Here is a 57671-nt window from a genome sequence, read left to right on the forward strand (position 1 = left end):
AAACAGTCACTTCCTATAATTATCTGCACGATTTCAACATCGCTTATCCTATCATGGATTCTTCATAAGGTTATGAATATCAAAGGAAACACAGCTACTCTTATCGGAGTTGGCTCATCAATATGCGGCGGCTCAGCAATAGCAGCTACGGCTCCTGTCATTGATGCGGATGATGATGAAGTGGCACAGGCAATTTCTGTGATATTTTTCTTTAACGTGCTGGCAGCACTTCTTTTTCCTTCGCTGGGAAAGCTTATAGGTTTTGATATCACAACAGGAGAGGCTTTCGGTATTTTTGCGGGAACTGCAGTTAATGATACTTCTTCCGTCACCGCAGCTGCATCAACCTGGGATAGTATGTGGAACCTGGGGAGTCAGACTCTTGATAAGGCAGTTACGGTCAAGCTTACAAGAACACTGGCTATCATACCTATTACACTGGTACTTGCGTATCTGAGGGCAAGGGAAGCAAAAAAGGATGGAAGTTCGACAAATGGCTTTAGCTTTAGAAGAGCATTTCCGATGTTCATAGTCTTCTTTGTGATTGCTTCAATTATCACAACTATTTGCTTGAGAGCAGGTGTCCCTTCTTATGTTTTTAAGCCACTTAAGGAACTTAGCAAGTTCTTTATAATAATGGCCATGGCTGCTATTGGCTTGAACAGTAACATAATCAAACTAATTAAATCAGGTGGGAAGCCGATTTTGCTTGGCGGCTGTTGCTGGATCGGAATAACAGTTGTCAGCCTTTTGATGCAGCATGTAATGGGAATATGGTAAAAGAAAAATAGGCGTTGACAAATACTCCCCCCTAGTATATATTGCAAATGGTAGGGGGGACTATTTTGTCGTCCCGTATTTATTGTCAAATTATGAACCAAAAAGACTATGAAATTTTTGGATGGACCTAAGGAATCCACCGCAAGCGGTACCACCCTTAGGTCGAAGAATGGAGGATACTCGAATGAAACTTGAAGAAATATTAAAGATGGTTGATCACACACTGCTTGCTCAGGGAAGCACATGGGATGAGATAAAAGAGATATGCGACGATGGTATGAAGTACCATACGGCTTCCGTATGCATTCCTCCATATTATGTGAAGAAAGCCCGTGAGTATATGGGCCCTGATATGCCTATAACAACAGTAATCGGATTCCCGAATGGAAATACAACAACTGCATCCAAGGTTTTTGAGACAAAGGATGCGCTTGCAAACGGAGCAACAGAGATCGACATTGTTATAAACATAGGGGAGCTGAAAGCTAAGAATTATAAGTTTGTTCTTGATGAGATCAATGAACTCAAAGAAGCCTGTGGCGACCATACCATGAAGGTTATCATTGAGTGCTGCCTTCTTACAGAAGAGGAGAAGATCAAGATGTGTGAGATTGTTACGCAGTCAAAGGCAGACTATATCAAGACTTCAACAGGTTTCTCAACAGGCGGTGCAACCTTTGAAGATATAGAACTCTTTGCAAAACACTGTGGTCCAAATATCAAGATCAAGGCATCAGGCGGTATTGCATCAATTGAAGATGCTGAGAAATTTATTGAACTTGGAGCACACAGACTTGGCACAAGCAGGCTGGTAAAGATTGCTAAAAGTATGTGATTTAGAAAAACTATAAAACACTGGAAATGGAATAATCAGTACATATGGACAGAAATAATATTTTGACTGAGTTTAAAAAATATACGGATCAATATAATCCGGAAGATGTGAAAGTAAAGCTGAAGATAGATCATACGTATCGCGTAGCTGATTTATGCGAAATAATCGCCAGAAGCCTTCTGCTTCCGGAGGAGGACTGCGAATTCGCGTGGCTGTCAGGAATACTTCATGATATAGGCCGTTTTGAGCAGCTTAGAAGGTATCATACATTTCAGGATCGAATATCAGTTAATCACGCGGAACTGTCTGCAGACCTGCTATTTAAGGACGAACAGCTGATAGACAGGTTTGATCCGGATAGAAAGATGGACAGAGAAATGATGGAAAAAGTCATCCGTTACCACAATGTATATATTCTTCCTGATGGTCAGACGGACAGGGAGCGGATGTTCTGTGAAATTTTGCGTGATGCAGATAAGATTGACATTATACGTGTTAATTGCGAGACACCGCGAACAGAGATTTACGATCTGCCGGAAAAAGCCTTTACGGATTCGTACATAACTGATGAAGTTTATGAAGACATTATGGGATCCGGAAATATAGACAGAACATACTCGAAAACCGGAATCGATTATATCCTTGGGCATATTTCTTTTGTATATGGACTTGTATTCCCTGAGAGTATCAGGCAGGTCAAAAGTCAGGGATATATATACAGACTGCTCGGATTTAAGAGCAATAATCCGGATACAGTTAAAAAGATGCAGTTTATAAGGGAAAAGATAATTAACTACTTGGAATGCGCTTAAACAATAGTTGTAAAGAGAAATAGAGAGGTGAAGAAATGGCTTCTAATATCATTATCATTGCTATACTTGTTGTTATCCTGCTTGTTGCGCTAAGAGGTTCTATAAAACACTTTAAAGGCGAAGGTGGATGCTGTGGCGGAGGCAGTTCCAGTGTAAAAGAACCGGATAAAAAGCTTTCAGGAACTGTAATCAAAACTAAGGTGTTCATGATTGACGGGATGCACTGTGAAAACTGCACCAATCGTGTTAAGCGTGCTATCAACAGAATTGATGGCGTATCTGCAAAACTGAACCTCAAAAAGAAGCAAGCTGTTGTGAAGTACGAAAAAGAGGTAGAGGATGACACCTTGATAAAGGAGATAGAAGATCTTGGCTATAAGGTTGTTTCTGTACAATAAATAGCCGGGATATGATACTATTAGTCAACATATGAATAATAGGGAGATTACTTATGGCACATAAAAAGACAGTCAGAACAGCAGCACAGAAAAAGGCTCTGACCAACCGGTTGAAACGTCTGGAAGGGCAGATACGTGGCCTGGAAAAAATGATCGAGGATGACGTATATTGCAACGACATCCTTCAACAGTCCATGTCTGCAGCCTCAGCAATAGACGGCTTTAATCAGGAACTTCTTGGATATCACCTGAAAGGATGCGTTACGGACGGCATAAAAAATGACGATGAAGAAATCGTGGACGAATTATTGAAGACGATCCGTAAACTCATGAAATAAAAGAATTACATTCATGAGTAACTATTCCGCGATAATAAAATATGTAGGAGAAATATGCAGACATCTGAGAGTTTTCGATTAAGTGCATTATTATCCTTTTCAGGAGGATTACAGGATGCGTATACATATAATATGAGGGATAAAGTCTTTGCCAATGCACAGACCGGCAATGTTGTTTTAATGAGTCAGAACCTGATGCAGGGTAATTTTATGCAGGGGTTACACTATATGTGTCCGCTTTTTTCGTTTGCTGCTGGGATTTTTATAGCAGAGAGAATTGAAAACGAGTATAAATGTGCTGAAAAAATCCACTGGAGACAGATTATCATAATAATTGAAATGATTGCGCTTAGCATTGTCGGACTTCTCCCCATGGATATGAATATGATAGCAAATATGATTGTGTCATTTTCATGTGCCATGCAGGTGCAAACATTTAGAAAAGTACATGGATATGGATATGCAAGTACCATGTGCATTGGAAATCTGAGAAGTGGAACAGAGAGCCTTTCTAAATACCTTAGAGACAAAAACAAACAATCTTTGTACAAATCATTTCACTTCTTTGGAATCATTCTGATATTTGCTATAGGAGCAGGATTTGGCGGAGTAATATCCGGAATCATTGGGATAAAAACCATATGGATTTCGGTAGTCATACTGCTTATAGTTATCAATATGATGGTAAAAGAATGAGGAGCCGACGGGACAGGCGAAGATCACACCGGGATTCAATCTTTAGAGCAGGCGGAGGTAATGAGTCTTGCATCTCCAATGTTCTTCAACAACATTAGTGGCCCATTACAATCAGCAATAAGTAGAATTTACGCAATGGGTAAGCCGGAAAAACTTAAAAAGTGCGCCATGCTTCTAAGTAGCAGAATCGATGGGATTTATGAAGGTATTATGGAAATCCATAAAATCACAACAAAAATCATGGGGGTAGAAGATATCGGGGTGATTACTTCTGTTGGAGAGCAAAATTCTATTCTCGAAAGAAGAAAAGAAATGATTGAACATGGTTTTGTGTCTGAAAAGTTAAATGTAGGTGTAATAAAGGAAAAACTTGATGAAATTAGGGAGTTTGGTAGAAGACTATAGCAGATGGAACACGTTATCAGATTCAGGTTTTTCGAGATGAATGATAGAACATAAAATCCGAAGTTATGATATGTGTGCTTGACAAAAATACTCCTATATCGTAGTATAAAACTACGATATAGGAGTATTTAATTATGAAGACAAATGGTGGATTTCTTGTTACAAAAATAAAACAGCTGGGTGATCGTATATTTGAAAGGATACTGGCAGAAAAAAACATTGATGCATTTAACGGAGCTCAGGGAAGGATTCTTTATGTCTTATGGCAGGAAGATGGTGTTCCTATTAAAATTATTTCCGAGAAAAGCGGACTTGCAATTACTTCACTTACGACCATGCTTGAGCGGATGGAAAAAAACGGACTGATAAGCCGCAAAACTGATGAAGCTGATAAGAGAAAAACTCTTCTGTTCCTCACAGATAAAGCCAAAGAACTTAAAGAAGCTTATGACTCCGTATCCAATGAGATGGGGAGTATTTATTATCGTGATTTTACGGATAAAGAGATTCTTCAGTTTGAAGAGTATCTTAACCGCATCAGGGTAAACCTTGAGGAATGGAGTGACAAATGAGTATCTGTATTAAAGATCAGATTCAGAACATGAATCTTGTTATAGGGTGCACTGTTGGATGTCCGTACTGCTATGCCAGAAACAATACGAGGCGTTATCACATCATAGATGATTTTGAAAAGCCACAGTTTTTTCAAGGAAAGCTTCGTATGATGGAAAAGAAAAAGCCGCAGAATTTTCTGCTGACCGGCATGAGCGATCTCTCGGGCTGGCATGAGGAATGGAGAGAGGAAGTCTTTAAAAAGATAGCAGAGAATCCTCAGCACCAGTTTCTTTTTCTTACCAAACGACCGGATCTTCTGTCTTTTGAAACAGATCTTGATAATGCATGGTTTGGCGTTACAGTTACGAGAAAGTCTGAGTTATGGCGTATTGATGCACTGCGGAGCAATGTGAAGGCAAAAAAATATCATGTTACCTTTGAGCCTTTGTTCGATGATCCGGGTAAGGTTGATCTTACAGGTATTGACTGGATTGTGGTGGGAACCATGACAGGTGCAAAGAGCAGGACTGTTAAAACAGATCCCGGGTGGGCTTATTCATTGACAGAACAGGCTCATGAACTGAACATTCCTGTATTCTGGAAAGAAGATCTTGTTCCGATTATGGGAGAAGAAATGATACAGGAAATGCCGGATGCTTTTAACAAAGTGCTGGAGGAACAGAGAATATGGAACAACCAGAAATCAAAGTAAATCATATAGAAACAAAAAGTGTAATGACAAAATCGAATACTCCTATTGGAGGATATTCGGTGAATCCCTATGTGGGGTGTCCCCATGCCTGTAAATACTGCTACGCATCTTTTATGAAACGCTTTACAGGGCATACGGAGGAATGGGGAACCTTCATGGATGTGAAAGACTGGCCTGAAATAAAGAATCCAAAGAAGTATGCCGGCCAGAAGGTGATCATTGGAACAGTTACGGATGGTTATAATCCGCTAGAGGAAACATATAAAAATACAAGAAGACTTCTGGAAGAACTAAAGGACAGTGGTGCGGACATACTTATCTGCACAAAGTCAGACCTTGTACTAAGAGATCTGGATCTGCTAAAAGATATCAATGAACATAGCAGACTTACAGTATCATGGTCAATCAATACTCTCGATGAAGAGTTTAAAGATGATATGGATGCGGCAGTAAGCATAGAAAGAAGGCTTGCCGCAATGAAAGAGGTATATGCGGCAGGCATTCGTACAATTTGCTTCATTTCACCCGTTTTCCCGGGGATTACGGATATAGAAGCAATCATAGACAGGACAAAAGATCAGTGTGACCTTGTATGGCTTGAGAATCTGAATCTTCGCGGAGGTTTTAAGGCAGATATCATGAAATACATTTCCGATAAACATCCGGATCTTGTGCCGCTGTATGACGAAATTTATAACAAAAAGAACCGCAGCTATTTTGAAGCGCTGGAAAAGAAAGCAGAAGAGCTGGCTAAAAAGTATGATTGCAGGTTTGTTGATAATGAAACTCCGTATGAGAGAGTAGAGAAAGGACATCCAACAATCGTAGATTACTTTTACCACGAAGAAGTAAGAGGAACTGCCAATAGTGGAAAGAGAAATGTAATACATAATCCTTGATGGAAGAATAAACCGGAATTTAAAGATTCGATAGCATTACAATAAATACCATTTTGCATTTGGTAAATTATTGGATTGAAGGTAAGGACAAGTAATATGGCTTTTCGTAGGACCCTTAGTGATCTTATTCGGCTGTATGCTGATGAGATTGCTGATATGGATGTAGATATTTGCCAGTATGATAAAAGATATGATGTGTGGGGATGCTTTTAGCATTGCTTGTTAAAACTGAAATTAAACGGCCCGTTTTCTTAATAGAAAGCGGACCTTTTTATTTTAGTACAATATCAGTTCTACAGTCGATTAACTCAGGCAGGAGAATTAGCTTTGTCATCTGAGGCATATATAGCCTTCAATATTATAGGTGTCAGAATTGAACTTAATATTATCAACAGGATTACTGCGGTAAAGTATCTGCTGTCAACGATATCAGCTTTTAAACCTCTTTGAGCTACGATAAGTGCAACTTCGCCTCTGGTCATCATACCAACACCAATCTTTAACGAGTCAGAGGTGTTGTACTTAAGGAGCTTTGCTACGATGCCACAGCCTATAACCTTTCCGAGGAGTCCAACGACAACAAATGCTGCCGAGAAGGCAAGGATTGTCATGTCAACAGACCTTAGATTTGTCTGAAGTCCTACACTTGCAAAGAATACGGGACCGAATAACATATATGAATTTATGTCCATTTTTCTGTCTATATACTCGGAGTTGTCCAGGGAGCTGAGAATAATACCTGCGACATAGGCTCCGGTGATATCGGCTACTCCAAAGTACTTATCTGCAACATAAGACATCGCAAAGGCAAGTGCCAGTCCCATGATCGGGATTCTTCTGGTATGAGGCCATTTTGCTTCTGCTTTTGACATTATCTTAAATATGATCATTCCCACAACAACCGAAAGGGCAAAGAAGGCTACGGTCTTTAAGCAAACAGCTGCAAGATTGGCATTTGGATCTTTCAGACCAAGAACAGCTGTAAGAACCACGATTCCTATTACATCATCGATGATCGCGGCGCTCATGATCGTTGTTCCAACTTCTGTGGAAATCTTCCCAAGTTCTTTTAGAACCTGAACTGTTATGCTAACGGAAGTGGCTGTAAGAATAGTTCCTATAAAGAGTGCTTTTATGAACTCGGTTGATCCGGGAGTTGCAACGCCATAGAAGGCCATGTACAGGAGCGTTCCAAGAACAAGCGGAACTCCAACACCTGTGCATGCAAGGATTGTTGCCTTCAGGCCGGATTTTTTGAGCTTGTCGATATCTGTTTCCAGTCCGGCGCTGAACATCAGAAGAATCACACCGATTTCGGCCATGCCCGACAGGAAATCACTGGGATTAACAAGATTAAGCAGTGTTGGACCTATGAGAAGACCTGCGATGATCTCACCGGCAACCTGTGGCGCATGGAGTCTTCTGGCGATCAGTCCGAATAACTTTGCCATGACGATTATGATAAAAAGATCTCTGAGTATCTGAATTGTATCCATTTATATACCTCCTTATTAATAACGCTAGTAAATGAGTATGATACTTTTTCGTCTCAAAATCAAGTTAAAAAACTATAACCAACGTAGTAATAACCCCCCGGGGGGCTTGTGGAGCAGATTTCACAATGCTATCCTTTCCATTGTGTGAGTTAATTCAGGCACAATGGAGGATACTATATTATGAAGAAAAAGTTTTTAGCAGCGCTTCTTGCTGCAACCATGACATTATCAATGGTAGCTTGTGGTTCAGGTGCAAACACACAGACAACAGAAACTCAGGCAACAGAAACTGAGACAACTACTGAAACACAGGCGACAACATCTGATGATCAGACAGCTGACGCAAGTCAGTCTACAGCTACAGGTGAAAAGATTCTTCACACTGCAGCATCTTTTGCTTATCCAAGTCTTGATGTACACAAAGAATACTATGGATGGTACACATCAATTTATGGAGTTTCAGAGGCACTGTTTAAGCTCGACGAGACCATGAGCGCTGTTCCATGTCTTGCTAAGGACGCAGTTGCTGATGGCAGCACATGGACTATTACACTTAATGACGGAGTTCAGTTCTCAAACGGAAACCCTCTGACAGCTGATATGGTCATCAGAAACCTTCAGCGTCTTGCTGCAGAGAACAGCAGATTTGCTTATCTCGGCGATTTTGAAATGACTGCTACAGATGACAAGACAATCGTTATCGATACTAAGGAAGTTTACCCTACTCTTAAGAACGACCTTGCAAGCCCCGAGTGCGGAATGGTCGATCTTGATGCAACAACAGATTTTGACAACGCACCTGTATGCACAGGACCATTTGTTGTTACAGAGTTTATCCCTGAGGGAGACGTAACAGTAGCAAAGAACGAAAACTACTGGGGCGGCGATGTTAAGCTCGACGGCGCTGTATTCTACTACATGCAGGAGGATGATCCCAAGCTCCTTGCTATGCAGAGCGGCGAGATCGACTGCTACAACAGCGTTTCATCAGCAGCTCTTGAGGTTTATAACCAGAGCCCTGATCTGTACGATGTAGTTTCAATTCCCGGTGCACGTCTTCAGTTCTACATTCTCAATGAGAATACACTTGATGATTCTGTGAGGGAAGCAATCAACCTCACTGTTGATAAGGACAAGATCGCAGAGTACCTTTCAGGTACAGTATCTGCAGCAGTTGGACCATTCTCAACATCAGCTGCTTATGGTAAGGTAAATGTTCCTGCAGTAGATACTGCCAAGGCAAAAGAGCTTTTGGAGGCCGATGGTTATACACTTGGAGCTGACGGCATCTACGAGAAGGATGGTAATAAGCTCAGCATCAGCATTGCATACTATGCAGCAAGATCTCTTGATACTCTTGCAATCCTGATCCAGGAGCAGCTTAAGGCTGTTGGTATTGATTCAACACTTAGAGTTGAGGAAGATCCGGATGCTACTTACATTGCAAACGCTGACTTTGATCTTGCTCTTTACTGCATGATCGCTGATAAGTCAGGTGATCCTCTTTACTTCATCGACTCAACTCTTGCAGACGGAGCTTACTACAATGTAGGTGGATTTGAGAGTGCTGAATGCCAGAGCATGATTGAGCAGCTCAGAATTGAGACAGATACTGCAAAGAGAGCAGAGCTTGCCAACAAGATCGTTCAGATTGCTATAGATGACAATGCATTCGGATATGTTGGACTTTTCAATAACACTACAGTTCTTCGTAAGGGCGTAAGCGGATTTGCTGAGTATGTTCCTTTCGATTTCTATGGAGTAGACGCAGAGACTGACATTAATGGCTAAACAAATACTTAAAAGGATCCTGGGACTTGCCCTGATACTTTTAGTGCTGAGCTTTCTTGTGTTTGGCATAATGTATCTGGCTCCCGGTGACCCTGCGGAAAAGAGACTCACCTCCCAGGGTGTGGTGGTCACAAAAGAAATACTGCAAGCGGAGCGGGAGAGGCTTGGCCTCCTCCGCCCCTTTATCGTTAGGTACGCGGAGTGGCTTTCGAATGTTCTTAGAGGAGATTTTGGCGTTTCCTTTAAGGACGATCTTCCCGTTGCGCCCAAACTGATAAAAGGGCTTAAGAACACATGTGGACTGGCTTTAACCAGTCTGCTTTTGGCGCTTATAATCTCTTTTCCACTGGGAATATGGTCAGCGGTCAAAAAGGGAAAATTGGTAGACCATATCGTCAGGCTCTTTTCATTTATAGGTAATTCTCTTCCGAATTTCCTTATATCAGTACTTTTGATGTATCTGTTTTGCATACATATCAAGGTCTTTCCTGTAATTGCAGATGGAAGCATCAAAGGACTTATGCTGCCTGCACTTTCTCTGGCAATACCCATGGCAGGAAGGTTTACAAGACAGATTAGGAGCGAACTCCTGGATCAGCTTGGAGAAGAGTATGTTGTGGGAATGAAGTCCAGAAAGGTAAAGGGCAGATTTATTCTTATCAACAATGTCCTTAGAAACAGCCTTGGACACATACTTACAATAATCGGCCTTCAGATCGGAACCCTGATGGGAGGCAGCGTTGTTATTGAGAATATTTTCAGATGGCCGGGTATCGGCAAACTTGTGATGGATTCCATAACAGCCAGGGACTACCCTGTGATCATGGGCTTTGTGCTTATTATGGGAACAATCTATGTTGTTATAAATCTGATAGTTGATATTACCTACAGGCTTTTGGATCCGAGGTCTTTTTAATGAACCATAAACGGAAAAAGATTAACAGAATAAAAGTAATAATATCTGCAGGTGTTGCACTGCTTTTGGTGCTTATAGCTCTTTTCGCAAGTGTTATCGCACCTAATGACCCATATGCAACAAGCGCATCAGCCATAAGATCAGCTCCGTCCGGGGAATTTCTGTTTGGAACAGATAACCTGGGAAGATGCGTATTTTCAAGAGTTTTATACGGAGCAAGGACAACTATAGCAGCTACATTTATATTGGTTGCGATTTCTTTCATCCTTGGAAGCTTTATCGGAGTACTTAGCGGATATTATGGCGGAATATTGGATGAAATTATGATGAGGATTGCCGATATCATGCTGGCATTTCCTCAGATGGTAGTAGCCATCGCGGTTGCGGGCATTCTTGGAGGAGGACTTTCAAGTGCCATGATCGCGCTGGGAATAACTATGTGGACCGGTTTTGCCAGACTTGCACGGAGTCATACTTTTGCCATAAAGAATTGCCCCTACGTGCAGGCTGCGAAATTGGCGGGAAAGAGTGGGCCGGCTATAATGATGGCCCACATACTTCCCAATATAATAGCACCACTTCTTACAAATGCCCTTACACAGATAGGAACCACTATGATAGGCATCTCGGGCCTGTCTTTTTTGGGACTTGGAGTTGTGCCACCCACTGCTGAGTGGGGGTCAATGATCAATGAGTCCAGGGCATATATACAGATAGCACCTTGGGCTGTGCTGTATCCGGCAATTGCTACCATAGTCACCATCATAGTATTTAACTATCTTGGGGACTGCGTCATGGAATATAGAGATGAGGATTAAGCATGGATACAATACTTAGGATAAACAATCTCTCTGCCGGCTACGGTGATGAGAGTGTTATAAATGATATCTCTTTTGATGTGGAAGCAGGTAAAAGAGTCTGCATCGTAGGCGAGAGCGGAAGCGGTAAATCTACGCTTCTTAAGGCTATTCATGGCTTTGGAGGCGTGACTAAAACAGGCGGAAGTATAGAGACGCCAAAAGACATTTTACTTGGCATTGTGCCTCAGAATCCCGGCGGGTCTTTTAATCCCATAAGGACTTACAAGGCACAGATAATGGAGGCGCTAAAGAGCAATAACATCGACTTTAAAATAGATGAAGTGGAGAAAACGCTCCGGATCCTTGGACTTAATGATGCTAAAAGAGCACTTGCATCAAGGCCTTATGAGCTGTCAGGAGGCATGAACCAGCGTATGGCCATTGCCACAACAATGCTCTTGGAGCCGGGGATTTTATTATGCGATGAAGTTACAAGCGCCCTGGATGTTAAAACTGCAGGGATGGTTGTGGAGCAGCTTCTTGAGATCAACAAACTAAAGGGTACTACCATTTTGATGGTTACCCACCATTTGGGTATTGCATCTAAAATGGCTGATTACATTGGAATCATGAAAAGTGGCAGGATGCTTGAGTATGGCCCTGCAAAAGAGATCCTGGAGAATCCACAAAACGAGTACACAAAGAATCTCTTGAAAGCCGTACCAAGACTGAAGGTGAGCTGATATGCCGGATTCAGATATAATTTTAGAAGGAAAAAATCTAAATAAAAGCTACGTTGATAAAGGCAAAAAATTACAGGCTTTAAAGGATGTGAGTTTCTCCCTGAAAAATGGAGAGATTCTTGGAATCGTAGGCGAGAGCGGAAGCGGAAAGAGCACCCTTCTTCGTCATGTCAGCTGCCTGGAAAAGCCTGATAGTGGAAATCTTTATTATAAGGGAACAGAGTATACAGGTAAGTCGTCGGCCTTTGCCGGAACTTTTCTGCAGATGATATTTCAGGATGCCCAGATGTCTTTTGACCCAAGAATGAAGATGAAAAAAGCCGTTGTGGAAGCTGCAAAGGGCTGTGGCCATGAAAAACTGTCACGAATCCTTGAGGCCGTTGGGCTTGATGAGAGTCTTTTGGAGAAAAAGGCAGGAAGCATGTCCGGAGGACAGTGCCAGCGAATGTCAATTGCAAGGGCGCTGTGTTCTGATGCCGGGATTCTTTTGTGCGACGAGGCAACAAGTGCGCTGGATGTTACAACTCAGGCCCAGGTAGTAGCTCTTTTGCAGCAGCTGAGGGAAAAAGAAGGGGTGTCGATCATATTTGTCTCCCACGACATTGCCCTGGTGAGCATGCTGTGCGACAGGATAATGGTAATGAAAAACGGAGAGTGTGTGGAAGAGGGAGAGACCGGTAAAGTCCTCGGGAATCCACAACATGAGTACACAAAAGAACTACTCGATAATCTGATCGAATAACTTAGTATTAGAAAGTTAATTGGGGTATACGTAGTAATATGACTAAACTTATGCAGATTCCTTTTGAGGAGGAAGCTGAAGATATCAAAGATAAAGTAGTGACCTACTGGTCCAAAAGAGCTGAGAGCTTTAGCGAGCACAAACACGAGGAGATACACAGCAGGAAAAAACAGCTGTGGCAGGCGGAGTTTTTAAGGCACTTTTCAGCTGATGATAAGCTGTCTGTTCTGGATGTTGGATGCGGAGCAGGCTTTTTCGAAATGGTGTTGTCGGATTTTGATTTTGACGTGACCGGTGTGGATCTTACGCCTGAGATGATAGATAAGGGAAAAGAGCTGCTTTCGCGCCATGGAGCAAAGGCGCGCCTTATGGTTATGGACGCCGAGAAACTGGATTTTGCCGATAGCTCTTTTGATCTGGTGATAAATAGAAATCTTGTATGGACACTTCCGCATCCGGTGGAAGCCTACATGGAGTGGCACAGAGTGTTAAAGCCGGGAGGAATGCTGCTTGTGTATGATGCGGAGTATGCAAAGGGATTTCATCACTATGATCAGATGCAGAACCTTGCCCACAAAAATGTGACCGACGCCATGGTAGAGGAGTGCCACGATATTTACCACATGTTATCTATCAGCACTTTGGACAGACCGGAGTGGGACAAGGCTTGTCTTGAAAAAATCGGTTATGAAAATATAGTTACTGATCTTGGAGCGGGAGATAGACTCTATAGCGAGAAAGACCAGTTTTATATGCCTGACAGGATGTTTCTGGTAAAGGCTCAGAAAGCAATAGTCTAATAATATGAATGGAGTTTGAGATGAGAAGAGGAATTGATACTACAGATATGATGGTATATGGCCACGAAGCCTGGATAATCACTGACAAGAGTGTATATGAGCCGGGGGAAGAAGTCTGCGGAATAATGAGGTGGGGACATCACATGAGGCCGGACGGATTCTTTCGTCTTGATGAGATAAGAGCCTTCGCCACAGATGAAAAAGGAAACAGAATAGCAATAACACCGGTAAAGGGTCCGGGCGATGAGCAGGGAGACTATTATGAGCTTCGCTTTACGCCAGTTTCTGAGGGCATTTACACCCTTATGTGTATCTATGACAACAATTATGTAAGAGATGAAAAAGACGTGTATTACGAGGGTGACAGAAGGACATATCCTGATATTCTTGATGCCAAGAACTATCCTCAGATATATGTGACAAACATAACTGTTGGAGATAAGAAGGGGACTCCCGAATTTATCCATGAGTCCAGAGTAAGCTTCGTTCCCGATCCCTGGGAAGCAGACACCGACGTACTTCATTTAAAGCTTATTCACGACAAATTCCCGCTTAAGGGATCCACGGTAGTTGTTGTGTTCTATGATGGAAAAGAGTATTTTGAGAGAATCCTGAACACAGATGAGGAAGGCAGGATATTCTTCTCAGTGGAGAAAAAGGGTGTGTATATGGCCGTTACAAGAACTCCGCTTGCGGAAGGAATTCCTGGAATCTATGACAGCAAAGAGATAGCTTCAACATTCACATACGTTAAAAGGTAATACAAAAACAGGATGCATTCAACATGCATCCTGTTTTTGTATTACTCCGTAGGTCACCATGGGACCATTCTTGATTATGCTAAGAGATGAGCACTGGTGGATCAGAACTCCGTCAGTATCGGCAATGGCTGTGTGAAGGGGTCTTCCAAAGTAATCCCTTATCTCACCAAATTTATCACCTTTTGAAAATCTCTCTCCTACCTTTTTCTCCGGATACCAGCAGCCGGTGAATGGGGCATCGTCGCTGAATTCTCTGAGTTCTGTCTTGGGATATGTCTTGTACTCTCCTTCAATAAGACCAAGGAATTTCAAAATGTTCAGCACATCCTCTTTGTCTGCCTGTACCTCATCCTTTGGAAGCAGGCTTAACTGACCGCGCTCTATTAGAACACTGGGGATTCCGGCCATGGAGGCTGTGTTGTAGGCGCCTTCGGTGGTGCAGGTACTCTTTACGCAGTAGGAGGCGTTGACGCAGTCCACCATCTTTTTTGCAATATCGCTGGCAGGAGAAGCTCCCACGTAGTATGCGTAGGGGATAAGAGTCTCGTATCCATCTCCGCTATGCAGGTCAATGTAAGCATCTGCATTTTTGATAAAAACATCAAACAGAAGGCTTGCCAGGCGATCCGCGGCTGAACCATCCTTGTCTCCCGGGAAGACTCTGTTGAGATTCTTGCCATCCTCATAAACAAGGGACATGGTTCTGTTTTCAAATCCTGACCTGTTGGCTAATGGGATGATGATAAGATTTCCTGAAAGGTCTTTGGGAGAAATCTCATTAGAGAGCTCAATAGCTGCCTGAATGCCGACATATTCTGCGTTGTGAATGCCGGCTGTGACAAGAACGGTTTTGCCCGGCTTTTCTCCGCAGATGATGATGTGGGGAATGTGTATCTCGGTTCCACCGACATGTATATGATCTTTTATCGTCTTGCCGGAGGTAAGTTCGTGTCCGGCTATATTTATTTTCTCCATAGTTTTTAAACCTCACTTCAGAGGCAAGGTTATCATGATATGAGAGGGGCTTTCAAGCCCCCTGGGGGGTTACTGTTTGCAAGGTGATTTAAGAAAATGAACCTTTCAAAACATATCATGACATGATGTCAGAATAACTATATAATTCAAATTGAGAGCAGAATTATTTGCAGAAAGAAAGGCGCACGACGATGAAATACACAAAACTTGGAAATTCAGACTTAAACGTATCACGTATCTGCATGGGCTGCATGGGATTTGGCGACGCTACAAAGGGACAGCACAGCTGGACACTTGATGAAGAGCATTCCAGAGAGATCATCAAAAGAGGTCTCGATTTGGGAGTTAATTTCTATGATACCGCGATAGCTTATCAGAGCGGAACCAGTGAGCAGTTCGTCGGCCGTGCTCTTAGGGATTTTGCAAAGCGTGAAGATGTAGTTGTTGCTACAAAATTCCTTCCCAGAACACCGGAAGAAATTGAAAAAGGAATATCCGGCCAGCAGCATATCGAGAACATGGTAAACACAAGCCTTCAGAATCTTGGAATGGACTATGTGGATCTTTACATCTATCATATGTGGGATTGGAATACAGACCTCTATGACATTATGGATGGTTTAAACCGCATCGTGAAAGCAGGTAAGGCAAGATACATCGGCATTTCAAACTGCTTTGCATGGCAGATTGCCAAGGCTAATGCGCTGGCAGAAAAAGAGGGCTTTGCAAAATTTGTTTCAATGCAGGGACATTACAATCTTATCTTCCGTGAAGAAGAACGCGAGATGGTTCCATATTGTGAAGAAGAGAATATCGCGCTTACTCCTTACAGTGCACTGGCAAGCGGAAGGCTTTCAAGAAAGCCCGGCGAATGCGATACAAAGCGCGCAGCTGAGGATACCTATGCCAAGTTTAAATATGATACTACAGCAGAGCAGGATGCTGTGATCATCAATCGTGTGGCAGAGTTGGCAGAGAAACATGGTGTTACCATGACTGAGATTTCGTTGGCGTGGCTCCTGACTAAGGTTACAGCTCCTGTGTGCGGAGCAACCAAGCTTCACCACATCGAAGGCGCAGCAAAGGCAGTGGATCTGGAGCTTTCGGACGAGGAACTTAAGTATCTTGAAGAGCCATATGTACCTCATTCACTGGCAGGTGTTATGGCACAGAATAAAAGAACTGATGCGTCGAAAAAACACGTGTGGACTACAGGTGCACAGAAAATCTTAGGAGGCGAGAATTAAGATGGCAGAGAAAATTGTACAGACAGCAGGAAGAGAGCAGCTTGGTGAGTTTGCACCGATGTTTGCACACTTAAATGATGACGTCCTTTTTGGGGAAGTCTGGAATGAAGAAGCGATTGATGTAAAGACAAAATGCATCATCACTGTAGTTTCACTTATGGCTTCAGGTATCACGGATTCATCTCTTTCGTACCATCTTCAGAATGCCAAGGCACATGGTGTTACCAAGGAAGAGATCGCAGCCATCATCACCCATGCCACCATGTACGTTGGCTGGCCGAAGGGCTGGGCTGTGTTCCGTCTGGCAAAAGAGATATGGAACGAATGAAGGTTACTGAAAGAGCTGACGATAGCTCTATGCTACTTGGAATTTGGCGTCCAAGTAGTAAAATATACTTTGGTTAGCATGCGCTAACTAATAAGCCAAAAGGAGTATGAAAAATGCAATTTGAAGAAATGGGGAATATGTCCGGTAAAACGCTCATGTTATTGCCGGGTACATGTTGTGATTATATAATAAAGCTGAGGCATATTAAAGGTTCATGGCATGTCCACGAGGGTAATGCTAATGGAAAGAAAATCTATCCTGATAAAAGACACAACAAAAGAAGAACGTGAACAGATCATAAAAAACTCCCTCGACTGCGGAGGCGGATGCGAGAACTGTTCGTCCTGCTGGCTCGGAGGAGGAAGTCCTTGGGATATTTATCAGGATTACATTGATGGCAAAAAAGAGATCCGCGACATCAACATGGAATACATGGAGAAGTACCGCCAGGACAGACAGATTCACTAAGAGGACCTAAGGCCTATGAGAAGTGCACCCGAGTTAAAAGACTCTACGGCAGAAGAGCGCAGAGCATATATAAAAGAGAGATTTCCCTGCATCGCAGACTGCGATATGTGTGGACTCTGCAAAGTTTTCCGCGGAAAAGACGCAGAGACAGCATACGCAGATTATATCAATGGAGACAGGGACTTTTTAGATGTGTCAGCTGATTATAAGTGATTGATAAAATTGTTCAATGATGTGACAATGGAGGTGTTTCTGTGAGTCAGTGGGGACGTTTCAGTTTGACTCATTTTGGTTCGCAAAATGAGTCAAACTGAAACGTCCCCACTGACTCACATTTTTTTAGATTAATGTCACAACAATTTTTTATCGTTAATAAGATTGTAATCGTAATTTAATTTCATTTTAATTGAATTGCATACATATAAGCGCAATAATGATTTGAAAATGATAAAAAAGCAATTGTCAGGAGGGACATCATGAGAATTTTAGGAAACATTTTGTGGATTATCTTTGGAGGACTTTTCAGTGCAATAGGATGGTGGCTTGCAGGAATTTTATGGTGCATTACCGTAGTCGGAATTCCCGTGGGTATCCAGTGCTTTAAGCTTTCATCAATCTCTTTGAATCCTTTCGGAAAAGAGATCGTGGATGAGGGCGGAGCAGTTTCATGCCTCTTAAATATTCTGTGGATATGCTTTTCCGGCATCGAGCTTGCGATCACAAATGCGGTTCTCGGATGCATTTTATGCATAACAATTGTGGGAATTCCTTTCGGAAAGCAGTTCTTTAAAATTGCGAAACTGGCTCTTTTCCCATTTGGCACCAAGGTTGTAAGAGCAAAGTATCTCTGATTCATAAACGAGGGGGAAAACGATGAAGAGACCAACAAGCACAGAAAGATTGAACGACTTCACAATCTTGAACAAGAACTTACGGTTTATTCTACAATGATAAGCGGAAAAGTAGTAAAATAGTTGCATGAAGAAACTTGATCGTGCAACTAAATATACGATCCTTATATGTATTGGACTGGTAATATTCAATGTTATCTTTGGTTTTGCCCTTAGCAGAGTGGCAATAAATGCCCTCAGAACGCAGATCAACGAGCGTATGCTGGATATATCCAACACGGCAGCAGCTATGTTAAACGGCGATGAGCTTGCGAAGATAACGGCTGATGACTATGGCTCTCCGGAATATAATAGCGTCATGAAGACCCTCACGTATTTCCAGGATAACATTGAGCTCTCTTACATCTACTGCATTATACAGGTCAGTGAAAAAGAGTTTGTCTTTGGCGTTGACCCTACCATTGAGGATCCGGGGGAATTCGGTTCTCCTATCGTCTATACAGATGCTTTGTACAATGCCAGCAAGGGAACAGCAGGTGTAGATGAAATTCCTTATGCGGATGAATGGGGCGAGTTCTACAGCTCCTATTCACCTGTGTTTGACTCAAAGGGCAATGTGGCAGGTATTGTGGCTGCGGATTTTAGTACTGACTGGTATGATCAAAGGATCAGGCAGCTCTTTTACATTATTGTCGCCTTTATTTCCGCGGCGCTTATTGTCGGTATTTTCTTGGCTGTCATGATCACAGGGCAGTACAACAAATTCTTTATTGCTCTTGTAGATAAGATGAACGATCTTTCAAACGGCATTGAGACTCTTGTAAAAGAGGTTGATTACAGCGAAGATGACTTTGGATATTTTGCTCTCTCAGATACAGACTCGGATAAGAGCGTGAATGATTCGGTCAAACTCCTTGAGGAGAAGATCGTTATCATGCAGATGAGACTGACGAACCAGATAGAGGTCATCAGATCTCACGCCTACATCGACGTCCTTACTGGAGTAAATAACAGAAACTCTTATATGGAGTATCTGCAGATTCTTGAAGATAAGATAATCAGTAACCCCGAGCTGGTATTTTCGGTTATCGTGTTTGATATCAATCAGCTCAAGATGATCAACGACGACTTTGGTCATGACCAGGGCGATAAGCTTATCATTGAGGTGTCAAAAGAGATTCTTCAGGTATTTGGAGGTAACAGGATATATAGGGTTGGCGGCGATGAATTCGTGGCTATCTTAGATGACCCGGATCCTTCAGAGAAGATACTTAAGGTAAAAGAGCTTTTGGCCAAAAAGATTTCCATCGGATATGCAACCTATGATCCTAAGATAGACAGGACATATTCTGATGTATTCCACAGGGCGGACAATGCCATGTATGTGGATAAGCGGGAATTCTATAAGACCCATGAGGACCGCAGAATGAAAAGAAACTGAAAAATTTAAATACCCTTACTTCCGGGTAAGGGTATTTTTTTTGTGCGATAAAAAGGTTGAATTTGCAAAGTGATGGTAAGTAAATGAATTGCCGCGTATATGAATAATTTATAAAATCTTTAACAAAATATAATAAAGTTTGTCACTATTTGCGGAAATATCCGGGGCGAAAAAGGTATATTTCGTAAATTTGCAGTAATACTGCGGGGGTGTGACAGACTTAGAGGAGGGAAAACGAAATGGGGAACCAGAAAAAAAACGGTCTCGTCAGGGCAATTGCGTTTGCGACAAGTATTTCACTGACAGTTTCAAGCGTATTTGCATATTCGACTGTTAAGTCCTATGCTGCCGAAGAGACAGCTGCCTTAGAGAGTTCTGTATTGGATTCTTCTGAAGAGAGTTCTGATGCAGCAAGCGATGCCTCATCAGAAGAGAGCTCGGCAGCAGCTGATGGCTCATCCGAGAGCTCTTTTGACGAAGCGTCAGCAGGCTCGGGAAGCACAAACGAAGATGCAGCGGCAGAAGAAGATGGCGAGGAAGAGACAGATGAAGAAACAGACGAAGAAACAGAGGAAGAAGCAGACGCTGCTAACTCCGCTAGTACAGAAGCTACAGATGACGACCTTGCTAAGGAAAAAGCGAAGTCTGCAGTAAGGCTTCTTGGCTTGGCACCTACACCTGCTACAGTTGAGCAGGGCGACGACGGATATGAAAACTTCGTTGAAGATACAGTAGTTGCTGACTTCCTGTTTGGAACAGATAACGGGATCTCATCTGAGAGCGTTTACTCAGAGGAGACGGGATATGGATTTAGCGATGTCGACTTTGATACAGACCCGGTGGGCTGGTCAGGAAATGTTTACTATCCGAGAGTAGCAAATGTTACTGAAGACAGCGCTAGCCATGTAACTGATGAGGACTCATATCTTGGAATCTCAAGCAAGGTTTGGACCGAGACAGAGAGCACAGGCTACGGCGTTTACACATATGAGAACACATCAACCTTTAACGTAGACCTCTACAATGCGGACTACGAGGTTGAGGTTACACTTACAAACCCGACAGATTCAAGCTATTCTGCATACCTCGAGGCAGAGGATATCACGCAGGAAAGCGGAATCACAGTAGGCGGCAGATCATCAGCTACAGTGTCATTCCAGACAAACCTGGTTGACTCACAGCTGAACCTCAAGTTCCTTGCAGCAAGCTCTGCAACATCAATAAGCGATGCAGGAACAAACAATGTATATGTTTCAGAGGCTAAGATAACAAGACTTAAGACACAGGAAGCAGGCTCAAAGCCAACTCTTTACATCGCTTCCGATTCAACAGTTCAGACCTACGATGCTTACTACTATCCTCAGACAGGATGGGGCCAGGTATTCTCTGACTGGTTCGGTGAGTTTGTTGAAGAGAGAGAAGCTGATGATGCTGACTTCTCACAGGCTCAGGTTTATGAGACAGCAAATGTCATCGTTGAGAACAGAGCCATCGGCGGACGTTCTTCAAGCAGCTTTATCCAGGAGGGTAAGCTCGAAGATATCCTTGAAGATATAAAGCAGGGTGACTACCTCTTTATCCAGTGGGGACACAATGATGCCACCTACTCAAGACCTAACCGTTACGTATCAAGCAGCGACTTTGGCGACTACATCATGCAGTACGTTGACGGAGCTTATCAGAGAGGTGCAACACCTGTACTTGTAACACCTGTTGCAAGATACAGCTACACAGATAACGGCGACGGAACAGTTACATGGTCAAGCAATTTCGAGGCATACCGTCAGGTTATGATCTCTTTGGCCAATGAACACGACATTCCTCTTATCGACCTGACAGCACGTTCAGGTGACATCTGCGAGGACTTCGGTGCAGAGGGTGCAAAATCTCTTTTCCTGTGCGGAGTAGAAGCAGGGGATTACACAGAGGGTGCATATACAGGCGGATCTTCCGATGCAACTCACCTTCAGTGGTACGGCGCATTCAAGTTCTCTCAGGCAGTAGCTCAGGGAATCCTTGATTTCGCAAATGAGGAAGATAATGATTACGCACTTGGCTTTAATGATCAGCTCGATTCTCTTGCTGAGCTGGTTTCAATAGATGCTTCAACAGAGGCTCCCGAGAAGGTGCTTGACCTTGAGAGCACATCTGTAGGATCAACAAGCGTTTCACTGTCATGGACACAGGCAACAGGCGCAGAGATGTACTACATTTACCGCGCAGAGCTTGAGGACGGACAGACAGTAGCTGATGTGGATTTCAGTAATGCAACAAAGTATTCGGTTTCAACAAAGACAAAATATACTGATTCAGGCTGCAACTCAGGAATTACCTACGTTTACGCTGTAGCAGCATGGAACAGCTTCGGAACAGGTGAGCTCTCCGATGTGATCGCAGTATCAACCAAGGAAGCAGGCCTTAAGTTCGACTTTAACTACAATAACTCTCCCACAATGGAGGGATGGACAGGCGTTAACCAGAATCAGGCCTACGATGCGACTACAGGTTACGGCTGGATAACAGCTCCCGGAAACGGAAGATACAGAAACGGAAACGGCAACAATGATTCTTCAGACATGGCTGATGACTTCAACCTTGGCGGCGGAGAATTTGCAGTAGATCTTCCAAACGGTTCCTACGAAGTTACAATTTACGCGTGTGACCTTCTTCCCGGAACAAGCACTATTAAAGTAGTTTACAATGCAGAAGGAGTGTCTTTTGGCTCAATAGCAACCAAACAGGCTCTCGCTAGCTGCACAGGCACAGTGGCTGTAACTGATGGCCAGCTCAACATCACCGTTGGCGGAACAAACAACTACATCAACGGTATGACTATCACAAGCCTTCTTACAGCTCCTTCAAACCTTACAATTACTGAGCTGAGCTTTACTGCAACAACTGCAAACTTCCTGTTATCCTTCGGAACAGTTGATGATGCAGTAAGCTACACAGTTTATCAGAAGTCAGAGAGCGACGCAGAGTTTAGCGTAGCTAAGACCTTCACAGCACAGGAGCTCCTTGACAGTGAGCTTGACTGCAGAGCAATGGTGGCAGACCTGGGCGAGACCTACAGCTACTACATGACCTGCACAAACTCAGAGGGTACAGAGTCACCTGCAAGTAACGTGGTTACACAGTCAATGCTTGATGAGAGCGTAGCAGTTCCTTCAGCTCCTATCAATCTTGTATGCACAAGCCCTGAGGCAGGACAGACTGAGCTTCAGCACTATGTTGACCTTAAGTGGGATGCAAATGCCACAGAAGAGGGCGTTATCAAGTACATCGTTTACCGTTCACAGAAGCCTGAGAGCGACAAGGCATTCAAGGGCTATGAGAAGATAGGCGAGACAAAGAGCCCTGTTTATACAGACGATACAGTTTACACAAACATTCATTATTACTACAAGGTTGCAGCTCTTAACGCAGGCGGACTTGGAGAGATGTCAGATGTGTGCATCACACCGGTTGTAGGAAACCTGGTTGCAGGCGGACTTGAGCACTACTCATCAAGAGCACTGGTTGCCATCAATCTCGCAGGCGGCGCAGGAGCAGAGACCAAGGTCAGCGCAACCGATGCTGAGGGCAATGAGATCACAAGCGGTGTATACCTTAGCTGGAGAGCATTTGCAGGTGACCTCGATGGTGACGGCAATGTCACAAGCTCTTTTACCGTATATAGAAATGGCGCAGCCATTGCAGAAGACCTTAAGGTTACCAACTGCGTGGATGAGGGCGGAAGTGCATCCGACACTTACACAGTTGTTGGTTCAAATGATGCTTCACTTGGAATTTCCGCAGTTTCAACAGCTGTATGGAACAACCAGTATCAGGAGTTCCAGCTTAACAGACCTTCAGATCAGACAATGCCTGACGGAACATCAGCATCTTATACAGCTAACGATATGTCAGTGGGCGACCTCAACGGCGATGGCGATCTTGAGCTCATCGTTAAGTGGTACCCGAGCAATGCAAAAGACAATTCGGGATCAGGCTACACAGGAACAACCTTCCTCGATGCTTATGACATCGACTTTGCAACAGGAAGCGCTACTCTGATGTGGAGGATCGATCTTGGTATCAATATCAGATCAGGTGCGCACTATACACAGTTCCAGGTATGGGACTACGATGCAGACGGAGCAGCAGAGATCGCTGTTAAGACTGCTGACGGAACAACAACTTACGATGCTAACCTTAATGAGACAGGATTTGTCGGCGCATGCAGCATGGCAGCGCTTGATACAGCTACAATTTCTACTGAGAACGACTACAGAAATTCTTCAGGATACGTTCTTGATGGACCTGAGTATTTCTCAATGTTCAACGGCGAAGATGGCACGATCATCGACACTGTTGAGTACCTGCCCGGAAGAGGCTCTGTATCTGCATGGGGCGATGGCTACGGAAACAGAGTAGACAGATTCCTCTCAGGAACAGCTTACCTCAACGGAACAACTCCTTTTGCAGTATTCGCAAGAGGTTACTACACAAGAACATGCCTCACAGCATATTACCTTTCAACTGCTGATGACGGCACACAGTCAATCGGTGTTTACTGGCAGTTCGACACATTAAATGCCGGTGCACAGTATGAGGGACAGGGTAACCATGCACTCTCCGTTAACGATGTTGACGGCGATGGATGCGACGAGATCATCTACGGTTCACTTACAGTAGATAATGACGGATCGGTTCTTTACAGCACAGGACTTGGACACGGCGATGCAGAGCACGTTGGTGACTGGATCCCAAGCAGATCCGGACTTGAAGTAATGGATGTGCACGAGCATGACAATGCTGCATACCATGTAGAGATCCACGACGCAGAGACCGGTGAGGTTCTCACAGGTTACTACACAGGAAAAGATACAGGCCGTGGCGTTGCATCAGACATTGACCCGAGATACGAAGGCGCAGAGTACTGGTCAATCGCAAATCCTGCATACACAGGATCTGACGAGCCTTCATGGGATACAAGAACAGCTAACGTATTCTCATCACTTTCAGGAATTTATGACTCATCTGACGCATCAGGAAGTTCAATGATCACCGTCAATGAGGGTGCAACACCTCCAAGTAACTTCTCGATTTACTGGGACGGCGACCTCCTTGCAGAGATGCAGGATCACACCTTTGATTCAGGCGCTTATGCTCCTCTTACAACAACCATTGAGAAGTGGGATTACGAAAATGGACAGAATGTAAACCTCTTTGAGTCAAGCGAGGTTCTTACTAGTAACGGAACTAAGGGAAATCTTGGACTTGTAGCAGATATCCTCGGTGACTGGAGAGAAGAGATCATCGCAAGATGTTCTGCAGACAGCAGCAGGATCAGAGTATACTCGACTACTATTCAGACTGAATATGTGATTCCATGTCTTTTAACAGACCTTGCTTACAGAGAGGGTGTTGCATGGCAGAACGTTGGATATAACCAGCCTGCACACACAAGCTTCCTTGTATCAAACGGACTTATTACAGCAGGTCTTTTAGCAGGAGAAATTAGTTCTTCATCTGTTGAAGTTCAGTTCACACCTGCAAATGACGGTGCGCTATACGGACACGAGATCACAGGTTATGAGATCTACAGAGCTAAGGCAGATGATGACGGAAATGCCGGCGAGTATGAGCTGATCGCGTCTAAGGATGTTGCTGAGCTTGATCAGGTGGCAAAGAGCGAGGATGGCTCAGGTTCGGGTTCGGGCGATGCGGCGGAAGTTACAAAGCCTGTTGATTACAAGTTCGACTTCGGCGCAGGAAACACACAGGACGGATGGACAGCAGTATCAGCAGCTACAGAGTACAGCGAAGAGCTCGGCTATGGATTTAGCGATGTATCTTCGATTTCAAATAAGACCTATGCAGCACTTGAGAACGAAGAGAGCGATCTTTACTACGACTCAGCTCTTGCATGGATCGCAAACGGAAGCTGCGAATTTGTTGTTGATGTTCCAAACGGAAGCTATGAAGTAACACAGTACATCTACAACGGATCAGGTGCTTCTTACCAGAAGCTCACAGCTGAGGGAGTAGAGTTTGCAGATTTCAGACACGGCAATACAGATAAGATCACATACTCTGAGACACAGACTGTAGAAGTTACAGATGGAAAGCTCAATCTGGTTAACACAGTTACCAAGAACGGCTATGCTGCAATGTACTTCACAGGATTTGAAGTTAAGACAGCAAACTATGATGAGGCACTTGCAAAGTATGAGGCTGCTCAGAGTGGTGCTCAGGGCGGCTCTGCAAGCGGATCAGGAGTTTCAGCAGATACAGTGTTCAGCTACGTTGATGAGACTGTTGAAGGAAATACAAACTACCTCTACAGAGTTGCAGCGGTAGTTGATGGCAAGACAAGTTACAAGTCACTTCCACTTTCAGTTCTTACAACTGTTTCCATCGCATCAATTGATGCCGATCAGCTCCAGGCACTTCAGAACCAGCAGCTGGTTGAGGACACAGTACTTGCAGAGGGTCAGAGCGTTGCAGATCTTCTTAGGGCCAACGTAGGAACAGTTAAGGTAAAAGACTCTGAAGGCAAGACCCAGACTGTATCGGTTAGCTATGAGGCAGACGAGGTTGATATCGAGAACGTTGGAACATACACAGCTTATGCAAATGTAAGAGGATATGGTTCCAATCCTGTAGAAGTTACTGTAATCGTTGTTCCAAACAAGGCTACAGGCTATGCACAGCTTGATGCGGTTGAGGTTATTGAAGGACAGGAAGCTAAACTGCCTGAGTTCGTTACAGCAACTTTCCTCAACGGAACAAGCAAGGATGTGGCAGTAACATGGGATACAGCTTCACTTGATACAGGAGTTGTCGGTGTTTATGAGATCGCAGGAACTGTTGAGAATGACGCAGAGGCTGAGATCACACTTACAGTAAATGTTGTTGCTGACTATGTTGTGGCAGTGGCAGACAGCTTTACAGAGCTTGTTATCGGAGATGCTGATGCTGCTTCTAAGCTTCCTGCTACAGTAAGCGCTACATATAAGAGCGGAAGCGTTAAGGATGTTCCGGTAGCATGGGACGTTGCAGGTATTGATGTAAGTACAGCAGGAACCTACAAGACTACAGGAACAATCGAGGGAAGCGTAATTGTTGCAAACCTCACAGTTACAGTTGATTATCAGGCACTTTACAAGTTTGACTTTGGTATCAAAGCAGGTGTTAGTGCTGATGGCTGGACAGAAGTAGTTGTTAATCCTAAGAACGGAACAACAAAGCTTTCAGACCTTGGATCTTTCTATACTGAAGAGAAGGGCTGGGGCTTTAGCGATGATGAGCAGTTTACTCAGGGTAGATCAGAAGGATTTACCGTAGATGGAGCGCTCGACGCAAATGTTTACACAGACTTTGCACTTCCTGCAGGTCAGGAATTCTGGGTTGATGTAAAGAATGGTACATATCAGGTAGAAGTTCTTTCAAACTCAGTATACAAGAGCAATGTAAAGGGAGCAGTTGAGGGCGTAAGCTACAATGTTTCCAACGCAGCAGGAACATACAACTGGGCAGTTCTTACAGATGTAGAAGTTACAGACGGACAGCTTACATTCACATTTGATTCTGCGACAACCAGCAGAATGGGTGCAATCATCATTCGCCAGAAAGAGGTTGTTGTACCTAAGGAAGATCAGGTGATCACAGGAACAACAAGTTATAATGTAAGCCTTGCAAGAAACAACTATGTACTTGATGCAGTTACATCAGGCGACGGAGCACTTTCATATGCTTCTTCAAATGAAGAGGTTGTGACAGTGGCTGAGGATGGAACACTCAACCTTGTATCAACAGGTAATGCCATCATCACAGTTACAGCAGCTGAGACAGATGCTTACAACGAAGCAGTGATGCTCATCAACGTACATGTAAATGCGTACTACGAAGTAGATGCTGAGGGCAACAAGGTCTTTTACAAGGATGGTGACAAGCTGGCAAACGGCTTCGTTACTGAGGTAGAAGGAACCTACTATGTGAAGAAGGGCGTTGCACAGACAGGTCTTATGACTGACCGTCTGACCCTGTACTACTTCAGCGAAGATGCCGATGACCTCGGCGTAATGCAGACCGGATTTGTGACAGTAAAGGGCAAGACCTACTACTTCGGCGAAAACGGTAAGGCAGTAAGAGGCTGGTTTAACGTAGACGGCGCTCAGTACTATGCAAACCTTGATTACACAATTCACGACGGATTCCTCATCGGACTCCTGGCAACCTACTACTTTGATCCTCAGACCCACGCAATGGTGAAGGGCTTTAAGACCATCAACATAAGAGGCGAAGAGCTCCTGTACCACTTCGATGAGAAGACCGGCAAAGCAACCACCGGCTGGTTTACAGTTGACGGAGTTCAGTACTTCGCCATCGGAGGTGAAGTCCAGAGAGGTATCGTATGGATACTCCTGAAGGTCTACCACTTCGATGAAACCACAGGCGCACTAATAGCACAGAGATCCATCTTCGGCAGATGGTAATCCCAAGCTCCCCACCCCGGTGGGGAGCTTTTTTGAGCCCTAGGGACGGAGTCAGTGGTCCATTTTTGACCCCTAGGGACGGAGTCAAGGGCTCATTTCTGAGCCCTGGGGACGGAGTCAAGGGCTCATTTTTCTGTGAAGACAGACTCGGAAGTAATATAATGGAAGCATGGAATACTTCTGGATGCAGCAGGACGACATACCGCCGGAAATGGGCTATCCGCTCTTTGGAGCCGCCCATCTCATAAGCGTCGCGGTAACTTTGTCGCTGGTAGTAATTGCATTATTCGTTCTCAGAAAGAAGAGTGGCCGGGTGCAGAGAAGAGTGCTCAAGGCCATTCCCCTTGTCATGCTCGTTCTGGAAGTGGCAAAAGATCTTTTCCTCCTCTCCATACATAAATTCGGCCTGGGGTATCTTCCTCTACACGTCTGCAGTATCGGCATCTTCGTATTTCTTTTACGAGAGTTTCTGCCCCTAAAATGGGCCAAAGCCTACTTCGGCGAAGTCGCATATGCCCTGATCATGCCGGCATCGCTTGTCGCCCTGATCTTCGCAGACTGGACAATCTATTACCCTGTCCTGAACTTCATAAACCTTCACAGTTACCTCTGGCACGGCCTGTTGGTGCTGTATCCGGCGCTTCTATTTATGTCAAAAGAGATCTCCCCGTCCATCAGACATATCCACTGGGTTCTGCTGTTTTTGTGCCTCGTCGTACCGCCAATCTACCTGTTCGACAAGCACTTTAACTGCAATTACTTTTTCGTAAACTGGCCAATCCCCAATAGCCCACTGTCATGGCTTGCATCATTCATGGGAAACCCGGGCTACCTCATTGGCTACGCAATCCTGACTATCCTTGTCCTTCTCCTTGTCTACAAAATGAGCCCTCGACTCCGTCCCTAGGGCTCACAAATGATCCCTTGACTCCGTCCCTAGGGCTCAAAAATATCATATTTCGTTTATCTGTATTTAATAATTTGTTGATATGATATTAAGTGTAATATTATGCGCAAATTATGACCGAGGTCGATATGGATAAACACATTCTCCGGATCTATACCCTGTTCTTGGCAGTGGCATGCAGTATTGTTTTAGTGTATGCCTTTAATGGTGGTGCGAAAAGCCGGTTCAGCATGTATCCAAAAGACACTCAAGTTATACTGACACCAATCACCGACAGCATGGACGAAACCGGCACACGTGTGTTAACATTTGACTCCTCTGAGATCATCGCAGCCGGAGGATGCCTTTCTTTTACATCCGGATTTAATGATGTCCGGGTCTATTCACGTGAATCCATCATTTATGAGAGCATCGGCGTTCGCTCGACATTCCTTCGTTCCAACGGAAATTCCTGGCACTTTGTTCGCGTGCCCGATGTAAACGCTTCTCTAACCGTCAAACTCAAATCCGTTTATAACAATGTACCGACGATCACGCCTGAATTTACGGCCGGAGATTACTATAACCTCAGGTCGTCACTCATAGCTGGCTCCGCCCCCGTACTCATTACTTCAATACTGGATGTGCTCTTTGGGCTTATCATGATCGCATATTCCTATATTATTTGGCGCATTACTCCCGGAAAACCCAGAATCGTCTATATCGGCTTAACAGCTGTTCTGATAGGTCTTTGGTCCGCAGGAGAGACTAACGCCATGGTTGTCCTTCTTAACAATCGTGCGCTGGCCGGCGTTTTCGCCTTCCTGATCCTTATCTTTATCCCCGTGCCCTATGTCATGTACATCCGCGCTGTTTTATGGAAAAATGATAAATTCATATATCGGATCCCAATCTGCCTATCACTCATTGATTTCGTAGTGGTAATGGTCCTTGCCCTCACCGGAGTCATGGACCTCAAGCAGTCGGTCATCATAACCCACCTGACCTGGGCACTCTCTATCATCTATGTAGTTGCAGCTGCCATAATCACACTAAAGAACCACAAAAAAGAAAAAGACAGCATGGCCATTTTCAACGCAGCCTCGATGCTGGTCCTCATCGCCGTCGCAGGCCTTGAGATCGCTTATTACTGGACTGGCGTGCGCATCCAGAACGACGTCTGGGGGCGTGTCCTGATCCTTGGCTACATAGTCCTACTCGCTAACAGAAACATCATCGATTCCCTGAAAGACATCGAGAAAGGCAGAAGGGCAGAGTACTACAAGAAGCTCGCCAACACTGACCCCATAACCGGTCTTGCCAACAGGACCGCGTTCAACCACGACTTAAAGAAGCTTTCCGGGGAAAAGAGCTATAGCATTATCTCCATGGATCTGAACAACCTGAAGGAAGTCAACGACACCAAAGGACATCTGGCGGGAGACGGATATATCATGAAAGCCGCCGAAATCATCAACAAGGTATTTGGAAAAGATGGCAAGTGCTATCGTGTAGGTGGCGATGAGTTCACCGTTATCATCAAAAAGCCGGAAAGTGACGCTGTTGTCGCCGGCCTCATTCCGCAGATGAACGAAGAAATAGCTGCATACAATAACGACAACCCTTCAGAGCCGATCGCAATCGCACTGGGCTATGAGAGCAGCTCCGAAGAGACAGGCTTTGATTTTAACGATATCCTGCGCCTGGCAGACGTAAAGATGTACGAGAACAAGCGCTGGTTGAAGGCAAAAGAATAAATGAGTCACCGGGGACGTTTCAGTTTGACTCATTTTGATAGTTACAGCCACAGAGCAAAAATCTGTGGCTGTTTTTTGTTATAATAAACGAAACGACATTAGACATTGGGAGAAATCTAAGAAATGATATACATCGGTTGTCACCTTACAGTAACAAACGGCTACGAAGCCATGGGCCATCAGATGGTCTCTTTTGGCGGCAATACCTTCGCCTGGTTCACCAGAAACCCCAGAGGAGGCAAGACTAAGGACGCAGACCCGGCAGACGTCGCAGCGCTGTCAGAGATCCTTAGTCAAAAGAGCTTTGGCAAACTTGTAGCGCACGGCAGCTATACCATGAACCTGTGCTCCGCCAACGCTGACACCAGAGCCAACGGCCTCGAGATGCTGGCAAAAGACCTTGAGAAGATGGAGGCACTTCCCGGACAATATTACAACTTCCACCCGGGCTCACATACAGGTCAGGGCGCGGAAGCAGGAATCGAGCAGATCGCTGAGGGTCTGAACAAGGTGCTTTGGCCGGAAATGCAGACCACAGTGCTGCTGGAAACCATGGCCGGAAAAGGCTCGGAAGTCGGCAGAAACTTTGAAGAGCTGAAGGCCATCATCGACCGAGTAGAGCTCAAGGACAAGCTCGGCGTTTGCTTTGACACCTGCCACACCTGGGATTCCGGGTATGACATAGTGGGCGACCTGGACGGCGTCCTTACAAAGTTTGATAAGATAATCGGTCTGGACAAGCTGAAGGCCGTTCACTTTAACGACAGCAAGAACCCCTGTGGTGCAGCCAAAGACCGCCACGAGAAGCTCGGCCAGGGCTTCATCGGCATGGAAGGCATGAAGCGCTTTGCAACTCATCCGGCCTTTGAAGGCCTGCCATTTATCCTCGAGACCCCAAACGACGACGAGGGTTACATCCAGGAAATCGCCACAGTACAGAGCTGGTTCGCGTGATGAAATTTGAAGAAAAGAGAAATGGCTGATATATGACACTTAAGGAAGCTTACAAGATCCTAGGCGCCACCAAATCCGACGACCCCCGGACCATAAAAACCAAATACAAGAAGCTCCTCATCCTGTACCACCCGGACTCAGATCCGCTCGGGGAGAGAGACCCCGAAGACGACGAGCGGATAAGGCAGGTCATCGAAGCTTACAGGAAGATCCGTGAATCAGACGGCGACTCCGGCTACGATCCTTATGAATTTACCTGGGATGCCTTTGAGAACAAAAGAGCTTTTTCCGAGCGCAACATCTACGTCCAGTTCAAGATGTACGACGAAGAGCTGCCTCTTTCCAAGATGGCCCGTGGAAGATTTGTCTGGGACCCTGATATGGAAGAGTTCAGGCTCTTTTCCAAGAGCGTCCTGGAGGCATGCAAGGAAGCAATGACTGATCCCGACGCCGCCATGTCCCCTGATCTGGTAAAAGACATATTCCACCTAATGATGCAGGAGTACATCCTCCCGGGTGACTGCGCCCGGAAGCTTGGCAAAAAAATCAGTGAAGACGATAACGCGGAAACCTACGCCTTTGCAGGATTTGTGAAGGGAGAGACTTTGTCTTTTGACGAAGACGAGCTGTATTACGTGGTCCTGCCCCTCTTGGAAAACCCGGAAATTAAATCGCGCAGAACTGCCAGCGACCGCATGAAAGCTACGATCGAGCTGACAATACCAAAGGGCTACGCAGATAGCCCGGTTTCGAATAAAGAGAAAATACTTGCAAAATTGTCTGCTGCGCGGTGAAGTCGCATCACATCGCGACCATATATGTACGTTGGTTGGAAACGTGATTTCGACCACCCCACAACTCACTTCCATATAAAAAATAGTTGGAAATTACAAAAAGGACTTTAGAGGTTCGCGACTAAACTACAAAAAAACTACATCACAAAGTACCGTGGAGCCGGTAGCTGTGATGTAGCCACAGTGTTAGCCATCAAATTTTCCAAAAGTAGAGGTTTGTAATTTCCAACTATTTTTTTATATACAAATTTTTGGTATGCATTTGAAAAATCAAATCCAACCAACAAGCCCCTATAAAGAGGCTTGTGATGCACTCATGACTCATTTACAAGTTTCCCTGTCATATGCTCTGGCGTCAGCTCAAGGCACTGGACACGTGGCAGGGCATTTTTCAGCTCTTTTTGAAGATATTCTTCATCATCAGTGAACTTTCTGCAGAGATGAGTGCAGATTTCTCTGGCCTTCTCGGGATCTTCAACAAGCTTCATGCGACCGAAGATAACAACACTGTTGATGTTCAGCGCCCATTCACCTTCTTTGCGATAGCCTTCGTCATGCACGCAGTAACTTACCTTGTCGCAGGCCCTGATGGCATCAAGCTTGTGCCCTTCCTTGGCACCGTGGAAATAAAGCTTTCCATCTTCCTCACAGTACCAGTGATCAAGCACAATTCCGTATGGATAGCCATCATCTCCAAGAACCGAGAGCACGCCCCTTGGCTCATTCTTCAGGATTTCTATACATTTCTCATCAGATATTTGCTGAGCAAATCTTCTCATTTTTCTGAACATAGTTTCCTCCTCATTTCAGTTCCAAAACTCAGATTTCATTTTACCATATCTACTTTGCTATAATAAGTTTAAAGCAAAAACCATAAATCAGGAGAAACATTCAATATGAGCGAAATATGGGAAATTCTACATAAACCGGACACCGTTGTATTCTTCGACATCGACGGCACTCTGACCAGCTACAACTACGGCCGCCACCATGCTCATCACGAACTGGACGGAACGCCGGAGTTCCGCGCCGTAAACATATACGCTGACTGCAAGAGGCTCGAGCCCCTGTACAACTACATCAAAGGTCACGATGTGGAAAGGCTCTTTTGCATATCAAGGGAACCCCACGGCCATGAAGCATGGAAGTCGGAGATGGTGGAACGTCTCTACGGAATTCCTGCCGACCACTGCTTCTACACCCTGGAAGCTGCCGAGAAGCCCCAGATTGTCATCAACAAGGTAAAAGAGCTTTTTCCGGGCATTTCACCTGAATCCGTAGTCCTCATGGACGACAACGACGACACCTTAGGAAAATACATGGCGCAGACTCCGTACTGCACCGCTCACCCAATGATCTTCATGGAGCATCTAGATGATTAAATGATGCTAGAGTATCAATAAGTTTACTTTGTGTAGTATTCAAAAAGAAAGTCGAAATGGCTAGCCAAAAACTATTGCGGATATAATGGTCATATGATAATGTTTGTATATACAAACAAATGATAGGAGGAGATATGACTATTAGTGAAAGATTGTTCAAGTTAATGGAAGATAAGAATATATCGATACCTGAACTATCTCGAATGACAGGAATATCAAGACATACGATTTTTGACTGGCATAAGAAGAATACAAATCCTGGTGCTGATAAAATAATGATAATATGCGAGGCACTGCAAATATCACCAGTAGAACTTCTCATTGGAAAAGAAAATCTGGAAGTTACACAAGAAGATATCTCTTCAGGTGATATTGAGACGCAGATTATTAGTGAATTTAGGAAGCTATCAGATTCTAAGAAAAAACGACTACTGGCATATATAAGTATGCTAATGAATATGAAGGAGTAAGCTTTTTTTGTGGTTAGGAATGTAGAAATAAGAACTAATGATGAGGGAAAGCAAATTGTAAGAATTAACGATATACGTTTCAAGGGAAAACGTGCTGTTAACTGGGATGATGTAAAAGAATATCTCAAAGGTTATGTCGGAGCCATGTACAAGATTTCTAATGGTGATGATTTAATATTTATAGGGGCAGATCTTCCAGATGAGTATACTGGTTCAAGATATACTTACAAGCTTATGGGGACTATTGCAAAAGCAAAGGCATATTAGAGATGCTAAGCTTGGCTGGTATCGTTATGATTCAAGATTCGAACTTCCGGTATTCAATGAGGACGGCAGTGTTGAGAGATATAATCTATTCAAAGCTACAATGCTGATTAGACATTCAGCTGATAATAAAATGTATCTATATGACATTTTGGACATAAAAAAAGAAACGAGCAACTCCTTCGACTCATTACGAGTTTACCGGACACAAAACCCATTCCTTTGACAAGAGAATAGCAAAAAGAATAGTGAAAGTCAATCGGAACATTTAAACTTGTACTGGTTTTGGTCCATGGGGATGGAGTTAGGAGACCATAATCAACACGACATAGACAGGAGCTACATGTTAATGCTAAGAAAAATATTATCAATTCTTATCATAATCGCTCTCACACTCAGCTGCGTGGCATGCGGAGGCACTGATAATCCGGTAAAAGACATTTCATCTGCGGAAACTGTCTCGCAACCCTCTGCAGAACCAGAAGCCCAGCCCGAAGCTGAATCTGCCCCAACAGAATCTACATCCGATAACAATTTTGAATCAACCACGACTACAAATCCCGACGCCAGCCTTGAAACTACCACCGCTCTCACCCTCGGCGACGAGCAGTTCGATGCCTACATCCCGCTCCTTGAGAACAAGCGCGTCGCACTCTTTTCCAACCAGACAGGTATAGTGGGCGACAAAGACCAGCATATCCTTGACGCCTTAATTGAGCACGACATCAACGTCACAGCAATCTTCTCGCCTGAGCATGGATTCCGCGGAACGGAAGATGCCGGCGAGGCAATAGATGATTCGATAGACGCGAAGACAGGAGTCCCGATCCTCTCGCTCTACCATAACGAAACCCATTCCCCGTCCCTCGAGGACATGGACACTTTCGACACCCTTGTCGTAGACATGCAGGACGTGGGCCTTCGTTACTATACCTACTACATTTCCATGTACTACCTGATGGACGCCTGCGCGTCTGCGGGCAAAGAAGTGATCATTCTGGATAGGCCAAATCCCAACGGCTTTTACGTGGACGGTCCGATTCTACAGGATAAGTATAAATCAGGCGTGGGGCAGCTCCCGATTCCCATAGTTTACGGGATGACCTGGGGCGAGCTTGCGCAGATGATCAATGGCGAAGGGTGGCTGAATGCAGGCGCAGATGCCTGCGACCTGACCGTAATCCCGTGCCTTAATTACACCCATGACATGAAGACGACGTTGGTCCGCAGACCGTCGCCAAACCTTAAGGACATGCGCGCTGTTTACCTCTATGCTTCCACCTGCTTTTTTGAAAACACCTACGTCTCGGTGGGACGAGGCACTGACACGCCATTCGAGATCTACGGAAGCCCATACCTTCCGCAGGAGAGCAATCCTTACAGCTTCACGCCGCAGGACATGGACGGCGCCGACAATCCGCCTTTCGAAGGTGAGACTTGTTACGGAAAAGACCTGACGGACATCCCCTTAGAAGACATCTGGGCTGCAGGCATTGACCTTAACTACATTATCGATGCCTACAATGATTTCCATGCTGCTAATCCAGACCTTGATTTCTTTGACAGCCCGACCAACAACGTCAAGAACTGGATCGACTACTTAAGCGGCTCCGATGACCTTCGCAAGCAGATCATCGCCGGCCACTCCGCCGAGGAGATCAAAGCCTCATGGCAGTCTGACATCGAGGCCTTCAAAGCCCGGCGCGAGCCCTACATGCTCTATGAATAAAGTGAGCCCTAGGGACGGAGTCAGTGGCTCATTAATGAGCCACTGACTCCGTCCCCGGGGTTCATTTTTTGTTAAAATATACTTACATCAAAAAAGGAGGTACAGATAAGATGACTGACGGATCAAGATACATCCCATACGACGAGAGAACAGGTGCTGAGTCTGTTGTGTACTTTACAAGAGATTTGTCGGCAGCCGGCATCATGAAAGTGTTTGAGAAGGTGAACGGAAACATCACCGGAAAAGTTGCGATCAAGCTTCACACCGGCGAGCCCAAAGGTCCCAACATCACACCTCCGAGCTGGGTTAAAGAGGTAATGGAAAAAGAGCCGTGCCTCAAAGACGCCAGGATCGTGGAGACCAACACCTTCTATAAAGGCGACAGATACACCACTGAAGATCACAGGAAGACTTTGGCCATCAACGGCTGGGACTTCACAGAAGTAGATATCATGGACGCCGACGGAACCATAACCCTTCCCGTTAACGGCGGTAAGTGGTTTAAAGAGATGAGTCATGGCTCACATATGCTTGACTACGATTCAGTGTTTGTGCTCACCCACTTCAAAGGCCACACCATGGGCGGCTTTGGTGGAAGTAACAAGAATATTGGAATCGGATGCGCTGACGGACATGTCGGCAAGATGTGGATCCATGCCAAGAACGGCAACGACTGGGGCGTAAACGAAGAAGAACTCATGGAAAAGATCACTGAGTCCACAAAGGCCACCATCGACCACTTCGGCAAGAACATCACTTACGTAAACGTAATGAGAAACATGAGCGTTTCCTGCGACTGCGAAGGCGTGGACGCTGAGCCCGTTGTAACACCAAACGTAGGAATCCTTGCTTCAAGCGATATTCTGGCAATCGATCAGGCCTGCATCGACCTGGTTTACGCCATGACAGAAGAAGAGCACAAAGCCCTCGTTGAGCGAATCGAGACAAGGCACGGCCATCGCCAGCTCTCTTACATGAAGGAGCTTGGCATGGGCAACGACCGTTATAAACTCATAGACACCGACAACGGCGACGTCGAGATCACCCAGAAAGAGGCAGTAAAAGACCTTAAGCCTTTCGTCAGGATCGACGCCAGAAAATGAGTCACCGGGGACGTTTCACTTTGACTCATTTTGAGACACCGGGGACGTTTCACTTTGACTCATAATTTATAATAGGTTCATTTTATCGGAAAAAGAGATTTTGCCAAATGGGTTGAATGTTGGTAAAAGACATTTTGAGCCTGATAGTACATAACAACAGGAGTTATATGGACTTCATGGTATGAGTTGATTTTTGAAATGCATAACAAAAATTGATATATGAAAAAATAGTTGGAAATTACAAAATCTTTTCATGGCCAAGAAATAAAAAATTTGATGTCTAGCGCCTTCCCTACATCACAACTACCGGCCTACGGGTGCCATGTGATGTAGTTTTTCGAAAACACTAATGCCTGACCAAAAATCCCTTTTTGAAATTTCCAACTATTTTTCACATAGAAGAGAGTTGTGGGGTGGTCGAAATCACGTTTCCAACCAACGTATAAATACAAAATCCATGTAATGTGGATGTGAGTCACCGGGGACGTTTCACATTGACTCATTGTGCGCAATGAGTCAAACTGTTACGTCCCCACTGACTCAGAAAATGGTCCCTACCCCCCGTCCCCAGGGACCAAAAATGAGCCACTGACTCCGTCCCCAGGGCTCAAAAAACCCCGGATCATTTCTGACCCGGGGGCACCATTTTTAATCACCTATATATCTCTGTATCAGCACTTCCAACCTTTCCCTCGTAAGCTTCGCACCGGTACTATACTCAATCATCGGCTGCATCGTACCGCCTTCAAAATCAGCTCCGGCAGTCTTCATTGCAGCTTCCTTGTCCTTGATCCATTTCTGCTGCTCAGCCTTGAGGTTTGTCATATTCTCCTCATCAAGCGTTCCTCCGAGGTATGTCCACATCTGATTGATAAGCGAATCCCACAGATTAAACTCCTCGTAAGCCAGCTGATTGAGCGTAGCCTGATCGAGCAGAGCATTGGTGGACAGCTCGTTGTCTATCTCAGCTTGCCTGTCCACAGCTGCATTGTATCCCTCAAGAAGTGAATCCTTGGTCGGTGCGCTAGCCTCCGACGCATTCATGAACTCAGTCATCGCAGAGCTGTTGCCCGTCTCGGTACAGTTCTCAAGCGTAACTTCCCTGTTAGAGAATGTATAGAACTTGTTGTCTTTGAATTCGCAATTCCTGAACGTAACCCTGTCGTACTCGCCAACCTCAACAAAGCTGGTAGTGTCGAAGCTCGTCGCATCATTCCCCGAGAACACGCAGTCCTCAAATGTAACATCATAAGCGCTGTCGCAGTCTATCATCGAAAGGTCGCTGCTGTCCCTCATAACGCAGTTCTTAAAATTAAACGTTCCTACATTATGAAGCGCAACCAGTCCGTAAGTGCACTCATAAATATCTGTGTCAGTCACATTTGCATCGTAGGTATTGTAAGCCTCGATTCCGTAGGTTCCGCTGCCGTACAGGTTGCACTTATCAACATTCAGATGGTCCACACCCTCGAAGTACAGAACGCTTCCGCTGCAGTAGCCGGGTTCAACGTGATGTCCGACAGTGAGGTTCCTGAGCGTAATGCCCTTACTGTTGTTAAAAGACATTACGGGGTCATAGGGTTCATCGATACAAAGCTCAACTTTGGCTCCGTCCTTAGCCTCGATGCACAAGCTGCTGACCTCCGAAATAACGTTCTTGGTCCCGTCCCAGCTCTCGCTGACGCGGAAGTTGTTGATGGCCTTTGATGCAACCTGTGAAAAGTCGTATTCTCCGGCCTCAAGCAGGATCTTTCGGTTGTTCTGAATGCTGTTCAAAAGATCTGCAGTATTGGAAACCGTAACCGTATCAAAGTACCTCAGACTCTCCGGATCATCAAACAGCGGTGAATCTTTGGGAAGATAGATGCTGGTGTAGGTGCTGTTTGACCAGTACTCAGAATCACTCTCGTCCTCATATCTGTACTGCTTCTCAACAACGAGCCTTCCTTCCTCATTCAAATAAAGTTTCAATTCCTGAACATCCGAGGAATCGTCAAACGGATCTGCCAATGTGAAGGTAAAAGAGCTGTCGTCTCCACTCTTCACCATAGGAATTCCGCAATTCTTCTCGTAATAATCGTATTCGGTATAGTAATAATCAACAACGTACTGATCGCCTTCGCTTCGGATGATCATCTCTGACGCAGGAGCTTCGCCGTCACAGTACATTAAAGAGGTGTCGTAAAAATCACCATCAGAGTACTCAATGTGGCTGAGCTCACACATCAGTTGCCAGTGTCCCTCAATGCCGGAAGTAGCCACCTCGCCGGACTCTTCGCCACTACCGGAATCACCCTGGCCATCGCCTTTCTGACCATCGCCATCCTGACCCGCGTTCTCCTGAGCCTCCGCACCTTCCTGCGCAGCTTCAGGCGCAGTATTTCCGCATGCTGCCAGAAGAGAAGTTCCAAGGCATATCGCCATGATGGTTGTAAGAAATTTCTTTTTCATATCGATTCCGCCTTTCTAAATACTTACAAATATCTTAACATATAATGACGATAAGAGTTGAGTCAGGGAGTTTATGCAATGAAAAAGCAAGTATTATCAATGGTTTTAGCCATATCATTATTACTTTGTGGATATTCCAACACATCATCCAATACACCATCCAACACATCACCGGCGACCACCAACGACCGCCCGGCGCCTTCAATCCCCGGCAACGGCAAGCACTTTGTGAAGTACGACGGCAAAGTATATTTCAGGATCCCCGGCAAAGCAGCCATGAGAGAAGCAGCCCTCTGGGGCGACTACGACCACGTCATGGCCGACAATTCAAGCATAATCGCAGCTCTGGATCCAAAAACCAACGAAATCGAAAATCTCTTTACCGATTCCTCCTACGGCCCGATCACTATATCCGGCGGACGCTTCATTCTTGCGGAGAGCAGCGGCGGTCAGGAGACCAACGTCCAGTCGGTGTCTTTTGACGGAACCGATCGCTTTGACCTTCCCGGAACTTCCGTCTACGGAACGCTTCCCTCAGGCGAATACTTTGTTACCGGCGCCTACGAAGCAGATCACAAGCTTCTTCTCTACATCTGCGATTCAAAGGGCGACAGCAAGGAGATTCAGAATTCCACTGACATTATTTACTATGCCGGCATTAGCAGCGACAAGCTCTTTTGCGTAACAAGCTCTAAAGAGAGCAATTACGGACGCCTTACCGGGTATGATCTTAAGACCGGCGAGGAGATCATCTACGGTGACTTCCCCAAGATCGTGGACTACGCTGATTACCCGGCAGAGCCTGAGTATCTTACGGTAAAAGACAATATCCTTCTCGTTCAGATGTCCGTATACGAGGGCTCAGGCCATTTCTATGCGGGTTGCAAGCACTTCCGTGCAATGTGCGATGAGCCCGGCTCTTTGGAAGAGTCTTTTCCGGCAGGAGTTCCTGAGCAGCTGAACGCCGGTGACCTTAAGAGCCCCACAGTGATGGGCGTAACTCCTGCGGGCAGATTCAGGTATGCTGTAGGCGTGACCGGAACCTGCGACGTTGATGACGAGGGCCAGATTGGCTATTTTAACGGGATAGGAGAATTCGTTCCTGTGAAGTCAGGTTATGGCTTCACGCTCTATGACAACTATCAGGACCGCGCCAACACTGAGTATGCACAGCTCATCGACAATGATATTTACGTAGTCAGAAACGCCGAAGAATACGCGCCCGAAGCCTGCATCGGATGGCGCGATGCCTACAGAAGGTACGACACTAAGATTGAGAGAATAAATATCATCAAGAAGAATGTCACTCCCGTAGCCCACATAGTTTCTGATCCATTAAAAGACCTTGTGGCAGGCGACATTCTCGTCGTCTACCGCGCTGGGAATCCAATTCAGAACAACCTTTCAGTCGAAGAAGAGGCGCGCGCCTTGGGCCTCTGGGTACAGGATAATATAGGAAAAGAGAATTTCCCTCCGGAAATTTTGCAGATGGGTAAAGACATCGGAAACCGTTACGAATTCTGCTTCGGAACAGATATCAGCAACAACTTCGATGACAATTTCCCACGCATATACGAGACTTACTACGCACTCAAGGATTACTACTACTCCAAAGGCCGCTGGAGCTCAGATTATTACAAATCTCTTCTGGAGGAGAACGAGCTTCTTGGCAACGGCGATCCGCAGAACAGCAGAAACATGTACGCTGATTTGCAGGCCTTCATCACCGCCTGCAACAACATCCTCCGCAGAAAATGAGTCACCGGGGACGTTTCAGTTTGACTCATTTTGAGTCACCGGGGACGTTTCACTTTGACTCATTTTTCAAGGAGTCAATGGGGACGGTTCTCTTTGACTCCTTTTTTCACAGGAGTCACGGGGACGGTTCTTTTGACTCCTTTTTTCATTCGTAGGGAATTATGCGACGGAAAGTGCATCACAAGCCCCTATATAAGGCCGTGCTGGTTGGAGTCTGTTTTTGAAAAGCATCACAAAAATTCACCTATGGAAAATTAGTTGGAAATTACAAAGGCCATTCAAGGGCCAAGCTCAATAAACTTCATGCCTAGCGTCTTCCCTGCATCACAACTACCGGCCTACGGGTGCCATGTGATGTAGTTTTTGGTAAACACTAATTCCAGACCACTAAACCTTTTTTGAAATTTCCAACTAATTTTGAAATAGAAGAAAAATGTGGGGTGGTCGAAATTCCGTTTCCAACCATCGCACAGAGTATAAGCCTGTTGTTATGTCCATCTTCCGCTTTTTTCCGATGCCATCTATATGTCCTGCATTCTCTGATATAATGATGCATATGACTAAATAATTGGGAGAATGAATTATGAAATCAGAGACTATTGAAACATTTCTTGAGAATATTCCTGAAGAATTCCGAAAGGAAATCACATGCAACCATAAGGATTATGGAAAAATTCGATTTGATCCTGATTCATCTCCGGATGCGTGGATTCATTATAAAAAATATTATATAGAAGGCGAAAAGCCTTTGGACTATGATTTTAATACGCTACATTTTCTGTCTTATCGAAATGAAAGAAATAAAATATGGTATGAGGACAAACCAAATACTTACGGTACTAATAGACTTTATGCAGTGCAAAAAGCACGTAGTAATTGGTCTGAAAACGACATAACATGCTTTGGCTCCGGATTGGCATTGGGAGGCGATTGCGATTTTAACTTTAATGAGAAGAAGTGCAGTTTATTCAAGGCAATAATAGACGAAGATTCGAAATTATGCGAGATGCTAGAATGCTGCACTAAAATGCATCATACTGTGTTGAATTTTTCATTAATGCAAAAAACCGGAAATATGCAAGGACATAAGGGTAGCAATAGATTTGATAGATTTGATACGTTTATTTCTGATCTGAATGAATACCTTAATGGCCTCTCAAATAGAGTATTAGATAAAGCGACTGGTGCTAATACAAATGACTTAGTGCATTACCTTAATAGTTTTAAAAACATTTATGATTATATGGAAAAGATGTATTTCATATTCGACGCTGATTTTGTTAATAGGATAATAGATGAAGGGAAAAAACCTTTACTAAACAAGTATGATATAGAACGCTATATGCGATTGGCTATGGACTATTGGACAATTAAGGCAAAATACTTTGGAGATCAGCAATGAGCAAAGCCCTCGTAATCCCCGACATACACCTCAAACCCTGGATTTTCAGTCAGGCCATCGATATCATGGAGACCACCGATTGTGATAACGCAGTATTCGTGGGCGACCTTGTCGATGACTGGGGCTGTCAGTACAATCTTGAACTTTATGAAGAAACACTGGATGCAGCAATAGACTTTACCCGTAGATATCCTGACTCTTATTGGTGCTATGGAAACCACGATCTATCGTACCTTTGGAGCCAGTACGATCACCCGGGCTACTCGATAGTTGCTGCGGATCTAGTATGTGACAAGCTTGAGGAACTCCGCGATACATTAAGCGCACCGGAGAATTACGGCATTATCCATAGGCTGGACAACACGTTGTTCAGTCACGCCGGCCTTACAAGGGAATTTGTAGAGGCGCAGCTTTATAACATGATGGATGACATCGACTGTATGATTGGTATAATTAACGAATATGGCTATGATGAGCTGTGGGAAGATAACTCACCCATCTGGGTTCGTCCCCAGTACGGAACACTCGCAAAGGGCATGTTCCCTGATGGCTTGTTTCAGGTCGTGGGTCACACTCCGGTAAAAGAGATTTTCGTTCAGCCAAACCTTATCACTGTAGATACATTCTCCACCACAAGCAGTGGGCTTCCGATCGGGAATCAGGAATTTTGCTGGGTGGATACGGTCGCTAAGACCTGGGGATATATTGATTGATGAAATTTGTATTTGGGAGCAAAAGACATTATGGACCATTTTTACTTCATCAGACATGGCGAAACAGTCTGGAACGTTGAAAACAAAATATGCGGAGCCACAGACATAGAGCTGACAGCCAAAGGCCATGAGCAGGCCATAGAGACCGGCAAGAAGATCCTCTCTGAAGGCATAAAAGCAGATAAAATATTGTCATCGCCTTTAGTAAGAGCATCTGAGACAGCAAGACACATTTCGGAAATCACAGGCATTCCTATGGAGATAGAGCCAAGGCTCAAGGAGCAGAACTTTGGAATATGGGAATCAACCCCAAGGGATGGAGCAGAGTTCCATGAAGCCAAGAAAGACATGGCAAGCCGATTTGGAACAGGCGAGTCCATGCTTCAATTGGCACAGAGAATTTACAACCTGCTTGATGATATCAGAAACGGCGATGAAGTTGTCATCCTTGTCGCACATAACGGAATCACAAGAATGGTTGAGTCATACTTTAGGGAGATGGACAATGAGGAATTTTCTTCCTGTGGAATTAAGAATTGCGAGATCAAGAGATATGATTTCACTTGAATAGTATATATTTATTGATATGGCAAAAGTATGTATAATATATGTACAGATGAGATTTGTGCAAGAAAGGAGAAAAGGCTTATGAAACCAGATGAAGAAAGAGATGAGTTTTTAGAAAAAGAGTTTGATTTTAGTAAAGCTATAAGGAATCCATACGCCAAAAAACTCCGCAAGAAGATCACTATTAACATTGATGCTGATGCATTGGATTATTTTAAGAAGCAGTCTTCAGAGTCCGGAATACCGTATCAGAAGTTAATTAACCTGTATCTTGTTGACTGCGCAAAATCAAAGAAAAAACTTGAAATAACATGGAAGTAATATTATAGCCAAGGCCATCACTTCTGCAAAATATATAATTTGGGCTAAGAATTTGTGATAACTTTTACTTAAGAAAATGGGGGATTGTAAGTATGGATAAAGTAGAAATGAGAATTGAACGGGGCAACGCTGAACTACTTGTAAGATATGAACTTTCAAACATTCACTATGACACAAAGGTATATAAGAAGGCTTTTGAATTTATTTTCATTACCATTATTCTCGGAGCATTGTGGGTTTGGTGCAGTTCAAGCCCTGAGAGCAATGTTTTCGTGTTTCTGTCTGAACATCAGATGGTCCGGAATGTATTAATGTTTTGCTCGCCAATTATTTTATATGGTATTTGGGGCTGGTCGATTGTACGGTCCTCACAGAACATCCGTAAAAGCATAGATTTAGAAAGTAAAATGGATCCTCTTAATCTGAGAAAGGTGTTAGAGAAGTACATAATAGGTAAATTAGAGATTGATCCGGACCAAGATTTGGACACAAAAATGAAATATGTTGATGATTTATTGGAAAATGATAAGTGCATTGTAATCGATGAATCAACTTTAAGTTCGTATTTGTCTAAAGAGTGCTTTCCACAATATGTTAAGGAGGTATCGGTCAGATTTTGGTATAATCTTGCGAAAATGATACTCTTATCGGCAGTGTTAGAGAGTTGGCTCCTAGTAGAGGGTGAACATGACTATAAGTTTTCAACTAAAGATAATGCTCGTTTGAGAATCATGGTAGTAAACCAGGAATTAAAGGAGATCTTTTAATGCGCTATTACTCTGACACAGACCTTCAGAGAAAAATAGAAGATGAAAGAGCCGGTCGACTGGACTTTGTCTACGAGACGTCTCTTTCGATAGAAGAAGCGATAAAAAGAATCGGGACTACAGTTCACACCAAGCTTTCGTCATATAACTTTAAGCAGGAAAATGGTGTGATGTACATAATAATCACTGATGATATTGCGCCTAGCGACGGTCTGCATTATCTAAAACCCCTGAAATATGCCATAAGATTTGAAAGCGAAGGAAATACTACGATCATTAGGGTGCGATATATCTGGGATCAAGGAGCCGGCAGTGATCCATACCTTTTTCAACCGGACGTCGATGAGTTTTTCTGCACACTCTTTGATGCTAAGATATCCAGTCTTCCAAAGAAAATTTGGATTGATGGAACAGATACATACGCAAGGAATAATCCGGCAAGACTGCTGGGATCCAAGAATTACTGGATTGTTTTAGGACTTATTGCAATAATATGGCTCATTATGGCAATAATAGGTTTCATGAGAATTGGTTAAAAGAGCTGTCAATTTAATACCCAATATTCCCCCCCAAACCCAGTCCCTCTGCACTTTTGCAGAGGGTTTTCTTTTGCTTCTTTTTAGTGTGACCTTTGTGTGTCCTTTGTGTTGTTAATATAAGACCATGAAAACAAACACCGAGGAACAAACCTCAGTAAATACCAATAAATCAAACAAAAACCTAACAGTAAGAAGGGAGATAAAAATTATGGCAAACAGAATGAACAAAGTAAGAGCATTAACCGGTGGAATGGCAGCAATCATGATCATGTCAAACGTGGCAACAGTTACAGCATACGCAGCAGAGCCTGAGACAGTTGCAGCAGAGCAGACAGTAGAAATCACACAGGAAGCTCCGGTAGCAGAAGAGCCAACAACAGAAGAGACAGCACCTGCAGCAGAAGAGCCAACAGCAGAAGAAACAGCACCTGCAGCAGAAGAGCCTACAATCCCCGTAGTAGTAGAGGCAGTACCAAGCAATATCATCATCGACCAGCCAGTAATACCTGATGACGTAAAAGCAGCAGAGCAGTCCTCCATTACACAGGATACAGATGCAAGGCTTGATATCACTCCCATAGTAGAAGAAGATCCCATCGATCCTACACTCGCAGCAATAGCCAATGAAACAGAAACTGAAAAAACAGCAGCAATCGGACAGGCTCTGGAAACAGAAATCCTGATGGCAGAAACCCGGGAAGTTGAATACCAGACAGCTGTAATCCAGGAAGCAGACTATCAGTTCGCAGAAGACTCAACCACAGGTGAAGAGATCGGAACAGCAAAGGCCGGATACTTCGAAGAAACACCTGAAACAACAGAGACAACAAATGCAAATACAAATACAAATGCAAGCACAAATACAGCCAATGTTCCCGGAAACGCTGATGAAGAAACACTTCAGAAGAAAGCAGAGCAGCAGGCAAACAGGATCTTAAGAGAGACTACTGATGCTCACATCATGCGGACTGATAGTGAAGGTTCTATGACAGGTTCACTTTATTTCGAGCAGATGACTGACGGAAATGTCTATGTAACATTAACAGACTACGAAACAGGCGAGAAGGCAGTAATTGATATCATTCCTACTGAGGTACTTATCTCATATGGTTATGATTACGACCTGAGTAGAGACTACGTTATAAAGACACAGAAAGAGCAGGCTGAGGCATTAAAAGAAAAGTATCTGAAAGACGTAGCAGCAGAAGAGAATCTTAAGAAGATCTCAAAGATGAATGTATTTGAACTTCAGGAATTCTGGAACAAGATATCCACAGTAAACACAGAGCTTGCAAACGGCACTTATGTACCGGGAGAAGACGAGACAGAAGAAGAAAAGAACATCCGTGAGACCCTTGAGACTCTTGGAATAGACGTTCTTAAAGAGACAATAGTAAACAGCATCGACAAGTCAGTCGACCTGATCCCCGGAGCAGATTTCGCCGGAGCACCTTTAAAAGACCTGATCAAGAAGACAATGGGTCTTTCAGACGAAAAGCCGGATGTCATCCAGGCAATCAGTGAGCAGACCAAGACTTTGGAGAACAAGCTTGATGATATCTTTAAGAAGCTTAAAGAAGGCAGCTTAAATGCAGTTACAGTAGGAGCATACGGAACAACTCTTAATAACTGGGAAACATCAATGAACAATGCAAATGATGCAGCTAAGCGTATCGATAATAACGAAAATTATAACGACGTACAGAAGCTCGTCAGATATGCAAGCATCATCGGTGGAGAAAATGACTGGAATAAAGCAGACAACAAACTGATCACTCAGCTTAAGCAGGCAGCACAGGTTCTTATAGGTGGATCACAGGTAGACCCTAAAGAGCGTAGCCTTTACGATCTGGCATATGACTACGAGAAAGATGAAAGCCTCTTTGCCGGAGAAGCAATGCAGAAATGTGAAAACTACCTCAAGGTAAGAACAACCCGCTTCATAGCAACATGCAACGTATTCTTAGAGTACCTGGAAATACACAAACAGGTTGCAGATCTCACTCAGGAGCAGGTAGATGCAATGGATGCTGATACCCGCAAGATGTACGACAATATAAAGAGCTCAAAGGAATCCATAAACACACTTATCGATGAAGTGATGGGATGCATCTTCCGCGGCTTCGGTGATGAGAAAAAAATGACAGCAGAGGAAAAGAAGGATCTGCAGCAGAACGGAAAGGGCGTTTTAGCAGTAGCAACAGAGTATTACAACAGAGACAAGACAGTTTACATCGATACAGGTAACAAGAACATTGACATGAAGGACAAGCTGACAGTCAGAAAGCCTTCAGAGTATGTAGAATACGGATACAAGAGTGAGACTAAATCAATAATGGGAAATCCTGTTATAGAAACTGACAACGCAGATTGGATAGCTCAGAAAGTATGGAACCACGTGAACAATGACTTTAATAATAGCGGACTTACAACAGCAGATATTAACAAGATCAGAGATCAGGCAAGGAAAAACGGAATGACTATCAAAGAATACCTCGCATACAGCGGATTTGATGTAAGTAACTTAGGTGATGGCATCCTGGTACGCTGCCCATACAAGAACAACCACGCAGCAGGAGCAAGCGGATACCACGTAGGAAATACCGAAAAGTTCAGTGGTTCAGGACATGACTGCAAGTCACAGGATAAAAGAATGGTTGACTGGTTTAAGGTTTTTGATAAAAATGCTCGCAACATATGGATCGGCCGTGAAGACAACTCAGCAGACTGGTACTACTTCTTCGAGATGGAGTGATGGTAACCTAAGCGTCAGACCAATAAAACTCAAATTAACAACCAACAATCCAATGGGCAGGTCGAAAGACCTGCTCATTACCGGTATTTCGCAGCTTTAATTACACTTTTTTAAGAATTGTTTATGCTCATTTAAGAATATATTGTATATAATAGCATTGAGAATACTAGATGTTGTGGTTGATGTTTGTTTATACAAGGAGGTAGCATATGAACATTGATCTGGTATCCGTAAAAAGAGACATGCGCCGCGCCGTTAGTGGCATTTCACCATCAGGAACTGACATGGAAAGGAAATACAACGGAAGCACCATAATCTCATCCATCTCGTTTTCATCAATGCTCGAGAATGCTCTGAGACAGGAGCTTTCAAAAAATGCCGGCAAGTAATTGCCGGCTATTTTTTTGAGTCACCGGGTGAGCCACCGGGGACGTTTCACATTGTCTCATTTTGAGTCACCGGGGACGTTTCACATTGTCTCATTTTTTGAATCACCGGGCTGAAAGTGCATCACAAAACCTTTATAAGAAGGTGTTGGTAGGAATCTGTTTTTGAAATGCATCACAAAAATTCTCCTATGGAAAATTAGTTGGAAATTACAAAAAGTTTTTCAAGGGCCTGATTTGGAAATCTGATGTCTAACACTTTGACTACATCACAGTTACCGGCTCCACGGGACTTTGTGATGTAGCTTTGGGCCAATATCGCCGTGGGACACCAAAATCTTTTTTGAAATTTCCAACTATTTTTTATATGGAAGTGAGTTGTGGGGTGGTCGGAATTACGTTTCCAACCAAAAGCCTAGATACAAGTTTCTTGTTATGCACATCTGTCTGTATGGGGTATAAGAAAGAACCAGCAACCCTATATAGGATTGACAACTTCAAAGTAAATGGAGGATTATGTTAGAGAAACTCAATAGTCTCTGATTGAAAGAGAAAAGGTAATGAACAATGAGCAAATTGAAACTATGCCTCAGGCACATATCCGAAGTCTTTTTGTACGAGTACTATTGCCTGGGGGATGATGAATACGAATTAACGGACGTGGACACCCTCACGCCTCACAAGGAGAGGGCAAAAGAGCTAATGCTCGCCGGCAATTATTCGAAGTCGCAGAAGGAGTGGCTCGACGCACACTTTGAGAATCCGGTAGACATGGAATCAATCCTGGGGATCATTCTCTGCTGTAAGCAACTGGGCGATACCGAGGGCGAGTATTCCTACACCACGGAGTCCTATAACTACTGCTGCACCAGGGCGGAGCTGGCAGCCTATTACAGGAACCTCGGCTGGTACTATCTCGAAAAGTACAACCCCGAGCTTTCCGCCACCTGTTACCTCTACAGCAAGTATTTCGAGGAATCCCATCAAGCCGACGCAGAGCTTGAGTTTCTCGAGAAGGCCATTGGCAAGAAGGTTTCGGCAAAAGACCTTTCTCAGATCCAAAACATACTGAAAGAAAACAACATTCCCACCGAAGCTAATCCTATAACGCTGGCTCTCCTCTACAAGGCGGCAGAGGAAGCGCAGGAAGCCGGGGATAAATCCCAGGCACTGGACTGCTACAGGATGGTATACGACCTGACGGAAGATGAAGAGGTCGGTAAGAGAATTAGTGGTTTGAGCTAAAGCATAGCCGGCAAGTACTTGCCGGCTATTTTTTGCTTCGTTTAAGCTGGGCTTTAGTTCCTGGCGCCATCTTAAAGATGCTCTTGCTTGTCGGATTAATGTTAATATATATATCAATAAAGCAAATGAAATGACGATAAAATAAGTAGGGACATATTTGTTTTCATCATGAAGTGGAGGAAATTCATGAAAAGGAAGTATGGTCTATGTAGTCTGATGCTGATATTGACTATTTTGACAGTCAACATAAGGGCTGTCACTGCTTATGCAGCGCCTCTAAATGAGAAGGATTCCACAAAAGCCATCGATGCTATTTCTGAGAGTGAGTTTGGAGGGAAGGAAGTAAAAGATGATTACCTTCAGGCTATTTCAGACAGTAATGCTGTTTACATCAGCTCTTTTACCATAACAGATCTGGAAGAACCTGTTAATGGTGAACTGTTGGACAAGAGGGCAACGGTGCTTACAAGTGCGGGATTTAGCTGGGAGATTCCGGTAATCTGGGTTAATAAGTATGGTGATCCTGTAGATTTAGGGATAGTTCTTGATGGAGTTGTGATTTGCTATCCGGTAATATGCTTCTATCTTCCAAAGGGCTATTATATCCTCCACAATGACAGTGCTACTTATGACATAGACATGCCATCCTTTTTCTGTGATCTTGTTGATATAAATGGGCTAACCACTGTTTCAAACACAGAAGATAAGGTGACTTATCTTTTTGCTATGCCTATGGATGATTTCAGGGTTCGTGACATAGTGATCGAACCGGAATCAAGTGGAACGGAGCAGGTGACTCCTGAGCCTACACAGTCTTCGCCTGCTATATCGCCTTCGGGAGGCGGAGGAGAGGAACCAAAGCCGGCACCATATCCGGAGGATGACCCAACGCCGGAACCGGCACCCTCACCGGAACCTCAGCCACAACCTGAACCGGATATCGAGGAAAAGACACGGATTGTGACAACGCACTGCGATTCCAGTGTTGTGACAAGATACGGGGTTGAAAATTTGTACAACCTGATTGCACTGGTAAAAAATGTTATACATCCGGAGGCAATGACTTATCTTGTTGATCATTTTCCTACATTCACAAGTGCTTATAGAGAAGAGGGTCTGAGCGAACAGGAAGGACTTCATATTATTTATACTGCAACATCAGATGCATTGAGTTATGTGACTTCGGGGAATGATATATCTGCAGCAACCGGCACACAGGATCTGGAATTCCATCACAGATTAACTCTTAATTCCTGCTATCTGTTTTCTTCTGATACCGATCCGGAGTCAGGAGAAACAGCGTACACACTTGATACAGAAGCGGTAAGAAAAGCACTGGATAACAGAATGATCTATGCAGAGATGCAGTCTGTTCTCAATGATTCCTTAAGGGCCGGGATGAGCGGTAGCCATTATGATGCACAGGATGATAGTGTTACGAAGAGTAATTATTCTTCTGTTAAATATCCTGACTGGTTTGGTGCAGCGCTGGGAGCATCGGTGATGAATCCCTACCAGATGTTCAATGAAGCTTTTCATGAAAATTTTAATTATGATGAAGAGACGGGAACATATTCTGCATCAGGAATAGTGAGTGACAATACTGTTAAGCTTATATCATCATCCAATAATATGTATCCAGATGTGGAGGCCATGAAGCCTGCATATACCAGTAATTATCTGGCTTGTGTTTATCTTGGGCACCTCGCTGCTTTAAAATATAATGGACAATCAGCTATTTCAACTGATTCAGGGGGAAACGTAACAAATGTCGACAGTGCGATCATTCGGGGTGGAGTTGATAAGCTTTTGGAAAAACTTAACTCAGGAATGACGCTTGATGAAGTAATATCTGAAATATCTACAGATGATTCGCAAGCTACGCTATATTCAGACACTCAGGATTTTTCGGATAAGTTTTTGCTGGACAATAATGCTCCGTCAACTGAATTCTGCACGGCCTTTTTGAATTATCTTGAGAGTAAGTGCTCGGATACAGGCACAGTGAATGGTTCCATTCTACAGGATTTTTCGTCAACAGTTACATCTCCTCTGGATGAGAGCCTTTTGGCAGATCCGGTTACAGCTTTTGCTATATCAGACTCTAAAGAATGGGTTGCGTCTTCTGTCAATGAAGAAGATGCGTATACCGGCGGAGGGAAGTCAGCGCCGGGTACGATAAATGATAATTCCGCAGCAAATAACCTTTCAACTATGATGTTGGCAGCACCGGCAGTTCTTGCTCCTGAAAATGAATCGGAATGCGAGGAAGACCCGGAAACTGAAAGTGTTTTGGAATCCGAGGGTGTTGCGGAAACAGCGGAAGCAGAAGCCAGTGAGATTAATGAAGATGAATATAACAATTCGACTATAGAGGAATATGCTGATGAAAATACTATCATCCCGTCTATAATGATCAATAATGACAATCAGGACGGGCAGGAAAGTGATTCGGAAGATAACTCGGAAAGTGTCGAGTTTGATGCACTTCCTGCAGAAACATCATCTGATGATGATTTGTCATCTGATGACTCAGCTGAACCCGATGAAACAGGTACATGATAAACAATTGGGAATAATCAAAATCCCCAAAGGCACTTGCTGCCTGAGGGGATTTTTTTGACTATAGTATTTATCTAATTTTGTAATCATGTATTCAAATATATATCATTCCAATCCTCTTCCTCAGAAACAAGCCACTCCAGTCCTCGTCTTCGCTCGGCCACAACCTCGCCGTTGATCTTCGGAAGCTTTTTAAGATTTAACCTGGCATCTTCGGTCGTCCAATGATACCTGTAAAAGAGATCCAGCATATCCAGAATTTCTTCTATGCCCCGCATGTTGACCTTTGCCTTGAATTCATCATAATCCTTGCATTCACGGATTATCCTGATAGCTTTCATATAGTCCATCACATCGACCGGTACTTTGAATTCGTCATCGCCTATAATGCCAAGCGCCCACAGCAAAGCCCATAACGTCTCATACTTCCAGGTGATATTGCACAGGCTCTGTTTCGTGTAGGTCCCGTTCCACAGCTCTTTTTCTTCCTTGTTCAGATAGTCCTCAACTCCGAAGCGTTGAAATTCCTCAGTGAAATAGGATTTTGATTTCTCAAACTCATTATTCAGAGCGTCATGAGCCACCTGAATGATAAGCAAAGTCGATATGGCTTTCTTGCAGATTACATCTACATCCTTAAGCTCTACCTCAGAAGCATCCTCTATGAAAGGCAGACTCTCCAGATATTCTATTCCCTGCTCCTTCAAAAATTCGATACTCTCTCTTTTTCTTTGTTCTGCAGACTTACAGCCACGCTGATTATTGTTAGCATTCTTTGGTTTTAGTCGCTTGATGAAATCGAACAGTCCCATGCGCATTCTCCTTTCAAACAAAAGGCCATGTTTTTATTGTAGTATGTTCGTCTTTTTAATACAATTACACAATATAATACTTAATAGCGTTTGAACCAAAGGAGAAAATCGGTGAAATTCAATGATTCCTGTGCCAAGTGCATGTACGACAGGCAATGCCTGAAAACCGACAACAAAGAATATCTGGCCGAAATAAAGCGTCTTCTTGACAACAGGCCGGATGACATAACCAGCCCTCAGTTAGTTGCAGCATTCAACCAGCTTCACGAGAAGTACATCGGTCCTCTCCCAAGTTTCAAATACGTGAAAAAGCAGTACAACGACCTGGTGCTTTCGATGGAAGAGGATCTGAGGGATAAGCTTAGAAAAAGCGCTGATCCCCTCGCCACATCCCTGGTTATGGCAAGAATCGGCAACTACATTGACTTTGCTGCATTAAATGAAGTTAATGTTGATACTTTTCTTTCACTTTTTGGTGATATAGAGATGCGAGAAGAGGAAAAAGAAACTTACAGATCCTTTACTGACCAATGCGCCAAAGCCAAAAGCTTTCTCCTCATCACAGATAACTGCGGAGAGATCGTTTTGGATAAGCTGATGCTTGAGCAGCTCAAACAGCAATTCCCGCACCTTTTAATTACTGTCATGGTAAGGGGCGGGGAAGTGGCCAATGATGCCACTATGGACGACGCCTTATATGTTGGCATGGATTCCGTTGCAACCGTCATAACTAATGGAGCCAAGATAGCAGGAACAGTTTATTCACTTCTATCCGAAGAGGGTAAAAGAGCTGTCGACTCCGCGGACGTCATACTCGCCAAGGGGCAGGCTAACTACGAATCCTTCGCCGGTGAAGGCAGACATGCTTTCTATGCGCTTCTTTGCAAGTGTGATCTGTTCATTAACAGATTCAATGTACCAAAACTGACCGGAATCTTTGTGGTGGAATGAACACATGTGAATAAGAAGTCCTATGATAATTGCTGATACGCATTGCAAAAGTCATAGGACTTTTGCTATAATAATTGCAAAAGTGGCACGACTTTGGAGGCGCTATGTATAGAGAGATAATAAAAGATCTGAAAAAATGGAAAGAAAAAGCCAGAAGAAAGCCTCTGTTGCTGACCGGTGTACGTCAGTGCGGGAAAACATATATTGTGGAGAAATTCGCCAAAGAAAGCTTTAGCAGCTATGTATATGTAAACTTTGAGAGCGCCGATAATCTGGCGGGTATTTTCGATTATGACTTCGACGTAAAAAGAATAATCATAGAGCTGGAGCGGCATTTTAAGACAAAAATAGTTGCCGGGGAGACTCTGGTATTTTTTGACGAGATACAGGAATGCCCCAGGGCGATTACAGCACTGAAATACTTCTGCGAGAATATGAAAGATCTTCATCTTGTATGTGCCGGTTCGCTTCTTGGAGTTGCGCTCAAGGAGGAGAATATCTCTTTTCCTGTTGGTAAGGTAAATCGACTTCAGCTGTATCCCATGAGCTTCAAGGAGTTTGTAATAGCAAACGACAGAGCAGACCTTATAGAAATATTCGATGAGTGGCCGGTTGACAGAGTTATTCCTGAGATATACTCAGTTCCAATGAAGAAACTACTTAAGGAATACTATATTGTCGGAGGAATGCCTGAAGTAGTACAGACCTGGATAGATACCCATGATATAGAAGAGGTAGAAGAAGTTCAAAAAGATATCCTAAAGGATTATGCTGACGATTTTTCCAAACATGCGCCATCAGCTGAAGTTCCAAAGATCAGATGGATATGGGATTCGGTTCCGGTACAGCTGGCAAAGGAGAACAATAAGTTTGTCTTTTCCCATGTTAAGGAGGGAAAGAGGTCTGCTGAACTGGAAGATGCCCTTCAGTGGCTGGAAAATGCGGGACTTATCATTAGGACCGAGCTCGTAGAAAAGCCCGAGATTCCTCTTGAAGGTTTTGCTGACAAGACATATTTTAAAGTATATATGTCTGACATAGGTCTTTTACGCGCCAGATCCGGGGTTTCACCTCAGACAATACTTAACGAGTCGGATCTTTTCATCAGATATAAAGGGGCCTTTGCTGAAAACTATATTTTAAATGAACTTAAATCCATAGGCAAAGTGCCGTTTTTCTGGCGCTCAGGTAATTCGGCAGAAGTAGATTTCATTTACGAATCAGACGGGGAAATGATTCCTGTCGAAGTTAAAGCGGCAGATAATACTCAGGCAAAGAGCTATAAGCAGTTCTGCAAAAAGTATTCCCCCAGAGTTGGATTTAAGATGTCAGAGAAAAACATCGCTGAGAACGCCTGCGAAAAAACTGCGACATATAACATTCCGCTATATCTTGCATGGAATATAGATAGATATGATTAAAAAAAGTCTCTTTTGCAATCTTTCTATAAACGACAGATTGCCAAAACATAATCTGTTTGGGGAGTGATTTATGGAAAACATTTGCAAGTACAAGTATGAGGATTATCTTGATTATATGAGCCGTTATGATAACGGAAGCGGTTATGAGTGGATAACACTTAATTCACAGGGATGGACGAAGCTGATCCATGATATGCTTGATGAGCGCATTTTAAATGATTTCAATTTGAGTCCGGTAAAAGAGCGGTGCTGGGCTAGGGCCTATGATAACGGAAGGCGGCCGGTCATCTCAATGTTCCCGGTAAATGATATGTATGCAACTTTTGAATGGGGATGGAACTTTGAATATATTCCAAGGATCAGCGGCAACAAATGCGTATGGGCCAGGACAGATAAGTCAATCTATGCACATACTTTCAGATTGTCAGATGGATTTATAAACGGCGGGAAGACTGAAGGATACAAAGAGTCTGTTTTTGGGAGAATGAGTTTTAAAAAGCCGGAAGAATTTGGCAGGATTGTGGAAGAAATAGACAGTGCCTATAGATATGTAAATAAAGATATAAAGGCGTACTTTGAAAAAACAAGCGCGGATACCGGTATGCTTACAGAACTTGAAACTATATATGATCACAAATACTACAAGTTCTTACATCCGGAGAATCTGTTAGTGAAAGCTTGTTTGGAAAAACGGATGGGAATGATTGAGAAGGCAAAGGAGGAATTTGAAGAAGTTACCTTCCGAAGCGATCAGTTGAAGGAAGAGTACAGAAAGAAAATCGGATTTGTAGAGCGATTAAATTCCATTTAATGGAGTAATATTTAGGGAACTTTTGCGTTGATATATTGCAAAAAAGTTCCCTATAATGTATGATGTTTTTAGGGAACATAATATGAAGATTGCATATAAAAAGTTCCCTAAAGGAGATTATAGATGGCAAACAATCTGGAAACAATACAGCTTCTGTTGCAAGATAAAGCTGATTTTCAAGCAAGGCTTAATCTCTTACCTTATGACGGTTCCCCAGAGGTTAAAGAGAATAAAAGCGGAAGATACTTATATATTCGAAAGCGTGTTAATGGTAAGTTAACATCCACATATGTTGATGTCTATTCAGATGAGTTGTATCAGTTACTTTTAAGGAATACTCGTGAAGCAAGGGAACTCCGTAAGAATCTTAGAAGAATAGATAAGGAACTTGCTTCATTAGGATATTCTTCCTCAGAACTATCAGTTGAGGTAGAAAAAAACTTAGACTTTGCCAGAGCAAATCTGAAGTCGAACATTTATGATCAGGCCGTTCTGGAAGGTGTTGCTACTACTTTTCCACAGACTGAAGAAATCCTTGAAAAAGGAATAGTTAATGGAATGACCGCAGATGATGTGCAGAAGATTCTTAATCTTAAGCA

The 57671-nt window shown here is 43.9% G+C and carries 52 protein-coding genes and 1 pseudogene (1 of these 53 running past the window's edge); 48 read left to right on the forward strand and 5 right to left on the reverse strand.

Annotated elements, in window-relative coordinates:
* The 10 genes from G632_RS0115495 to G632_RS0115540 all read left to right on the forward strand — a co-directional run.
* Positions 1-780 (forward strand): YeiH family protein (locus G632_RS0115495; protein ID WP_022770363.1); only part of this gene is annotated, 780 nt, incomplete at its 5' end.
* Between the two features lie 184 nt (positions 781-964).
* The gene (deoC, locus tag G632_RS0115500) at positions 965-1615 is read left to right on the forward strand and encodes a deoxyribose-phosphate aldolase (RefSeq protein ID WP_022762004.1); all 651 of its coding nucleotides are present in this window, start codon (positions 965-967) and stop codon (positions 1613-1615) included.
* 44 nt (positions 1616-1659) lie between these two features.
* Positions 1660-2427: an HD domain-containing protein gene (locus tag G632_RS0115505; RefSeq protein WP_022762005.1), complete on the forward strand. Its 768-nt coding sequence runs from the start codon at positions 1660-1662 to the stop codon at positions 2425-2427.
* A gap of 35 nt (positions 2428-2462) precedes the next feature.
* The gene (locus G632_RS0115510) at positions 2463-2825 is read left to right on the forward strand and encodes a heavy-metal-associated domain-containing protein (protein ID WP_022762006.1); all 363 of its coding nucleotides are present in this window, start codon (positions 2463-2465) and stop codon (positions 2823-2825) included.
* A 53-nt stretch (positions 2826-2878) separates the two neighbouring features.
* Entirely contained in the window at positions 2879-3163 is a 285-nt protein-coding gene (locus tag G632_RS0115515) for a metal-sensing transcriptional repressor (RefSeq protein WP_022762007.1), read from the forward strand.
* A 54-nt stretch (positions 3164-3217) separates the two neighbouring features.
* Positions 3218-3859 carry a YoaK family protein gene (locus tag G632_RS0115520; RefSeq protein WP_022762008.1) on the forward strand — a complete coding sequence of 214 codons (642 nt, stop codon included), beginning with the start codon at positions 3218-3220 and terminating at the stop codon, positions 3857-3859.
* A 60-nt stretch (positions 3860-3919) separates the two neighbouring features.
* Entirely contained in the window at positions 3920-4264 is a 345-nt protein-coding gene (locus G632_RS20405) for a hypothetical protein (protein WP_022762009.1), read from the forward strand.
* A 134-nt stretch (positions 4265-4398) separates the two neighbouring features.
* Positions 4399-4836, forward strand: a complete 438-nt coding sequence (locus G632_RS0115530; protein WP_022762010.1) for a radical SAM mobile pair system MarR family transcriptional regulator — start codon at positions 4399-4401, stop codon at positions 4834-4836.
* Positions 4833-5531: a radical SAM mobile pair protein A gene (locus G632_RS0115535; protein WP_022762011.1), complete on the forward strand. Its 699-nt coding sequence runs from the start codon at positions 4833-4835 to the stop codon at positions 5529-5531. Before G632_RS0115530 ends, G632_RS0115535 begins: the two co-directional genes overlap by 4 nt.
* Positions 5507-6430 (forward strand): radical SAM mobile pair protein B, encoded by a 924-nt coding sequence (locus tag G632_RS0115540; protein ID WP_022762012.1) that lies wholly within the window; start codon positions 5507-5509, stop codon positions 6428-6430. Before G632_RS0115535 ends, G632_RS0115540 begins: the two co-directional genes overlap by 25 nt.
* Before the next feature lie 308 nt (positions 6431-6738).
* Here G632_RS0115540 and G632_RS0115545 read toward each other — a convergent pair whose 3' ends face one another.
* Positions 6739-7926, reverse strand: coding sequence for a cation:proton antiporter (locus tag G632_RS0115545; RefSeq protein ID WP_022770365.1), 1188 nt, complete (start codon positions 7924-7926; stop codon positions 6739-6741).
* A gap of 180 nt (positions 7927-8106) precedes the next feature.
* On the opposite strand from G632_RS0115545, the gene G632_RS0115550 reads away from it, so the two are divergent.
* The 7 genes from G632_RS0115550 to G632_RS0115580 are packed head-to-tail and all read left to right on the forward strand — an operon-like array spanning position 8107 to position 14479.
* Positions 8107-9717, forward strand: coding sequence for an ABC transporter substrate-binding protein (locus G632_RS0115550; protein ID WP_022770366.1), 1611 nt, complete (start codon positions 8107-8109; stop codon positions 9715-9717).
* Positions 9710-10633 carry an ABC transporter permease gene (locus tag G632_RS0115555; protein WP_022770368.1) on the forward strand — a complete coding sequence of 308 codons (924 nt, stop codon included), beginning with the start codon at positions 9710-9712 and terminating at the stop codon, positions 10631-10633. The genes G632_RS0115550 and G632_RS0115555 overlap by 8 nt, the downstream gene beginning before the upstream one ends.
* A complete protein-coding gene (locus G632_RS0115560) occupies positions 10633-11451 on the forward strand; it encodes an ABC transporter permease (RefSeq protein WP_022770369.1) in 819 nt (272 codons plus the stop codon). Before G632_RS0115555 ends, G632_RS0115560 begins: the two co-directional genes overlap by 1 nt.
* 2 nt (positions 11452-11453) lie before the next feature.
* Positions 11454-12176, forward strand: a complete 723-nt coding sequence (locus tag G632_RS0115565; protein ID WP_022770370.1) for an ATP-binding cassette domain-containing protein — start codon at positions 11454-11456, stop codon at positions 12174-12176.
* Between the two features lies 1 nt (position 12177).
* Entirely contained in the window at positions 12178-12918 is a 741-nt protein-coding gene (locus G632_RS0115570; RefSeq protein ID WP_022770372.1) for an ABC transporter ATP-binding protein, read from the forward strand.
* 38 nt (positions 12919-12956) lie between these two features.
* Positions 12957-13718: a class I SAM-dependent methyltransferase gene (locus tag G632_RS0115575; RefSeq protein WP_022770373.1), complete on the forward strand. Its 762-nt coding sequence runs from the start codon at positions 12957-12959 to the stop codon at positions 13716-13718.
* Positions 13719-13738: 20 nt separating this feature from the next.
* Positions 13739-14479 (forward strand): DUF4198 domain-containing protein, encoded by a 741-nt coding sequence (locus tag G632_RS0115580; protein WP_022770374.1) that lies wholly within the window; start codon positions 13739-13741, stop codon positions 14477-14479.
* Positions 14480-14497: 18 nt separating this feature from the next.
* On the opposite strand, the gene G632_RS0115585 is transcribed toward G632_RS0115580, so the two are convergent.
* Positions 14498-15454: a succinylglutamate desuccinylase/aspartoacylase family protein gene (locus tag G632_RS0115585; RefSeq protein ID WP_022770375.1), complete on the reverse strand. Its 957-nt coding sequence runs from the start codon at positions 15452-15454 to the stop codon at positions 14498-14500.
* Positions 15455-15645: 191 nt separating this feature from the next.
* Between G632_RS0115585 and G632_RS0115590 the strand changes: the two genes are divergently transcribed.
* The 11 genes and pseudogenes from G632_RS0115590 (at position 15646) to G632_RS0115640 (ending at position 32663) form a co-directional block, all read left to right on the forward strand.
* Positions 15646-16701, forward strand: a complete 1056-nt coding sequence (locus tag G632_RS0115590; protein ID WP_022770377.1) for an aldo/keto reductase — start codon at positions 15646-15648, stop codon at positions 16699-16701.
* A gap of 1 nt (position 16702) precedes the next feature.
* Positions 16703-17020 (forward strand): annotated as a pseudogene (locus tag G632_RS0115595) (carboxymuconolactone decarboxylase family protein); the annotation flags it as partial.
* Between the two features lie 249 nt (positions 17021-17269).
* Positions 17270-17497 carry a hypothetical protein gene (locus G632_RS20410; protein WP_022770378.1) on the forward strand — a complete coding sequence of 76 codons (228 nt, stop codon included), beginning with the start codon at positions 17270-17272 and terminating at the stop codon, positions 17495-17497.
* Positions 17498-17512: 15 nt separating this feature from the next.
* Entirely contained in the window at positions 17513-17710 is a 198-nt protein-coding gene (locus G632_RS0115605; RefSeq protein ID WP_022770379.1) for a hypothetical protein, read from the forward strand.
* A gap of 263 nt (positions 17711-17973) precedes the next feature.
* Positions 17974-18348: a YccF domain-containing protein gene (locus tag G632_RS0115610; RefSeq protein WP_022770381.1), complete on the forward strand. Its 375-nt coding sequence runs from the start codon at positions 17974-17976 to the stop codon at positions 18346-18348.
* Positions 18349-18475: 127 nt separating this feature from the next.
* Positions 18476-19789: a diguanylate cyclase domain-containing protein gene (locus tag G632_RS0115615; RefSeq protein ID WP_022770382.1), complete on the forward strand. Its 1314-nt coding sequence runs from the start codon at positions 18476-18478 to the stop codon at positions 19787-19789.
* Between the two features lie 239 nt (positions 19790-20028).
* Positions 20029-28272 carry a rhamnogalacturonan lyase family protein gene (locus G632_RS21480; RefSeq protein ID WP_022770383.1) on the forward strand — a complete coding sequence of 2748 codons (8244 nt, stop codon included), beginning with the start codon at positions 20029-20031 and terminating at the stop codon, positions 28270-28272.
* 169 nt (positions 28273-28441) lie between these two features.
* On the forward strand, positions 28442-29179 hold the full coding sequence (locus G632_RS0115625; protein WP_022770385.1) for a YwaF family protein: 738 nt from the start codon (positions 28442-28444) through the stop codon (positions 29177-29179).
* Positions 29180-29307: 128 nt separating this feature from the next.
* A complete protein-coding gene (locus G632_RS0115630) occupies positions 29308-30915 on the forward strand; it encodes a sensor domain-containing diguanylate cyclase (protein WP_196802301.1) in 1608 nt (535 codons plus the stop codon).
* A 123-nt stretch (positions 30916-31038) separates the two neighbouring features.
* A complete protein-coding gene (locus G632_RS0115635; protein ID WP_022770388.1) occupies positions 31039-31869 on the forward strand; it encodes a deoxyribonuclease IV in 831 nt (276 codons plus the stop codon).
* Positions 31870-31901: 32 nt separating this feature from the next.
* On the forward strand, positions 31902-32663 hold the full coding sequence (locus G632_RS0115640; protein WP_022770389.1) for a J domain-containing protein: 762 nt from the start codon (positions 31902-31904) through the stop codon (positions 32661-32663).
* 314 nt (positions 32664-32977) lie between these two features.
* Here the strand turns inward: G632_RS0115640 and G632_RS0115645 are convergent, their stop codons facing one another.
* Positions 32978-33454 (reverse strand): pyridoxamine 5'-phosphate oxidase family protein, encoded by a 477-nt coding sequence (locus tag G632_RS0115645; RefSeq protein ID WP_022770391.1) that lies wholly within the window; start codon positions 33452-33454, stop codon positions 32978-32980.
* A gap of 105 nt (positions 33455-33559) precedes the next feature.
* Here G632_RS0115645 and G632_RS0115650 point away from each other — a divergent pair, with 105 nt between their 5' ends.
* The 5 genes from G632_RS0115650 (at position 33560) to G632_RS20430 (ending at position 37611) form a co-directional block, all read left to right on the forward strand.
* On the forward strand, positions 33560-34045 hold the full coding sequence (locus G632_RS0115650) for a hypothetical protein (RefSeq protein ID WP_022770392.1): 486 nt from the start codon (positions 33560-33562) through the stop codon (positions 34043-34045).
* 134 nt (positions 34046-34179) lie between these two features.
* Positions 34180-34515, forward strand: a complete 336-nt coding sequence (locus tag G632_RS22380) for a helix-turn-helix domain-containing protein (RefSeq protein ID WP_026512635.1) — start codon at positions 34180-34182, stop codon at positions 34513-34515.
* A gap of 9 nt (positions 34516-34524) precedes the next feature.
* Positions 34525-34782 (forward strand): hypothetical protein, encoded by a 258-nt coding sequence (locus G632_RS22550; RefSeq protein ID WP_330361289.1) that lies wholly within the window; start codon positions 34525-34527, stop codon positions 34780-34782.
* Positions 34783-35128: 346 nt separating this feature from the next.
* On the forward strand, positions 35129-36508 hold the full coding sequence (locus tag G632_RS20425) for an exo-beta-N-acetylmuramidase NamZ family protein (RefSeq protein ID WP_022770394.1): 1380 nt from the start codon (positions 35129-35131) through the stop codon (positions 36506-36508).
* 110 nt (positions 36509-36618) lie between these two features.
* Positions 36619-37611, forward strand: a complete 993-nt coding sequence (locus tag G632_RS20430) for a DUF362 domain-containing protein (protein ID WP_022770395.1) — start codon at positions 36619-36621, stop codon at positions 37609-37611.
* Between the two features lie 648 nt (positions 37612-38259).
* On the opposite strand, the gene G632_RS0115675 is transcribed toward G632_RS20430, so the two are convergent.
* Positions 38260-40062 carry a right-handed parallel beta-helix repeat-containing protein gene (locus G632_RS0115675; protein WP_022770397.1) on the reverse strand — a complete coding sequence of 601 codons (1803 nt, stop codon included), beginning with the start codon at positions 40060-40062 and terminating at the stop codon, positions 38260-38262.
* Positions 40063-40140: 78 nt separating this feature from the next.
* On the opposite strand from G632_RS0115675, the gene G632_RS0115680 reads away from it, so the two are divergent.
* From G632_RS0115680 to G632_RS22200, 11 genes are all read left to right on the forward strand, one after another.
* Positions 40141-41820 carry a hypothetical protein gene (locus tag G632_RS0115680; protein ID WP_022770398.1) on the forward strand — a complete coding sequence of 560 codons (1680 nt, stop codon included), beginning with the start codon at positions 40141-40143 and terminating at the stop codon, positions 41818-41820.
* 583 nt (positions 41821-42403) lie between these two features.
* A complete protein-coding gene (locus G632_RS0115685) occupies positions 42404-43222 on the forward strand; it encodes a hypothetical protein (protein WP_022770400.1) in 819 nt (272 codons plus the stop codon).
* Positions 43219-43935 carry a metallophosphoesterase gene (locus tag G632_RS0115690; RefSeq protein ID WP_022770401.1) on the forward strand — a complete coding sequence of 239 codons (717 nt, stop codon included), beginning with the start codon at positions 43219-43221 and terminating at the stop codon, positions 43933-43935. Before G632_RS0115685 ends, G632_RS0115690 begins: the two co-directional genes overlap by 4 nt.
* 30 nt (positions 43936-43965) lie before the next feature.
* The gene (locus G632_RS0115695; protein WP_022770403.1) at positions 43966-44502 is read left to right on the forward strand and encodes a histidine phosphatase family protein; all 537 of its coding nucleotides are present in this window, start codon (positions 43966-43968) and stop codon (positions 44500-44502) included.
* Between the two features lie 81 nt (positions 44503-44583).
* Positions 44584-44823, forward strand: a complete 240-nt coding sequence (locus G632_RS0115700; protein ID WP_022770404.1) for a CopG family antitoxin — start codon at positions 44584-44586, stop codon at positions 44821-44823.
* A 92-nt stretch (positions 44824-44915) separates the two neighbouring features.
* Entirely contained in the window at positions 44916-45590 is a 675-nt protein-coding gene (locus G632_RS0115705; protein ID WP_022770406.1) for a hypothetical protein, read from the forward strand.
* Positions 45590-46126 (forward strand): hypothetical protein, encoded by a 537-nt coding sequence (locus tag G632_RS0115710; protein WP_022770407.1) that lies wholly within the window; start codon positions 45590-45592, stop codon positions 46124-46126. The genes G632_RS0115705 and G632_RS0115710 overlap by 1 nt, the downstream gene beginning before the upstream one ends.
* A 211-nt stretch (positions 46127-46337) precedes the next feature.
* A complete protein-coding gene (locus G632_RS0115715) occupies positions 46338-48884 on the forward strand; it encodes a hypothetical protein (protein WP_022770408.1) in 2547 nt (848 codons plus the stop codon).
* A 209-nt stretch (positions 48885-49093) separates the two neighbouring features.
* Positions 49094-49273, forward strand: coding sequence for a hypothetical protein (locus G632_RS0115720; protein WP_022770410.1), 180 nt, complete (start codon positions 49094-49096; stop codon positions 49271-49273).
* A 564-nt stretch (positions 49274-49837) separates the two neighbouring features.
* The gene (locus G632_RS0115725) at positions 49838-50515 is read left to right on the forward strand and encodes a hypothetical protein (protein ID WP_155828909.1); all 678 of its coding nucleotides are present in this window, start codon (positions 49838-49840) and stop codon (positions 50513-50515) included.
* Between the two features lie 186 nt (positions 50516-50701).
* A complete protein-coding gene (locus tag G632_RS22200) occupies positions 50702-53077 on the forward strand; it encodes a hypothetical protein (protein ID WP_022770412.1) in 2376 nt (791 codons plus the stop codon).
* 86 nt (positions 53078-53163) lie between these two features.
* Here G632_RS22200 and G632_RS0115735 read toward each other — a convergent pair whose 3' ends face one another.
* A complete protein-coding gene (locus tag G632_RS0115735; RefSeq protein ID WP_022770414.1) occupies positions 53164-53889 on the reverse strand; it encodes a DUF4272 domain-containing protein in 726 nt (241 codons plus the stop codon).
* Between the two features lie 111 nt (positions 53890-54000).
* Between G632_RS0115735 and G632_RS0115740 the strand changes: the two genes are divergently transcribed.
* From G632_RS0115740 to G632_RS0115755, 4 genes are all read left to right on the forward strand, one after another.
* Positions 54001-54840, forward strand: coding sequence for a damage-control phosphatase ARMT1 family protein (locus G632_RS0115740; protein ID WP_022770415.1), 840 nt, complete (start codon positions 54001-54003; stop codon positions 54838-54840).
* Between the two features lie 104 nt (positions 54841-54944).
* Complete coding sequence (locus tag G632_RS0115745; RefSeq protein ID WP_022770417.1) at positions 54945-56261, forward strand: ATP-binding protein; 1317 nt, start codon at positions 54945-54947, stop codon at positions 56259-56261.
* Positions 56262-56331: 70 nt separating this feature from the next.
* Positions 56332-57072 (forward strand): hypothetical protein, encoded by a 741-nt coding sequence (locus tag G632_RS20435; RefSeq protein ID WP_022770418.1) that lies wholly within the window; start codon positions 56332-56334, stop codon positions 57070-57072.
* A gap of 123 nt (positions 57073-57195) precedes the next feature.
* Positions 57196-57671: the 5' portion of a Fic family protein gene (locus G632_RS0115755; RefSeq protein ID WP_026512638.1), read on the forward strand. It continues 463 nt past the right edge of the window; the window shows 476 of its 939 coding nt (coding positions 1-476); it begins with the start codon at positions 57196-57198; its stop codon lies beyond the right edge, outside the window.

Origin of the sequence: Butyrivibrio sp. NC2007 (genome assembly GCF_000421405.1) — a bacterium.
Lineage (GTDB): Bacteria > Bacillota > Clostridia > Lachnospirales > Lachnospiraceae > Butyrivibrio.

What these genes read in the sequence shown, in the direction of transcription:
- G632_RS0115540 (WP_022762012.1), top strand. Translation starts at nt 5,507, where the DNA reads ATGGAACAACCAGAAATCAAAGTAAATCATATAGAAACAAAAAGTGTA.
- G632_RS0115510 (WP_022762006.1), top strand. Translation starts at nt 2,463, where the DNA reads ATGGCTTCTAATATCATTATCATTGCTATACTTGTTGTTATCCTGCTT.
- G632_RS0115690 (WP_022770401.1), top strand. Translation starts at nt 43,219, where the DNA reads ATGAGCAAAGCCCTCGTAATCCCCGACATACACCTCAAACCCTGGATT.
- G632_RS0115635 (WP_022770388.1), top strand. Translation starts at nt 31,039, where the DNA reads ATGATATACATCGGTTGTCACCTTACAGTAACAAACGGCTACGAAGCC.
- G632_RS0115570 (WP_022770372.1), top strand. Translation starts at nt 12,178, where the DNA reads ATGCCGGATTCAGATATAATTTTAGAAGGAAAAAATCTAAATAAAAGC.
- G632_RS0115735 (WP_022770414.1), bottom strand. Translation starts at nt 53,889, where the DNA reads ATGGGACTGTTCGATTTCATCAAGCGACTAAAACCAAAGAATGCTAAC.
- G632_RS0115745 (WP_022770417.1), top strand. Translation starts at nt 54,945, where the DNA reads ATGTATAGAGAGATAATAAAAGATCTGAAAAAATGGAAAGAAAAAGCC.
- G632_RS0115535 (WP_022762011.1), top strand. Translation starts at nt 4,833, where the DNA reads ATGAGTATCTGTATTAAAGATCAGATTCAGAACATGAATCTTGTTATA.
- G632_RS0115565 (WP_022770370.1), top strand. Translation starts at nt 11,454, where the DNA reads ATGGATACAATACTTAGGATAAACAATCTCTCTGCCGGCTACGGTGAT.
- G632_RS0115640 (WP_022770389.1), top strand. Translation starts at nt 31,902, where the DNA reads ATGACACTTAAGGAAGCTTACAAGATCCTAGGCGCCACCAAATCCGAC.
- G632_RS0115590 (WP_022770377.1), top strand. Translation starts at nt 15,646, where the DNA reads ATGAAATACACAAAACTTGGAAATTCAGACTTAAACGTATCACGTATC.
- deoC (WP_022762004.1), top strand. Translation starts at nt 965, where the DNA reads ATGAAACTTGAAGAAATATTAAAGATGGTTGATCACACACTGCTTGCT.
- G632_RS0115695 (WP_022770403.1), top strand. Translation starts at nt 43,966, where the DNA reads ATGGACCATTTTTACTTCATCAGACATGGCGAAACAGTCTGGAACGTT.
- G632_RS20430 (WP_022770395.1), top strand. Translation starts at nt 36,619, where the DNA reads ATGACTGACGGATCAAGATACATCCCATACGACGAGAGAACAGGTGCT.
- G632_RS22200 (WP_022770412.1), top strand. Translation starts at nt 50,702, where the DNA reads ATGAAAAGGAAGTATGGTCTATGTAGTCTGATGCTGATATTGACTATT.
- G632_RS0115715 (WP_022770408.1), top strand. Translation starts at nt 46,338, where the DNA reads ATGGCAAACAGAATGAACAAAGTAAGAGCATTAACCGGTGGAATGGCA.
- G632_RS0115700 (WP_022770404.1), top strand. Translation starts at nt 44,584, where the DNA reads ATGAAACCAGATGAAGAAAGAGATGAGTTTTTAGAAAAAGAGTTTGAT.
- G632_RS0115615 (WP_022770382.1), top strand. Translation starts at nt 18,476, where the DNA reads ATGAAGAAACTTGATCGTGCAACTAAATATACGATCCTTATATGTATT.
- G632_RS0115515 (WP_022762007.1), top strand. Translation starts at nt 2,879, where the DNA reads ATGGCACATAAAAAGACAGTCAGAACAGCAGCACAGAAAAAGGCTCTG.
- G632_RS0115625 (WP_022770385.1), top strand. Translation starts at nt 28,442, where the DNA reads ATGGAATACTTCTGGATGCAGCAGGACGACATACCGCCGGAAATGGGC.
- G632_RS0115605 (WP_022770379.1), top strand. Translation starts at nt 17,513, where the DNA reads ATGAGAAGTGCACCCGAGTTAAAAGACTCTACGGCAGAAGAGCGCAGA.
- G632_RS0115725 (WP_155828909.1), top strand. Translation starts at nt 49,838, where the DNA reads ATGAGCAAATTGAAACTATGCCTCAGGCACATATCCGAAGTCTTTTTG.
- G632_RS0115720 (WP_022770410.1), top strand. Translation starts at nt 49,094, where the DNA reads ATGAACATTGATCTGGTATCCGTAAAAAGAGACATGCGCCGCGCCGTT.
- G632_RS0115560 (WP_022770369.1), top strand. Translation starts at nt 10,633, where the DNA reads ATGAACCATAAACGGAAAAAGATTAACAGAATAAAAGTAATAATATCT.
- G632_RS0115545 (WP_022770365.1), bottom strand. Translation starts at nt 7,926, where the DNA reads ATGGATACAATTCAGATACTCAGAGATCTTTTTATCATAATCGTCATG.
- G632_RS20410 (WP_022770378.1), top strand. Translation starts at nt 17,270, where the DNA reads ATGGAAAGAAAATCTATCCTGATAAAAGACACAACAAAAGAAGAACGT.
- G632_RS0115530 (WP_022762010.1), top strand. Translation starts at nt 4,399, where the DNA reads ATGAAGACAAATGGTGGATTTCTTGTTACAAAAATAAAACAGCTGGGT.
- G632_RS0115550 (WP_022770366.1), top strand. Translation starts at nt 8,107, where the DNA reads ATGAAGAAAAAGTTTTTAGCAGCGCTTCTTGCTGCAACCATGACATTA.
- G632_RS0115575 (WP_022770373.1), top strand. Translation starts at nt 12,957, where the DNA reads ATGACTAAACTTATGCAGATTCCTTTTGAGGAGGAAGCTGAAGATATC.
- G632_RS20425 (WP_022770394.1), top strand. Translation starts at nt 35,129, where the DNA reads ATGCTAAGAAAAATATTATCAATTCTTATCATAATCGCTCTCACACTC.
- G632_RS0115580 (WP_022770374.1), top strand. Translation starts at nt 13,739, where the DNA reads ATGAGAAGAGGAATTGATACTACAGATATGATGGTATATGGCCACGAA.
- G632_RS0115710 (WP_022770407.1), top strand. Translation starts at nt 45,590, where the DNA reads ATGCGCTATTACTCTGACACAGACCTTCAGAGAAAAATAGAAGATGAA.
- G632_RS0115505 (WP_022762005.1), top strand. Translation starts at nt 1,660, where the DNA reads ATGGACAGAAATAATATTTTGACTGAGTTTAAAAAATATACGGATCAA.
- G632_RS0115650 (WP_022770392.1), top strand. Translation starts at nt 33,560, where the DNA reads ATGAGCGAAATATGGGAAATTCTACATAAACCGGACACCGTTGTATTC.
- G632_RS0115680 (WP_022770398.1), top strand. Translation starts at nt 40,141, where the DNA reads ATGAAAAAGCAAGTATTATCAATGGTTTTAGCCATATCATTATTACTT.
- G632_RS0115705 (WP_022770406.1), top strand. Translation starts at nt 44,916, where the DNA reads ATGGATAAAGTAGAAATGAGAATTGAACGGGGCAACGCTGAACTACTT.
- G632_RS0115645 (WP_022770391.1), bottom strand. Translation starts at nt 33,454, where the DNA reads ATGTTCAGAAAAATGAGAAGATTTGCTCAGCAAATATCTGATGAGAAA.
- G632_RS21480 (WP_022770383.1), top strand. Translation starts at nt 20,029, where the DNA reads ATGGGGAACCAGAAAAAAAACGGTCTCGTCAGGGCAATTGCGTTTGCG.
- G632_RS0115685 (WP_022770400.1), top strand. Translation starts at nt 42,404, where the DNA reads ATGAAATCAGAGACTATTGAAACATTTCTTGAGAATATTCCTGAAGAA.
- G632_RS20435 (WP_022770418.1), top strand. Translation starts at nt 56,332, where the DNA reads ATGGAAAACATTTGCAAGTACAAGTATGAGGATTATCTTGATTATATG.
- G632_RS0115610 (WP_022770381.1), top strand. Translation starts at nt 17,974, where the DNA reads ATGAGAATTTTAGGAAACATTTTGTGGATTATCTTTGGAGGACTTTTC.
- G632_RS0115555 (WP_022770368.1), top strand. Translation starts at nt 9,710, where the DNA reads ATGGCTAAACAAATACTTAAAAGGATCCTGGGACTTGCCCTGATACTT.
- G632_RS0115675 (WP_022770397.1), bottom strand. Translation starts at nt 40,062, where the DNA reads ATGAAAAAGAAATTTCTTACAACCATCATGGCGATATGCCTTGGAACT.
- G632_RS0115630 (WP_196802301.1), top strand. Translation starts at nt 29,308, where the DNA reads ATGGATAAACACATTCTCCGGATCTATACCCTGTTCTTGGCAGTGGCA.
- G632_RS0115585 (WP_022770375.1), bottom strand. Translation starts at nt 15,454, where the DNA reads ATGGAGAAAATAAATATAGCCGGACACGAACTTACCTCCGGCAAGACG.
- G632_RS0115520 (WP_022762008.1), top strand. Translation starts at nt 3,218, where the DNA reads ATGCAGACATCTGAGAGTTTTCGATTAAGTGCATTATTATCCTTTTCA.
- G632_RS20405 (WP_022762009.1), top strand. Translation starts at nt 3,920, where the DNA reads ATGAGTCTTGCATCTCCAATGTTCTTCAACAACATTAGTGGCCCATTA.
- G632_RS22380 (WP_026512635.1), top strand. Translation starts at nt 34,180, where the DNA reads ATGACTATTAGTGAAAGATTGTTCAAGTTAATGGAAGATAAGAATATA.